Origin of the sequence: Streptomyces sp. NPDC001508 (genome assembly GCF_040298665.1) — a bacterium.
Lineage (GTDB): Bacteria > Actinomycetota > Actinomycetes > Streptomycetales > Streptomycetaceae > Streptomyces.
The window spans coordinates 428,897-486,567 of record NZ_JBEPAP010000001.1; the positions used below are offsets into that span (position 1 = coordinate 428,897).

General features: G+C 71.6%; 47 protein-coding genes and 3 pseudogenes (1 of these 50 cut by a window edge). 21 read left to right on the plus strand and 29 right to left on the minus strand.

What is annotated here, in order from left to right; genetic code table 11:
• Positions 1-77: 77 nt before the first annotated feature.
• Together ABT245_RS01860 and ABT245_RS01865 are read right to left on the minus strand one after the other, a co-directional pair.
• On the minus strand, positions 78-578 hold the full coding sequence (locus tag ABT245_RS01860; RefSeq protein WP_351727636.1) for a hypothetical protein: 501 nt from the start codon (positions 576-578) through the stop codon (positions 78-80).
• Positions 579-683: 105 nt separating this feature from the next.
• On the minus strand, positions 684-1,535 hold the full coding sequence (locus tag ABT245_RS01865; RefSeq protein ID WP_351727638.1) for a DUF2249 domain-containing protein: 852 nt from the start codon (positions 1,533-1,535) through the stop codon (positions 684-686).
• 533 nt (positions 1,536-2,068) lie between these two features.
• On the opposite strand from ABT245_RS01865, the gene ABT245_RS01870 reads away from it, so the two are divergent.
• From ABT245_RS01870 to ABT245_RS01900, 7 genes and pseudogenes are all read left to right on the plus strand, one after another.
• Positions 2,069-5,767: a nitrate reductase subunit alpha gene (locus ABT245_RS01870; protein ID WP_351727639.1), complete on the plus strand. Its 3,699-nt coding sequence runs from the start codon at positions 2,069-2,071 to the stop codon at positions 5,765-5,767.
• A gap of 1 nt (position 5,768) precedes the next feature.
• The gene (narH, locus tag ABT245_RS01875) at positions 5,769-7,301 is read left to right on the plus strand and encodes a nitrate reductase subunit beta (protein WP_351727641.1); all 1,533 of its coding nucleotides are present in this window, start codon (positions 5,769-5,771) and stop codon (positions 7,299-7,301) included.
• A complete protein-coding gene (gene narJ, locus ABT245_RS01880; protein WP_351727642.1) occupies positions 7,298-8,089 on the plus strand; it encodes a nitrate reductase molybdenum cofactor assembly chaperone in 792 nt (263 codons plus the stop codon). Before narH ends, narJ begins: the two co-directional genes overlap by 4 nt.
• Positions 8,086-8,862 (plus strand): respiratory nitrate reductase subunit gamma, encoded by a 777-nt coding sequence (gene narI, locus ABT245_RS01885; protein WP_351727644.1) that lies wholly within the window; start codon positions 8,086-8,088, stop codon positions 8,860-8,862. The genes narJ and narI overlap by 4 nt, the downstream gene beginning before the upstream one ends.
• Positions 8,859-9,494: a vitamin K epoxide reductase family protein gene (locus ABT245_RS01890; RefSeq protein ID WP_351727645.1), complete on the plus strand. Its 636-nt coding sequence runs from the start codon at positions 8,859-8,861 to the stop codon at positions 9,492-9,494. Before narI ends, ABT245_RS01890 begins: the two co-directional genes overlap by 4 nt.
• Positions 9,495-9,586: 92 nt before the next feature.
• Positions 9,587-9,865: pseudogene (locus ABT245_RS01895) on the plus strand (DUF6457 domain-containing protein); the annotation flags it as partial.
• 83 nt (positions 9,866-9,948) lie between these two features.
• Complete coding sequence (locus tag ABT245_RS01900; RefSeq protein ID WP_351727646.1) at positions 9,949-10,257, plus strand: cupin domain-containing protein; 309 nt, start codon at positions 9,949-9,951, stop codon at positions 10,255-10,257.
• A 95-nt stretch (positions 10,258-10,352) separates the two neighbouring features.
• On the opposite strand, the gene ABT245_RS01905 is transcribed toward ABT245_RS01900, so the two are convergent.
• The 13 genes and pseudogenes from ABT245_RS01905 to ABT245_RS01965 form a co-directional block, all read right to left on the minus strand.
• Entirely contained in the window at positions 10,353-11,558 is a 1,206-nt protein-coding gene (locus ABT245_RS01905) for a globin domain-containing protein (protein WP_351727647.1), read from the minus strand.
• 183 nt (positions 11,559-11,741) lie between these two features.
• Positions 11,742-12,755 carry a 2-hydroxyacid dehydrogenase gene (locus tag ABT245_RS01910; protein ID WP_351727649.1) on the minus strand — a complete coding sequence of 338 codons (1,014 nt, stop codon included), beginning with the start codon at positions 12,753-12,755 and terminating at the stop codon, positions 11,742-11,744.
• 149 nt (positions 12,756-12,904) lie between these two features.
• Complete coding sequence (locus tag ABT245_RS01915) at positions 12,905-13,846, minus strand: universal stress protein (RefSeq protein ID WP_351727651.1); 942 nt, start codon at positions 13,844-13,846, stop codon at positions 12,905-12,907.
• 84 nt (positions 13,847-13,930) lie between these two features.
• A complete protein-coding gene (locus ABT245_RS01920) occupies positions 13,931-14,836 on the minus strand; it encodes a universal stress protein (protein ID WP_351727652.1) in 906 nt (301 codons plus the stop codon).
• A gap of 84 nt (positions 14,837-14,920) precedes the next feature.
• A complete protein-coding gene (gene pflA, locus ABT245_RS01925; protein WP_351727654.1) occupies positions 14,921-15,670 on the minus strand; it encodes a pyruvate formate-lyase-activating protein in 750 nt (249 codons plus the stop codon).
• Positions 15,667-17,928, minus strand: coding sequence for a formate C-acetyltransferase (pflB, locus tag ABT245_RS01930; protein ID WP_351727656.1), 2,262 nt, complete (start codon positions 17,926-17,928; stop codon positions 15,667-15,669). Before pflB ends, pflA begins: the two co-directional genes overlap by 4 nt.
• A 169-nt stretch (positions 17,929-18,097) precedes the next feature.
• On the minus strand, positions 18,098-18,538 hold the full coding sequence (locus ABT245_RS01935; RefSeq protein WP_351727657.1) for a pyridoxamine 5'-phosphate oxidase family protein: 441 nt from the start codon (positions 18,536-18,538) through the stop codon (positions 18,098-18,100).
• Positions 18,539-19,050: 512 nt separating this feature from the next.
• Positions 19,051-19,305 (minus strand): annotated as a pseudogene (locus ABT245_RS01940) (thiamine pyrophosphate-binding protein); the annotation flags it as partial.
• 427 nt (positions 19,306-19,732) lie between these two features.
• A complete protein-coding gene (locus tag ABT245_RS01945) occupies positions 19,733-20,704 on the minus strand; it encodes a helix-turn-helix domain-containing protein (RefSeq protein WP_351727658.1) in 972 nt (323 codons plus the stop codon).
• Positions 20,698-21,738, minus strand: coding sequence for a helix-turn-helix domain-containing protein (locus ABT245_RS01950; RefSeq protein ID WP_351727659.1), 1,041 nt, complete (start codon positions 21,736-21,738; stop codon positions 20,698-20,700). The genes ABT245_RS01945 and ABT245_RS01950 overlap by 7 nt, the downstream gene beginning before the upstream one ends.
• A 73-nt stretch (positions 21,739-21,811) precedes the next feature.
• Positions 21,812-22,798 (minus strand): alpha/beta hydrolase, encoded by a 987-nt coding sequence (locus ABT245_RS01955; protein WP_351727661.1) that lies wholly within the window; start codon positions 22,796-22,798, stop codon positions 21,812-21,814.
• 69 nt (positions 22,799-22,867) lie between these two features.
• Entirely contained in the window at positions 22,868-25,300 is a 2,433-nt protein-coding gene (locus ABT245_RS01960; protein ID WP_351727768.1) for a helix-turn-helix transcriptional regulator, read from the minus strand.
• Between the two features lie 789 nt (positions 25,301-26,089).
• A pseudogene (locus ABT245_RS01965) lies at positions 26,090-26,434 on the minus strand (ATP-binding protein); the annotation flags it as partial.
• A 98-nt stretch (positions 26,435-26,532) separates the two neighbouring features.
• Between ABT245_RS01965 and ABT245_RS01970 the strand changes: the two are divergent.
• The gene (locus ABT245_RS01970) at positions 26,533-29,334 is read left to right on the plus strand and encodes an AAA family ATPase (RefSeq protein WP_351727662.1); all 2,802 of its coding nucleotides are present in this window, start codon (positions 26,533-26,535) and stop codon (positions 29,332-29,334) included.
• A 169-nt stretch (positions 29,335-29,503) separates the two neighbouring features.
• Here ABT245_RS01970 and ABT245_RS01975 read toward each other — a convergent pair whose 3' ends face one another.
• A complete protein-coding gene (locus ABT245_RS01975; RefSeq protein WP_351727663.1) occupies positions 29,504-30,442 on the minus strand; it encodes a UTP--glucose-1-phosphate uridylyltransferase in 939 nt (312 codons plus the stop codon).
• 345 nt (positions 30,443-30,787) lie between these two features.
• On the opposite strand from ABT245_RS01975, the gene ABT245_RS01980 reads away from it, so the two are divergent.
• From ABT245_RS01980 to ABT245_RS01995, 4 genes are all read left to right on the plus strand, one after another.
• Entirely contained in the window at positions 30,788-31,123 is a 336-nt protein-coding gene (locus tag ABT245_RS01980) for a trypco2 family protein (RefSeq protein WP_351727664.1), read from the plus strand.
• Positions 31,110-35,486 (plus strand): S1 family serine peptidase, encoded by a 4,377-nt coding sequence (locus ABT245_RS01985; RefSeq protein WP_351727665.1) that lies wholly within the window; start codon positions 31,110-31,112, stop codon positions 35,484-35,486. The genes ABT245_RS01980 and ABT245_RS01985 overlap by 14 nt, the downstream gene beginning before the upstream one ends.
• Positions 35,487-35,573: 87 nt before the next feature.
• Complete coding sequence (locus tag ABT245_RS01990; protein ID WP_351727667.1) at positions 35,574-35,699, plus strand: hypothetical protein; 126 nt, start codon at positions 35,574-35,576, stop codon at positions 35,697-35,699.
• A gap of 83 nt (positions 35,700-35,782) precedes the next feature.
• Positions 35,783-36,208, plus strand: a complete 426-nt coding sequence (locus tag ABT245_RS01995; protein ID WP_351727668.1) for a DUF2267 domain-containing protein — start codon at positions 35,783-35,785, stop codon at positions 36,206-36,208.
• 11 nt (positions 36,209-36,219) lie between these two features.
• Here ABT245_RS01995 and ABT245_RS02000 read toward each other — a convergent pair whose 3' ends face one another.
• Complete coding sequence (locus ABT245_RS02000; protein ID WP_351727669.1) at positions 36,220-36,882, minus strand: phosphoribosyltransferase; 663 nt, start codon at positions 36,880-36,882, stop codon at positions 36,220-36,222.
• A gap of 275 nt (positions 36,883-37,157) precedes the next feature.
• Here ABT245_RS02000 and ABT245_RS02005 point away from each other — a divergent pair, with 275 nt between their 5' ends.
• Positions 37,158-38,846 carry a SpoIIE family protein phosphatase gene (locus tag ABT245_RS02005; RefSeq protein WP_351727671.1) on the plus strand — a complete coding sequence of 563 codons (1,689 nt, stop codon included), beginning with the start codon at positions 37,158-37,160 and terminating at the stop codon, positions 38,844-38,846.
• 174 nt (positions 38,847-39,020) lie between these two features.
• Here ABT245_RS02005 and ABT245_RS02010 read toward each other — a convergent pair whose 3' ends face one another.
• Positions 39,021-39,767 (minus strand): GNAT family N-acetyltransferase, encoded by a 747-nt coding sequence (locus ABT245_RS02010; protein ID WP_351727672.1) that lies wholly within the window; start codon positions 39,765-39,767, stop codon positions 39,021-39,023.
• A gap of 940 nt (positions 39,768-40,707) precedes the next feature.
• Here ABT245_RS02010 and ABT245_RS02015 point away from each other — a divergent pair.
• Together ABT245_RS02015 and ABT245_RS02020 are read left to right on the plus strand one after the other, a co-directional pair.
• Positions 40,708-41,451, plus strand: a complete 744-nt coding sequence (locus ABT245_RS02015) for an SOS response-associated peptidase (RefSeq protein ID WP_351727674.1) — start codon at positions 40,708-40,710, stop codon at positions 41,449-41,451.
• A gap of 103 nt (positions 41,452-41,554) precedes the next feature.
• Complete coding sequence (locus tag ABT245_RS02020) at positions 41,555-41,758, plus strand: hypothetical protein (RefSeq protein WP_351727676.1); 204 nt, start codon at positions 41,555-41,557, stop codon at positions 41,756-41,758.
• A 46-nt stretch (positions 41,759-41,804) separates the two neighbouring features.
• On the opposite strand, the gene ABT245_RS02025 is transcribed toward ABT245_RS02020, so the two are convergent.
• Positions 41,805-42,191, minus strand: coding sequence for a DUF2267 domain-containing protein (locus ABT245_RS02025; RefSeq protein WP_351727678.1), 387 nt, complete (start codon positions 42,189-42,191; stop codon positions 41,805-41,807).
• Positions 42,157-43,737, minus strand: a complete 1,581-nt coding sequence (locus ABT245_RS45985; protein WP_502982050.1) for an erythromycin esterase family protein — start codon at positions 43,735-43,737, stop codon at positions 42,157-42,159. Before ABT245_RS45985 ends, ABT245_RS02025 begins: the two co-directional genes overlap by 35 nt.
• A gap of 201 nt (positions 43,738-43,938) precedes the next feature.
• Between ABT245_RS45985 and ABT245_RS02040 the strand changes: the two genes are divergently transcribed.
• Positions 43,939-45,012, plus strand: coding sequence for a sigma-70 family RNA polymerase sigma factor (locus tag ABT245_RS02040; protein ID WP_502982051.1), 1,074 nt, complete (start codon positions 43,939-43,941; stop codon positions 45,010-45,012).
• A 104-nt stretch (positions 45,013-45,116) separates the two neighbouring features.
• On the plus strand, positions 45,117-45,569 hold the full coding sequence (locus ABT245_RS02045) for a YbhB/YbcL family Raf kinase inhibitor-like protein (protein WP_351727680.1): 453 nt from the start codon (positions 45,117-45,119) through the stop codon (positions 45,567-45,569).
• 41 nt (positions 45,570-45,610) lie between these two features.
• Here ABT245_RS02045 and ABT245_RS02050 read toward each other — a convergent pair whose 3' ends face one another.
• The 3 genes from ABT245_RS02050 to ABT245_RS02060 all read right to left on the minus strand — a co-directional run bounded on the left by ABT245_RS02050 (position 45,611) and on the right by ABT245_RS02060 (position 47,391).
• Positions 45,611-46,618, minus strand: coding sequence for a DNA polymerase Y family protein (locus ABT245_RS02050; protein ID WP_351727682.1), 1,008 nt, complete (start codon positions 46,616-46,618; stop codon positions 45,611-45,613).
• A gap of 279 nt (positions 46,619-46,897) precedes the next feature.
• Positions 46,898-47,209 (minus strand): type II toxin-antitoxin system PemK/MazF family toxin, encoded by a 312-nt coding sequence (locus ABT245_RS02055; protein WP_351727684.1) that lies wholly within the window; start codon positions 47,207-47,209, stop codon positions 46,898-46,900.
• Positions 47,206-47,391, minus strand: coding sequence for a hypothetical protein (locus ABT245_RS02060; RefSeq protein ID WP_351727685.1), 186 nt, complete (start codon positions 47,389-47,391; stop codon positions 47,206-47,208). The genes ABT245_RS02055 and ABT245_RS02060 overlap by 4 nt, the downstream gene beginning before the upstream one ends.
• 184 nt (positions 47,392-47,575) lie before the next feature.
• Here ABT245_RS02060 and ABT245_RS02065 point away from each other — a divergent pair, with 184 nt between their 5' ends.
• Both ABT245_RS02065 and ABT245_RS02070 read left to right on the plus strand, forming a co-directional pair.
• Positions 47,576-48,322 (plus strand): PP2C family protein-serine/threonine phosphatase, encoded by a 747-nt coding sequence (locus tag ABT245_RS02065; RefSeq protein ID WP_351727686.1) that lies wholly within the window; start codon positions 47,576-47,578, stop codon positions 48,320-48,322.
• A gap of 115 nt (positions 48,323-48,437) precedes the next feature.
• Positions 48,438-48,779 carry a hypothetical protein gene (locus ABT245_RS02070; RefSeq protein ID WP_351727688.1) on the plus strand — a complete coding sequence of 114 codons (342 nt, stop codon included), beginning with the start codon at positions 48,438-48,440 and terminating at the stop codon, positions 48,777-48,779.
• 47 nt (positions 48,780-48,826) lie between these two features.
• Here the strand turns inward: ABT245_RS02070 and ABT245_RS02075 are convergent, their stop codons facing one another.
• Positions 48,827-48,964 (minus strand): hypothetical protein, encoded by a 138-nt coding sequence (locus tag ABT245_RS02075; RefSeq protein WP_351727690.1) that lies wholly within the window; start codon positions 48,962-48,964, stop codon positions 48,827-48,829.
• A 313-nt stretch (positions 48,965-49,277) separates the two neighbouring features.
• Here ABT245_RS02075 and ftsH point away from each other — a divergent pair, with 313 nt between their 5' ends.
• Positions 49,278-51,143: an ATP-dependent zinc metalloprotease FtsH gene (gene ftsH / locus ABT245_RS02080; RefSeq protein WP_502982052.1), complete on the plus strand. Its 1,866-nt coding sequence runs from the start codon at positions 49,278-49,280 to the stop codon at positions 51,141-51,143.
• A 261-nt stretch (positions 51,144-51,404) separates the two neighbouring features.
• Here the strand turns inward: ftsH and ABT245_RS02085 are convergent, their stop codons facing one another.
• Entirely contained in the window at positions 51,405-52,094 is a 690-nt protein-coding gene (locus tag ABT245_RS02085) for a hypothetical protein (RefSeq protein ID WP_351727691.1), read from the minus strand.
• Here ABT245_RS02085 and qcrB point away from each other — a divergent pair.
• On the plus strand, positions 52,077-53,303 hold the full coding sequence (gene qcrB / locus ABT245_RS02090) for a cytochrome bc1 complex cytochrome b subunit (RefSeq protein WP_351727693.1): 1,227 nt from the start codon (positions 52,077-52,079) through the stop codon (positions 53,301-53,303). The two genes, ABT245_RS02085 and qcrB, sit on opposite strands and share 18 nt — an antisense overlap.
• Before the next feature lie 685 nt (positions 53,304-53,988).
• Here qcrB and ABT245_RS02095 read toward each other — a convergent pair.
• The 4 genes from ABT245_RS02095 to ABT245_RS02110 all read right to left on the minus strand — a co-directional run.
• Positions 53,989-54,333, minus strand: a complete 345-nt coding sequence (locus tag ABT245_RS02095) for a cytochrome C oxidase subunit I (protein WP_351727695.1) — start codon at positions 54,331-54,333, stop codon at positions 53,989-53,991.
• A gap of 16 nt (positions 54,334-54,349) precedes the next feature.
• A complete protein-coding gene (ctaD, locus tag ABT245_RS02100) occupies positions 54,350-56,041 on the minus strand; it encodes an aa3-type cytochrome oxidase subunit I (protein ID WP_351727697.1) in 1,692 nt (563 codons plus the stop codon).
• 154 nt (positions 56,042-56,195) lie between these two features.
• Positions 56,196-56,369 (minus strand): hypothetical protein, encoded by a 174-nt coding sequence (locus tag ABT245_RS02105; protein WP_351727698.1) that lies wholly within the window; start codon positions 56,367-56,369, stop codon positions 56,196-56,198.
• A gap of 4 nt (positions 56,370-56,373) precedes the next feature.
• Positions 56,374-57,671 carry the end of an FAD-binding and (Fe-S)-binding domain-containing protein gene (locus tag ABT245_RS02110; RefSeq protein ID WP_351727700.1) on the minus strand. The gene runs 1,735 nt beyond the window's last position, so 1,298 of the gene's 3,033 nt are visible here — the last part of the coding sequence; its start codon lies beyond the right edge, outside the window; the stop codon is at positions 56,374-56,376.

Here is a 57,671-nt window from a genome sequence, read left to right on the forward strand (position 1 = left end):
GGTCAGTCGGCCGAGGTCACCGTCAAGGTCACCCAGGTCGCCGCCCGCGAACTGCCCGCGCTTGACAACGACACGGGTCAGGGCTGGTGCCGGTCGGCGCCCAAGGCGTTCGCCGTGGCGACCAGGGCCGCGCCCAGGCCGGTCAGCGCCCCGCCCAGGCCCATGACCAGCGTGGTGAGTTCCCAGGCCTGGTAGGCGGACAGCAGGGAGCCGCGCAGGGTTTCGCCCATGAAGGCGGTCTGGCGCAACTCGGTGAGCTTTTCGTCGTCGTTCCCGGTGGCGTGCAGCTCTTCGGTGATCTCCGCGTAGGTGCGGCCGCCGGTCGCCTGGACGACATGATCCTTGATCAGCTCGGCGTATGCGTGGGCCTGGGGTCCGGTCTGCACACGTTGCCCGGTGAAGGGGGCAAGGTGGGCCGGCAGCCCGCGACGGGGGAACGTGATGTTCTGTGCGGCCAGTTCGCTGCGGATCTCCTTCCGGCCCTTGCGGCCCTGCAGCAGCATGACGGGTCCTGCGGCCACCAGGGCCGCGCCGACCGTCCTGACCAGCGCGCCGGTCCAGCGGTGTGCTCTGTCCATGAGGTGCCTTCCTGTCCTCTCAAGTGATGGGCGCATACGGCCATGTCCGCGGACACCGCTGCGTCCGGGTCCGGCGACCGGGCAGGCGTGCGCCGCGGCGCCGGGTCAGCGACGGCTGAGGCTCAGCCGCCAGGCTTCGGGACCCCGCTGCAGATACTCGACCGCGAAGAGGCCGGGTGTGCGCTGTTCCATCTGTGCCAGCAGCGGCAGCGGGTCGTGCGGCGCGATGAGCACCATGGCCCCACCGGCCAGGACGGTGTCGAGCGCCCCGAAAGCCGTGGTGTGGCGCAGGGCGTGGGGCACCGAGCGCAGGTCCAGTTCGGGCACGGTCTCTTCCTGCGCACCGCCGCATCCACAGCCTCCGCCACATCCACAGCCTCCGCCGCAGCCGCCACTCTCCTCGACCTTTTCGCCGGTTATATCCGCATCGGCCCCTGAACTCGGGGATACGAAGGTGCCGCCGGTGGTCGTGTCCTGCGCAAGCCGGGCGTGCAGATCCGCGAGCAGCGCGGCAAGCCGGACCTCGGGTGCCACGGCGAGCAGCGGCAGCACGAGCCCGTTCTCCTTGGCGATGTGTTCTTCGTAGAGCACCTCCAGGGCCCGGGCGTCGGCGGCGGCGCCGGTCGGGCCGGGCGCGGCCCGCAAGGCGTCGACCAGCGCGATCAGGCGGCCGTGCTCCGCGGTCAGGCTCTGGATGAGCAGACGGCTGTCGGGAAGACGGCGCGCGACGGGGTAGAGCACGGACTCCTCGGCGGCAGCGTGCGGCAGGAGTTCGCGGTCGCAGAAGGCGACGAGAGCGGCGCGGATCTCCTCCACGGCACGCAGATCGCGGTCAACGGCGGTCCGCAGCGCCGTCACACGCCCGCTCAACTCGCCTGCCAGACGGGCAAGTTGCCCTTCCGCGACGTCGAGAGCCACGGCGTCCTCGGGGGCCGACGCAAGGGTGAGAGCACTCATGAAGGTCTCTTTAGCGGTTCACAGCCGGACCAGCCGGCCGGTACGGGTAGAGGGGGCTCGTCCGCCACGCCCCTGACGCGAGCGGCGCCCCAGGCGGCCAGGCACAGAGACGGGCGCCGAACCCGGGGACGTGGCGGACGACCGTCCGGCCGCGGCACTGGCTAAGGCACGGGGCCGGACGGTGACCGGATCGGGAGTGCGTCGCGCCTGCCGCGGCCGTGGACACGAGAAGACGTGACCGGACAAGCCCGGACCCGACGGCCCGTGAACGCTCCCGGCCGGTCACAGGCCAGCCTCGCCGGGTCGCGGCCGTCGGCACGTGGGCCGAACGGTCCAGCCGCACCGCCTACCGGCCCCTGATCACGCTCCGGAACAGGGCCGAACGGCCGTCCGCGAAGCGGGAACCCGAGCGCCGGCACGGCGGGCGGGACCTGAGTCCCGGTGAGGCAGGTGCGGTGCGGGCCGGAAGGGCTGCAGGTCAGGGCCGTTCGGCCCCAGGCTCGGCGCCAGGTCACCGCCTAGCGTTCCTGACCATGGAGAACGACAAGATCGTGCGGCCGGCGCAGCGGCGCGCGGACGAGGGGTGGCCGCTGGCCGCCCGCAGGCTGCTGACCCGTCGCGAGGTGTCGGCCGACGGACGCGCCGTCTTCGGTGAAGGCGACCCGAAGTGGGAGGGCTTCTACCGGGACCGCTGGGCGCACGACAAGGTGGTGCGGTCCACGCACGGCGTCAACTGCACCGGTTCCTGCTCGTGGATGGTGTACGTCAAGGACGGGATCATCACCTGGGAACACCAGGCCACCGACTACCCGTCGATCGGCACCGACTGCCCCGAGTACGAGCCTCGCGGCTGCCCGCGCGGGGCGTCGTTCTCCTGGTACACCTACTCCCCCAGCCGGGTCCGTTACCCGTATGTGCGGGGCGCGCTGCTGAAGCTGTGGCGCGAGGCCAGGCGCCGGCTCGGCGACCCGGTGGCGGCCTGGGCGGAGATCACCGGCGACCCGGCGAAGGCCCGCGCCTACAAGCGGGCCCGCGGCAAGGGCGGCCTGGTGCGCGCCGACTGGGACGAGGTCACCGAGTTGATCGCCGCCGCCCATGTGCACACCATCAAGGAGTACGGCCCCGACCGGGTGGCGGGTTTCTCCCCCATCCCGGCGATGTCCATGGCGTCCTTCGCGGCCGGCGCCCGCTTCATGTCGCTGATCGGCGGGACGCTCCTGTCCTTCTACGACTGGTACGCCGACCTGCCGGTCGCCTCGCCGCAGGTCTTCGGCGACCAGACGGACGTGCCCGAGGCGGCCGACTGGTGGAACGCGGGATATCTCGTGATGTGGGGCTCCAACATCCCGGTCACCCGCACCCCTGACGCCCACTTCCTGACGGAGACCCGTTACAACGGAACCAAGGTCGTCGCGGTCAGCCCCGACTACGCCGACAACGTCAAACACGCCGACGAGTGGCTGGCCCCGCACCCCGGCACGGACGGCGCGCTGGCGATGGCCATGGGGCATGTGATCCTGCGCGAGTTCCTGGTCGACCGCGATGTGCCGTACTTCAGGGACTATCTGCGCAGCTTCACCGACGCGCCGTTCCTGGTGGCCCTGCGCGAACACGAGCGGGGGCTGGTCCCGGACGGGTTCCTGACCGCCGCCGACCTCGGGCACGACACGGAACACGCCGGGTCCAAGACCGTGCTCCTGGACGCGGACACCGGTGAACCGGTCGTACCGAACGGCTCGCTCGGCTTTCGCTGGGGAACGGCCGAGCAGGGCCGCTGGAACCTCGAACTGAACGGCGTCACACCCGCGTTGAGCCTGCTGGAAGGTGCGCGGGACACGGTCGCCGTGGCGCTGCCCCGTTTCGACGAGGGCGGCACCGAGGGCGGTTCGGTCATGATGCGCGGTGTGCCCGTGCGCAGGGTCGGCGGGCGCCTGGTCACCACGGTGTTCGACCTGATGCTGGCGCAGTACGGAGTGCGGCGGCCGGGTCTGCCGGGCGACTGGCCGTCCTCGTACGACGACGCGTCGCAGCCCTACACCCCCGCCTGGCAGGAGACCATCACCTCGGTGCCGGCCCAGCAGGCCACCCGTATCGCGCGGGAGTTCGCCCGCAACGCCGAGCGCACCCGGGGCCGCTCCATGATCGCCATGGGTGCCGGGACGAACCACTGGTTCCACTCCGACACCATCTACCGGGCGTTCCTCGCGCTGACCACCATGACCGGCTGCCAGGGTGTCAACGGCGGCGGCTGGGCGCACTACGTCGGCCAGGAGAAGGTCCGTCCGCTGACCGGCTTCCAGCATCTGGCCTTCGCCTTCGACTGGCAGCGGCCCACCCGGCACATGGCGGGCACCTCGTACTGGTACCTGAATTCGGACCAGTGGCGCTACGAGGCGTTCGGGCCCGAGGAGTTGGCCTCCCCGCTCGGTGCCGGGCGGTTCGAGGGCAAGGGGTTCGCCGACTGCCTGGCGCAGGCGGTGCGGCTGGGCTGGACCCCCGGTCACCCCGGTTTCAACCGCAACCCCCTCGATCTGACGGACGAGGCGGCCGCCCGAGGCCGCGGGGTCGCCGAGCACATCGTCGAGGAACTCAAGGCGGACCGGCTGAAGTTCGCCGTCGAGGACCCCGACGACCCGGCCAACTTCCCGCGGGTCCTGACGGTGTGGCGGGCGAATCTGCTCGGCTCCTCCGGCAAGGGCAACGAGTACTTCCTGCGGCATCTGCTGGGCACGGACGCGGCCGTACGCTCCGCCGAGACCCCGCCCGAGCACCGGCCGAAGGACGTGGTGTGGCACGAGGAGGCCCCCGAGGGCAAGCTCGACCTGCTGGTCTGCATGGACTTCAGGATGACGTCCACCGGGCTGATGGCCGACGTGGTCCTTCCGGCGGCGACCTGGTACGAGAAGGACGACCTGTCCAGCACGGACATGCACCCCTTCGTGCACGCCTTCACCCCGGCCATCGCCCCGCCCTGGCAGGCCCGCACCGACTACGACACGTTCCTGGGCATCGCCGACAGGTTCAGCGAGCTGGCCGCCGGGCATCTGGGCACCCGCACGGATGTCCTCGCCGTACCGCTGACGCACGACACCCCCGACGAACTCGCCCAGCCGGGCGGGGTGGTACGGGACTGGAAGGCCGGGGAGTGCGAGCCGGTTCCCGGGCGGACCATGCCGAAGCTCGTGGTCGTCGAACGGGACTACGCCGCGACCGCGCAGAAGATGCGCGCCGTGGGCCCCCTGTTCGACACCCTGGGCACCACCACCAAGGGCATCACCGTCCACCCGGACCAGGAGCTGGAGGGGCTGCGGCACCGCTGCGGGACCGTGCGGGACGGCATCGCCGCCGGGCGGCCCTCGCTGGCCACCGCCTCCGACATGTGCGAGGCGATCCTCGCCCTGTCCGGCACCACCAACGGGCGCCTGGCCACCGAGGGTTTCCGCGAGATGGAGCGGCAGACCGGCAGCGAGGGCCTGGTGGAGCTGGCCCTCGAACGTGAGGCCGAGCGGATCACCTTCGCCGACACCCGTACCCAGCCGCGCTCCGTGATGACCTCCTACGAGTGGTCGGGCTCGGAGACCGGCGGCCGGCGCTACTCGCCGTTCGTCATCAACACCGAACACAAGAAGCCCTGGCACACGCTCACCGGCCGGCAGCACTTCTTCGTCCAGCACGACTGGATGGCGGAACTCGGCGAACAACTGCCCGCCTACCGGCCCCCGTTGAACGCGATACGGCACTACGGCGACGAGCAACTGCACGAGGACGGCCGGGCGGAGGTCACGGTCCGCTATCTGACCCCGCACTCCAAGTGGTCCATCCACTCCAACTACCAGGACAACAAGTACATGCTCGACCTGTCCCGCGGCGGCCCGGTGATCTGGATGTCCACCGCCGAGGCCGACCGGATCGGCGTCAAGGACAACGAGTGGATCGAGGCGTACAACCGCAACGGCGTCGTCGCCGCCCGCGCCGTGGTCACCCACCGTATGCCCGAGGGCACCGTGTACATGTACCACGCCCAGGACCGCAATGTGAACGTGCCGAAGACCGAGGTCAGCGGCAAGCGGGGCGGTATCCACAACTCGCTGACGCGGCTGCTGCTCAAGCCCACCCATCTGGCGGGCGGCTTCGCGCAGTTCACCTACGCCTTCAACTACTACGGCCCGACCGGCAACCAGCGCGACGAGGTCACCGTCATCCGCCGTCGCGATCAGCGAGTGGAGTACTGAGATGCGTGTGATGGCCCAAGTGGCGATGGTGATGAACCTCGACAAGTGCATCGGCTGCCACACCTGTTCGGTCACCTGCAAGCAGACGTGGACCAACCGCACCGGCGTCGAGTACGCCTGGTTCAACAACGTCGAGACGAAGCCCGGTGTCGGCTACCCGCGCCGCTACGAGGACCAGGAACACTGGAAGGGCGGCTGGCGGCTCGACAGGCGCGGCCGTCTCGTGCTGCGCTCCGGAGGCCGGGTCAAGCGTCTGCTGTCCCTCTTCTCCAACCCGGACCTGCCGAGCATCGAGGACTACTACGAGCCGGTCACCTACGACTACGACAACCTGGTCAACGCCCCCGCCGGCAACGACATCCCGGTCGCCCGCCCCCGCTCGGTCCTCACCGGGAAGCCCACCGCCATCACCTGGGGCGCCAACTGGGAGGACGGCCTCGGCGGCGCACCCGAGCACGCGGGCGAGGACCCCAACCTGACCGGCGCATGGGCCGAGAAGGTGAAGTTCGAGTTCGAGCAGACCTTCCTCTTCCATCTGCCCCGGCTGTGCGAGCACTGCCTCAACCCGGCCTGTGTCTCCGCCTGTCCGTCCGGTGCGATGTACAAGCGGGCCGAGGACGGCATCGTGCTGGTCGACCAGGACCGCTGCCGGGGGTGGCGGATGTGTGTGACCGCCTGCCCGTACAAGAAGGTGTACGTCAACCACGCCACCGGCAAGGCCGAGAAGTGCACCTTCTGCTTCCCGCGCATCGAGGCCGGGCAGCCCACCGTCTGCTCCGAGACCTGTGTCGGCCGGCTGCGCTACCTGGGACTGCTGCTGTACGACGCCGACCGCGTCGGCGAGGCCGCGGCCACCCCGGACGAGCAGAACCTCCTCGACGCCCAGCGCGGTGTCTTCCTCGACCCGCACGACCCCGAGGTGATCGCGGCCGCCCGTGCCTCCGGCATCCCCGAGGACTGGCTGGACGCGGCCCGCCGCTCCCCGGTGTACGCCCTGGTCGCGAAGTACCGGGTCGCCCTGCCGCTGCACCCGGAGTACCGCACCCTGCCCATGGTCTGGTACGTGCCCCCGCTCTCCCCCGTCCTCGACGCCGTCGACGCGGCGGGCGGCAACCAGGACGATCCCGACCATGTCTTCGCCGCCGTCACCCGGCTGCGCATCCCGCTGGAGTACCTGGCGGAGTTGTTCACCGCCAAGGACACCGACGTCGTCGCCGGTGTGCTGATGAAACTCACCGCGCTGCGCTCGTACATGCGTGAACGCGTCCTCGGCGAGGCAGGTGACGAGACCGTTCTGAAGGCGGTCGGGCTCACCGCCGACGAGGCGCAGGACCTGCACCGGCTGCTGGCCGTCGCCAAGTACGCCGACCGGTATGTGGTCCCCGCCGCCCACAAGGAGGACGCCGCCGCCCTGACCGCGATGGAGAACCGCTGCCCCGTCGAGACGTCCGGCGAACCGGCGGCGGCCGGCGGCCGGCGCGTGATGCTCGGCATTCCCACCCTGCGCCGCAACACCGCCGGAGGCCGTCCATGAGCCCGCTGCCCGCGACGATCCCCGCCATCGTCCGCACCCGCGTCCGCGCCGCCGTACGCCGCCCGGCCCGCGACACACCCGAGCAGGACGAGGCGCGCACCCTGCTGCTGCGGCTGTGCTCGCTGCTGCTGCAGTACCCGGACGACGAACTCGCCGCCGCCCGGCCCGTACTCACCGCGACCATCGCCGCGCTGCCGGACTCACCCGCCGCCGCGCACCTGGCCGCCTTCACCACCTGGTTCGCCGGCCAGGAACAGGACGCGCTGGAGCGGCACTACGTCGCGACCTTCGACCTGCGCCGCAAGAGCAGCCTCTACCTCACCTACTACCTGCACGGCGACACCCGCCGCCGCGGCATGGCCCTGCTCACCCTGAACCAGCGGTACCGCGCCGCGGGCTGGGACATCGACGGCGGTGAACTGCCCGACCATCTGCCGGTCGTCCTGGAATTCGCCGCCCTGGCGGGCCCGGGGCGCGGCGAGGCACCGCTGCGCCAGCACCGGCGAGGGCTGGAGTTGATCCACCGCGCCCTGGCCGACGCGGACTCGCCCTACCGGCACGTCCTGGCCGCGCTGTTCACCCTGCTGCCGCCGCCCACCGAGGCCGACCGGGCGGCGGTGGCCCGGCTCGTCGCCGAGGGCCCGCCGAACGAAGAGGTCGGCCTCGCCCCCTACGGGGACTACGGGCACGGCGAGTTCGCCCCGCCGGGCACCTTCGTGCCACCGACGCCCGCCCCGCCGACCCGCGTACCGCCCGCACCGACCAGCCGTACGGAAGGCCCCCGATGAACGCCGTACCCGACCCCTTGGCCGCCGCCTCGGCGAGCGGCACCGATCTGCTCCTGTGGGTCGCCGTCCCCTACATCTGCCTCGCCGTGTTCCTGGCCGGGCACGTCTGGCGCTACCGGCACGACCAGTTCGGCTGGACCTCCCGCACCAGCCAGCTCCTTGAACACCGGTGGCTGCGCTGGGGCAGCCCGCTGTTCCACCTGGGCGCCTTCATGGTGATCGCCGGGCATGTGGGCGGGCTGGTGGTGCCCGCCTCCTGGACCGAGGCGGCCGGTATCAGCGAGCACGCCTACCACACCACGGCCGTCTGGGCGGGCTCCGTGGCGGGCGTGGCCATGGTCACCGGGCTGGGCATGCTGTCCGCCCGCCGCCTGCTGACCCGCCGGATCCGTCTCGGCACGGACCGCAGCGACAAACTCCTCTTCCCGCTGCTGTCCGCCACGGTCCTGCTGGGCATCTCCGCCACCGCCGCGCACAACGTCTTCGGCTCCGGCTACGACTACCGGCAGACCGTCTCCGTCTGGTTCCGTGGCATCTTCACCCTCCAGCCGCAGCCCGAGGCGATGGCCGGTGCGCCGCTGCTGTTCCAACTGCACGCCCTGACCGCCTTCCTCCTCTTCGCGGTCTGGCCCTTCACCCGGCTCGTGCACGTGTGGAGCGTCCCGATCGGCTACCTGGTGAGGCCCTACCTGGTCTACCGGCGGCGCGCCACCCCGGCCGCGGCGCCCGCGCACCGGTCCCGGCCGGCCTCCACCTCCGGGCGCCCCGTATGAGTCAGGGACCCGCACTCGCGGCGGACACCATGTCCGCCCGGGCCGCGTCCGCCGTGGGAGCGAGCCGCCGCACGGGCCTGGTCATGCTGCTGACCGGGATCGTCGGCTGGCTCGTCTCCTTCGAACTGACCGTGGACGACTGGCGGCTGCTGCGCGACCCCACCTATCAGCCACCCTGCAACATCAGCCCCGTCGTGAGTTGCGGCAGCGTCATGTCCAGCCCGGAGAGCCGCCTGTTCGGCTTCCCCAACATGCTGCTCGGGCTGGGCGGCTTCGCCGCCGTGGCCGCCCTGGGCGTCGCCGTGCTGTCCGGGGCGCGCCTGCACCGCGGGCTGTGGCTCGCGCTGGACGCCGGGGCGCTGGCCGCGGTGGTGTTCGTGCACTGGCTGATGGGGCACTCGCTCTACGGGCTGGGCAGGCTCTGCCCCTACTGCGCCGTCGTCTGGGTCGCCACCATCGCTCTGTTCTGGTATCTGACCCTGCACTGCCTGGAACGGGGAGTCGTCCCCGTTCCCCGGGGCGTGCTGGACTTCCTCAGGGACACACACGGGATGCTGCTCACCGCCTGGTACGGGGTGATCGCGCTGCTCGTCCTCACCCGCTTCTGGCCGTACTGGAGCAGCCTGCTGTAGCGGGCCATGGGCCGTGACCGTGTCGAAAACGCACAGCGCGCGGCCCTCGGTCGAGGGCCGCGCGGAGACAAGGAACGATGATCGTGGACGATGTACTGAAGGAATGGACGGCCGCCGTCAAGGCCGATCTGGGAATCGACCTCGAAGTCGACCGGGACCTCCTGCTCGCCCTCGCGGGCAAGGCCGCTCACGGCGTCGCCCGGCCGGCCGCCCCGCTGACGACGTTCCTGGTCGGATATGCGGCGGGGCGTGCGGGCGGCGGTCCCGAAGCGGTGGCCGAAGCGGTGGCCGAAGCGGCGCGGCGCGCCACGGCACTCGCCGCCCGCTGGGCCGAGGAGACCGACCGCGGCCACGGCTGCGAAGGCGCATGAGGCCGCACAGCCTGCTCGTCGTCCCCACCGCACCCGCAGGGTGGAAACAGGCAGCAAACAGGGAGCAGCGAGGAGGAACCCGTATGGCCGCCACTGTGATCCAGGACCTGGCAGCCGCACTGCCCCTGCCCAAGGACGGCACCCTGAGCCGCGTGCTGTACCGGGACGACCGGTTGCGCGTTGTCGGCTTCGCGTTCGCCACCGGCCAGGAACTGAGCGAACACACCTCGGCCCTGCCTGTGGTCATCCAGGTCGTCCAGGGCCGCCTCGACCTAGGTGTTCTGTCCACGGAGGTTGGTGACGCAGGTCTCGGCGGGCAGAGGACGCAGGCGGCAGCCGGGCGGTTGGATCCACCTGCCCGCCCGGCTGCCGCACACCGTCCGCGCGATTGAACCCAGCATCATGCTGCTGACCATGCTGCCCGCAGGGAGTCCGGCCGCACCGGACACCCCCGCGGGCAGCTGACCGCCAGACGTTGCGCGGGTCCTCAGCCCTCGGTGTGCGCCAGCCACAGGTCGGGCCCGAAGACCTCGTAACGGATACCGCGCGCGGGGATGCCGGCCCGGAGCAGCTGGGCGCGGGCGGCACGCATGAAGGGAAGCGGGCCGCACAGGTACACATCGGCGTCGGCGGGCAGGCCCAGGCCGTCGAGGTCCATCAGGCCCGCATGGCAGCCGGGTTCCTCGGTCACATCCTGCTCGTACCAGAACTCCGCCCGGGCGTCCGGCAGTTGTTCCACCAGACGCCGGGTCTCGGCGCGCAGGGCATGGTCGACCGGGGCACGGTCGGCGTGCAGGACCCACACCGGCCGGGACGAACCGGTGGCGGCGAGGTGTTCGAGCATGCCGGCCATCGGGGTACACCCGATACCGGCGGAGACCAGCACGAGCGGGGTGTCGGCGTCGTCCAGGACCACGTCTCCGAACGGGGCCGACAAGTCGAGTTCGTCGCCGACGCGCACCGTGCGGTGCACCTGGTTGGAGACCTCGCCCTCGGGGGCGTCGGCGACGCTCGCCACCCGCTTGACGGTGATACGCCGCAACCGGCCGCCGGGAGCGTTGGACAGGCTGTACTGGCGGGTCTGGTGGATGCCGTCGGGCATGAGCACCCGGACGCTGACGTACTGTCCGGCACGCGCCGGGGGCAGCGGGCCGTCGTCGGCCGGGCGCAGCAGGAAGGAGACCACGTCCGGGGTCTCCTCCCGCCGCTCCACCACGGTCCACGGCCGCCACGGACTGCGCGGGTCCACCTGCGACTGCTGGTAGAGGCGGGCCTCCCGGGCGATGAGCGCGCCGGCCATCAGCCAGTACACCTCGTCCCAGGCGGCGGCCACCTCGGGGGTCACCGCCTCCCCCAGCACATCGCCGATCGCGCGGAACAGGTACTTGTGCACGATGGTGTACTGGTCCTCGGTGATGCCCAGCGCCGCGTGTTTGTGGGCGATCCGGGACAGCAGCGCGTCCGGGCGGGCGTCGGGGTCGGCCAGCAGGGCCCGGGCGAAGCCCGCGATGGATCCGGCCAGGGCCTGGCGCTGCTCGCCGCTGGCCTGGTTGCCGCGGTTGAACAGGCCGTCCAGCAGCTCCGGCTGCTCGGCGAACATGGTGCCGTAGAAGCGTGCCGTGATCTGGTCCAGGGCCCCGCCGACAGCGGGCAGGGTGGCGCGGACGACAGCGGCCGACTCGGGTGAAAGCATGGGACTCCCCTGAGATGGAGGCAGGTAGAGGGACGGCGCTCACCGTCACGGCCGGAACCCTCGGTGCGGCCCGACCGTCACCTCCATCATCCCGAGGGGCCCTCACCCGGGGTTAGGGCCGAACTTCCCTGCGGGCAGGGCCCATCGGTCCGGCCCCCGCGAGCAGCCGGCACCCCGCGGGTGTCACACCGTATCGGGGTGGACGAGCGTGTTGTCACTGGTGTCACCGGCGAAGTGATCCACGATGTTGGCCACGGTGGTCCGGGCGATCTGACCGACGGCGTCCCTGGTGAAGTAGGCCTGGTGCGAGGTGACCAGGACGTTGCTGAAGGTCATCAGCCTCGCGAGGCGTTCGTCGGTCATCACCTCAAGGGACTTGTCCAGGAAGAACACGCCGGCCTCCTCCTCGTACACATCGAGGCCGACTCCGCTCAGCCGTCCGGCGCGCAGTGTCTTGAGCAAGGCGTCCGTGTCCACCAGGCCCCCGCGGCTGGAGTTGACCAGGATCGCGTCGTCCTTCATCAGAGCCAGGGCCTCGGCGTCGACGAGGTGATGGGTCTGCGGCAGCAGCGGCACATGGAGGCTGACCAGGTCCGCTTCGACGAACAGCCGCTCGCGCGGCACGTACCGCATGCCGAGGGCGAGGCAGTCGGGATTCTCCGCGACGTCCCAGCCGAGCAGCCGCATGCCGAACCCGTGGGCGATCCGGGTGAACGCGGCCCCGATCTTCCCGGTGCCCACCACGCCGACCGTGCGGCCGCGCAGATCGCGGCCCATCAGCCCGTCGAGCCGGAAGTCGAACTCCCGGGTGCGTTGCGCGGCCCGGACGATCCGGCGATCGACCGCGAGCGCGAGGGTCCAGGCGAACTCGGCGACCGAGTACGGCGAGTAGGCGGACACCCGGGCCACCGTCAGACCGAGTTCCCGGGCGGCGGTCAGGTCGATGTTGTTGTAGCCGGTGGACCGCTGGGCGATCATCCGGGTGCCGCCCTTGGCCAGCGTGCGCAGAACGTCGGCGTCCAGGGTGTCGTTGACGCTGCTGAGCACGACCTCGTGGCCCACGGCGGTCGGCACGGTGTCCCGGTCCAAAAAGAGCCTCAGACAGCGCAGTTCGTGACGATCCGCGAACGCCGTGTCGAACTCCTCGCGCAGCAACGGCTCCTCGTCCACGAGGACGCCGTACGCAACGATCTCCACTTGCTCTCCTTCTGTCGCTTCGGGCGATCTCCTCCTCCAAGGTAGGCGTAGATCACGGCCGGGATGAGGACCGATGAGCCCGAGGACGGTACCCCGTCGGCCCGGGCCGCGGGCCACTTCGCCGGCGTGCTCGTCCGCGACGGATCCGCTCAGCGGTGCGGGACGACGGCCACGGGGCACCTCACATGATGGACCACGGCGTGGGTGACGGGGCCGGTGCGCACCCGCACCGGCCGGTCGGCCACATGACGGCCCACCACGAGCAGGCTCGCCCCGGAGGCGGCCCGCACCAGCGCGGTCGACGCCTTCTCCCGTACGACCGTCTCCAGGATCTCGACCTCGGGATACTTGTCCCGCCACACCTGGAGCACGGCGGACAGGAAGCCCCGCCATTCCTGCGCCCGGTACGGGTCGTTCACCAGGGCGATGTCACCGGGGCCCAGGCCGAGCGCGGACGGCGGCTGCCAGGCGTGCACGACACGCAGCCGGGTCTGTCGCAGCTTCGCCGCCTCGAAGGCGAACTCGATCACCTCGTCGCACGGATCGGCGACGTCCACACCGAGCACCACGTCCCGGCGGCCGGTACGAGCCGAGGGGCCGCCGTGCGCCGTCGGAACGTGTCCGTCCTCGGTGTCCTCCCCGGCCCGTACCAGGACGACGGGCCCGGTGGCCCGTGCCACCACGCCCAGGGCGACCGAGCCCACCAGGAATCCGGCGACACCGTTCAGGCCGCGCGAGCCGAGGACCAGCACCGCGGCCTGCTCGGCGGCCTTCAGCAGGGTCGTGGTCGCCGGGCCCTCGACCGGCTCGCCGGTGACGTGCACACCGGGGGCGGCGCGGCGCACCCGCTGCTCCGCCTCACGAAGGACGCGCCGGGCCAGGTGCCGCTCGGCGGCGATGGGCGCGCCTGCCTCCTGGCGTGCGGCCGACCGCTTGGGGAGGGATCCGCCGTCGCTCCGGCGGGGGTGCCGGTTCCCGACGTGCACCAGTCGCAGCGACCGGTCACGGCGGGCCGCCTCGCGGGCGGCCCACTCGGCGGCGGCAAGGCTCTCGGCCGATCCGTTGACTCCGGCGATGACGGGCCCGTGCATGGTGCCCACCTCCTGTGTGACGTCTGCTGGTTGGTGCCTGCGTCCTGCGGCTGTGGCCCTGCGGACGGCGACCGGTTCGGCGTGTCAGTCGTGCGCGACGACGGCGACGGGGGCGGTGACGTGGTGCAGGACCGCATGGGTGACCGTGCCGATGTGGGCGCCGACCACGGAGCGGCGGACGCGTCGGCCCACGACGACGAGCGAGGCCCCGCGGGAGGCGTCGATCAGCAGGGCGGAGGGGCTGCCGAAGCGGGAGTCCTCGACCACCTCGGTGTCGGGGAACTTCTTGCGCCACGGGCGCAGCACCTCGGTCAGGGCGGCCGCGTCGCCCTCGGCCAACGACTGCTCGACTCCGGGATCCAGGGCCATGCCGTAGGCGAAGTAGGGCGGCGGGTTCCAGCCGTGCACGACCCGCAACGGCGCCCTGCGGCGCGCGGCGGCCTCGAAGGCGAACCCGATCAGCGCCTCGTCGGGGCTGTTGACGTCCAGTCCGAGGACGACGGGGCGGAAGGGGGTCGTGGTGGACGGGGCGCCGGCCGGGTCCTTCTCGTGCTCGTCGGTGGCCTGCTCACCGGCGCGGACCAGGACGACGGGACGCTCGGCGTGGGCGATGACGGCGAGACCGACCGAGCCGACCAGGAAGCCGCCGATGCCGCTCAGCCCGCGCGAGCCGAGGACCAGCAGTTCGACGTCCTTCGCCGTCCGGGCCAGGATCTCGGCGGGCCGTCCGGTGACATGCTCGGTGGTCACCTCGAGGCCGGGGTGGCGCAGCCGCAGGCCCTCGGCGGACTCCCGGGGAATACGCTCAGTCCAGTGCTGCTGGGTCTCGGCACCGAGCAGCGCTGTCTGCGCCATGGGCGCGGGTACCGGCTCCCAGACCTGGACCAGCTTCACGGGCAGTCCGCGCAGTTCGGCCTCGCGTGCCGCCCAGGCGGCGGCGGCACGGCTTCCGGGTGAGCCGTCGAGGCCCACGGTGATGGTGCGGGGCATGATCTCCACCTCCCGCATCGGGTACGGTGCCCGATGCCGACGTCGTGTCAGGGGTCTTTCGCGGCGGGGAGCCCGCCGCTTGGTTCACAGCGCCCGCAGGCCGTGTTCCCGGAACTGTTCACGCACCCGTTCCGTCAGCCCGGGGGCCGGGACGGGGGTGTCACGCAGCGGGAAGTCGATACCGAGGGCGTCGTACTTGTGGGCGCCGAGCTTGTGGAACGGCAGCACGTCCACGCGGTCGACGTTGCCCAGCCCGGCCAGAAAGGCGCCGAGGCCGTCGACGGCGGACGGGTCGTCCGTCCAGCCGGGGACGAGTACGTAGCGGATGTGGACGGGGACACCCAGCCGGTCCAGGCGGGCCGCGAAGCTGAGTGTGGGGGCCAGCCGGCCACCGGTGAGTTTGCGGTAGGCGGCGATGTCGAAGGACTTGATGTCCAGCAGGACCAGGTCGACGTCGGCCAGCAGGTCGTCGCGGGCACGGACGCCCAGGAATCCGGAGGTGTCCAGGGCCGTGTGCAGTCCGGTCTCCTTGCAGCGTCGCAGCAGGGACCCGGTGAAGACCGGCTGGAGCAGCGGCTCACCGCCGGTGATCGTCACCCCTCCCTGGGCCGTGGTCACAAAGCCCCGGTACTTCTCGATCTCCGTCATCACCTCGTCGACCGAGGTCTTCCGCCCGTCCCGCAGGTGCCAGGTGTCGGGGTTGGCGCAGTAGAGGCAGCGCAACGGGCAGCCGCTGACGAACAGCACGAACCGGGTCCCGGGACCGTCCACGCCGGTGGACAGGTCCCAGGAGTGGATCCGGCCGGTCGTCGTCGGCGCCGTCGTGGCGTTCACAGCGATCCGTGGAAGGTCCGGCTGATCACGTCGAGTTGCTGTTCGCGCGTCAGGCGGACGAAGTTGACCGCGTATCCGGAGACCCGGATGGTCAGCTCCGGGTACTTCTCCGGGTGTTCCATGGCGTCCTCGAGTGTCGCCCGGTTCAGCACGTTGACGTTCATGTGGAAGCCACCGGAGCACATGTACCCGTCGAGGATGCCGACCAGGTTGCCCGCACGTTCCGCGGGGTTGTGGCCCAGCCCCTCGGGCGTGACGGTCGTGGTCAGGGAGATCCCGTCGGACGCCTGCTCGTACGGCAGCTTCGCCACCGACAGGGCGGATGCGACGACCCCGTGCCGGTCCCGGCCGTTCATCGGGTTCGCACCGGGCGCGAAGGGCTGTCCGGCGCGTCGGCCGTCGGGGGTGTTGCCGGTGCGCTTGCCGTAGACCACGTTGGAGGTGATGGTCAGCACGGACTGGGTGTGCTCGGCGTCCCGGTAGGTGGGGTGCTCGCGCACCTTGGCCATGAAGGACTCCACCAGGGCGGTGGCGAGACCGTCGGCGCGGTCGTCGTTGTTGCCATACGCCGGGTACTCGCCGTCGACCTCGTAGTCCACGGCCAGCCCGGTGTCGTCCCGGATCACCTTCACCCGGGCGTGCTTGACGGCGGACAGGCTGTCGACGGCGACCGAGAGACCGGCGATGCCGCAGGCCATGTAGCGGTGCACGGGATGGTTGTGCAGGGCCATCTCGATGCGCTCGTAGGCGTACTTGTCGTGCATGTAGTGGATGACATTGAGCGTGTTGACGTATGTGCGCGCCAGCCAGTCCAGCATCCGGTCGTACGCCGCCGACAGTTCCTCGTAGTTCAGATACTCCCCCATCAGGGCGGGCGTCTGGGGTGCGACCTGCTCACCGGTCATCTCGTCGCGGCCGCCGTTGATCGCGTACAGCAGTGCCTTGGCGAGGTTGACGCGGGCGCCGAAGAACTGCATCTGCCGGCCCACCGCCATCGCGGAGACACAGCAGGCGATCGCGGTGTCGTCGCCGGTGCGGGGGCGCATCAGGTCGTCGGACTCGTACTGGATGGAGCTGGTGTCGATGGAGACCTGGGCGCAGAACTGCTTGAACGCTTCGGGCAGGCGGGGCGACCACAGCACCGTGAGATTCGGCTCCGGTGCGGGCCCGAGGTTGTAGAGGGTGCGCAGGAAACGGAAGGAGGTGCGGGTGACGAGTGTGCGGCCGTCGGTGCCCATACCGCCGATCGACTCCGTCACCCAGGTGGGGTCGCCGGAGAACAGAGCGTCGTACTCGGGGGTGCGCAGGAAGCGCACGATCCGCAGCTTGATGACGAAGTCGTCGATCAGTTCCTGCGCCTGTGTCTCGTCGATGCGCCCCTCGTCCAGGTCGCGCTGGAGGTAGACGTCCAGGAAGGTCGAGGTGCGGCCGAGGGACATCGCGGCGCCGTTCTGCTCCTTCACCGCGGCCAGGAAGCCGAGGTAGAGCCACTGCACCGCTTCCCGCGCGGTGGACGCGGGGCGGGTGACGTCGCAGCCGTAGGAGGCGGCCATCCGTACCAGCTCACCCAACGCGCGGATCTGCTCGGCCAGTTCCTCGCGGTCGCGGATGACGTACTGGGTGGAGGGCCGGTCGTCCAGCAGGGCACGCTCGGCCCGCTTGGCCTCGATGAGCCGGTCGGTGCCGTAGAGCGCCACCCGCCGGTAGTCGCCGATGATCCGGCCGCGGCCGTAGGCGTCCGGCAGCCCGGTGATGATCCCGGCCTTGCGTGCGGCCCGCATTTCGGGTGTGTAGGCGTCGAAGACACCGTCGTTGTGTGTTTTGCGGTAGGTACCGAAGACCTTGGTCACAAACGGGTCGGGCTCGTAGCCGTACGCCTTCAGGCCGTTCTCGACCATCCTGAGTCCGCCGGCCGGCATGATCGCCCGCTTCAGCGGGGCGTCGGTCTGCAGCCCGACGATCAGCTCACGCTCCCGTTCGATGTAGCCCGGCCTGTGCGAGGTGATCGTGGAGGGCGTGGCGGTGTCCACGTCGAGGATGCCCTTGCGCCGTTCCTCGGGGAACAGCGCGCTGACCTTGTGCCAGACGGCGCTGGTGCGCTCGGTCGGGCCGGCCAGGAACTCCGGACCACCCTCGTACGGCGTGTAGTTGGCCTGGATGAAGTCGCGTACGTCGATCCGGTCGCGCCAGCGCCGGCCGGCGAACCCACGCCAGGCCCCGGCGGGCACCTCCACGTCCGGACGGGTTGCCACGGTCATCACTGCCTCCGCATCGTTCACGACACCGCTCACGGGGGATGGCGTGGGCGGCTCCGCTGACTATGTTCGTCGCCGTCCACCGTCCGCGGCAGGGCCCGCGGGATCCTGTCCGCGCGCCGTCCGGCCCTTCGCCGCAGGGCCGTTCGGTCCATGGCAGGGTGGGCGCCGTTCAGGCCGACATGTGCAAGCCGTGGTCCGCGCGCCCGCCGACGAGTTCACATCCGGTGACCAGGTCGGGCCCGACACGCACGAAGACCTCCGCGGGTGAGGAGGACCAGGAGCGAAGCCCGGTCCGTTCCAGGCGCTTGAGTTCGGCCCGGTCGGTCACCACGGCCGCGCGGCCGGTCACGACGACGCTCCATCCGGAGCGTGTGTCGGCGTCGACCGCGTCCGCCTCGAAGGCGACGACCGCGCCGGCGACGGCGCGCACCAGTTCCGAGGCCGCGGAGGTGCGCAGCAGCACCGCCCCGTCGCCGTCCACACGGAAGGTGACCGGCAACACCGCGGGCAGGGCCTGGCGCGTGAACACGATACGGCCGACCTGTGCCGTGGCCAGCAGGCGCAGGCACTCCTGTCGGCCGAGGTCACGGAACGCATCGTTGGGGTACATGAGTCGGCCCGCCCTTCGACCGGTGGAGGGGGATCGCGCTCCATGCTGAGCCCGGCGCCGGGCGCGGCAGAGGGACCACCCGTCCCTCACCCCCGGAGAGCGGCCCGGGAAAGCGGTACGTCCAAGGAGGGCCGCCCGGCCCCTCGGGGCCGTATCCGGAGCGGATCACCTGGCCGGCCCGCGGCCGGCCGGCGCGGCGGTCGTGTCCGACGGCCGACAGGGCGACCGGAGGCGGAACGTGGTGAGCGGTCCCGGATCCGCGGCGCCGGGCGGCGCGGCCCGCGCGCGTCCACCAGCCGGGTGGGTCGCTCGATGCCGTCCTTCATCAGGTCGACGAGATCGGGGTGCCGCCGGGGAACCGGGCGCCGTCGTCGGCTGCGACCGGGGCCGGCGCCTCCCGCACCTGGCTCGGCCGCTGAGAGCCGAACTCCTTGATCCCGCCGCCTCCGTCCGGGACGCGGCTTCCAGCGCTGCGCGCACGATCGACGGACACACGCTTGGCCGGGTCAGGGGCCGTTGATCAAGTGCAGGTTGCCGGGGCCGCAGGGGCCCGCGCAGGCCGCCAGCCGGCCGGTGAGCTGGGCCTCCGCGCCGGCCGCGAACGCCGCGACCTCCTCGTGGCGTACCTGGATCCACTCGACGTCGTCATGCCGTCTGACCGCGTCGACGACGGGGTTGAGGCTGTCCCCGACCACCCCGTACATACGGCGCACACCCGCGCGCGCCATCAGGTCGACATACTGCTCGGCGATGGTCTGCCTGGCCATGGAACTCCTCGGATCTCCGCATGACGGCGCGCGTCGGCGGATGAGGCACACCGGTGCCACCGCACGACTCGGTCACGGTAGCGGGCAGGGCGAGGCCCAGTTGTCCGTCCGTGCACACGATCCGGTCCTGGAGCGCACCGCGAGCGGCGCCGGCCGTGGGGTGCGCGATGTCGGCCGCCAGGTCGAACGCCGCCCCGTCGATCGCGTTCTCCAACTCGGCCTCCTCACGCTCGGTTCGCGCACGGTGATGATGCTCGGCCGCCCTGTGAAGAAGGTCCCGCACATGCGGGTGACGGTCGGCTCCACTCGGCTCTGCTGTGTTCATGCGGTGATCCTCCCTTGGGGAAACCTGAACCGAAAGATAGGCGCCGGGCCCGGCAGCGATCATGCTGTCAGCGTCCCGGGTCCTGCCCTTGCGCGTCAGATCTCAGGTCCGGCGCCGCGCACCGCGCCACTGCACCGGCGACATCCCATATGTTTCTCGGAACGTCCGGCTGAAATGGGACGGATTGGTGAAGCCCCAGCGTGCGGCCACCGCAGCGATGGACCTGTGGGCCGCGCCGGCCTGGGCGAGTTCCTCGCGTGCCGCCTCCAGCCGTCGCGTCCGTACCCAGGTGTTCACGGTGGTGCCCTGCCGCTGGAAGAGCCGGTGCAGATAGCGCAGGGAGATGCCGTGCTGGTCGGCGATGTCCTGAGGGCTGAGCCCGGGCTCCCGCAACCGGTCCTGGACGGATGCCGTGATCCGCTCCCACAGCGCCGGCGCGGGCCGCCTGCCGACCTGTTCCACGGCCAGGGTGCCCAGGATCTCCGCGGCGAGTCCGGCGAGTTGGGCGCGTCGGACCGGGTGGGCGCGGACGACCTCGTCGACGAGTGCGCACAGCGTCGGCAGCATCAGGGCCGCCGCACCCCCACCGGCGTCATTCACCACGGTGGCCGTCAGGGCGGACAACTGCCCTTCCTCCAGCCGGAGCACGGCCCGGGGCATCATGAAGATCCGAGCCCGCTGCCGGCCCGGCAGCACGAGCCGGTAGGGGCGCCGCGCGTCGTAGAACGCCAGGTGGCCGGGCCGGAGTTCGGCGCTGCGGCCGTCCTGCAACAGCAGTGCGGTGCCGTCCAGTTGCAGACGCGCCAGGATGTGGGTGCGGGGATCGGCCGCCACCGACCGGGCGCTGCGCAGGATCGTTCCCGGGCCGGAATCCTCCATGGCGATCTGGAGGGCGCCCAGGCGCTCCGCGGTCAGTTCCCCCGCCCATGGCCGGCCGCTCTGCACGGTGACCTCGACGTCGACGAAGACCTGTGACAGCGCGCGTTCCCAGGCGGCGACGCGATCACCGGAAGGCAGGCCCCGGGTGGAGAAGGACACACCCTGCCCCGGGACGGACAGTGATCCCGTCAGCACGGCTCTTCCCCCGCCGCGCGGCTCGCACGCTCCCGGTCGAGCCAGTCCGTGGGAGACAGCCCGAAGGCACTGCGGAAGGCCCGGCTGAACCGGGCGGCACTGGGGAAGCCCCAGCGTCGGGCCACCTGGCCGAGGCTGACGGATCCCGGCGCCCGTACGGCGAGTTCCCTGCGGCACTCGTGCAGGCGCAGCTCACGGATCCACCGAGCCACGGTGGTGCCCTCGGCCTCGAACATGCGGTGCAGATAGCGGACCGAGATGCCATGGGCGTCGGCGATGGCCCGCGGAGTCAGGCCGGGGTCCGACAGATGCCAGCGGATGAAGGTCTTGATCCGCAGCGGCAGCACCCGGTCGGCACCGGGCAGCACCGCGGGGTCCTCGCCCAGTCGGTCCGCCACCGTGGCCGCCATCAGGTCGATGACGCCCTCGGCCAGTCGTTCGGCCACCGGCGTCGCATAGGACTCGGAGGTGTCCGCCAGCCGTTCGAGCAAGGGGGCGAGCAGGGCGGGCAGACCGCCGCTCGGGCGCACGGCCAGCCCGGTGAGCTGCCGTAGATCGGCCTCCGACCGCCCGAGCAGGGCCCGCGGCACCGCGAAGATCTTCAACCGGAAGCGTTCGGGGAAGGCGGTCTGGAAGGGCCGGACGGTCTCGAAGAACCCGATGTCGCCGGCCCGCAGCTCCGTGGTGCGGCCGTCCTGTTCGACCTGGGCCCGGCCGGTGCTCTGGACCGTCACGAAGATGTCTCGCCCGTCGCCGTGGGCGATGCGGCGCGGCGAGCGGTGGACACGGCCCGGATCGCATTCGACCGTGGTGATCCCGAGGTCTCCGATGCGGTCGGTACGCAGGGTCGCGTCATAGGTGCGGCCCTCGGTGGCGATGTCCATCCCGACGAGGGTCGTGAGCACGGCGTCGTGCCAGAAGCCCAGGCTTTCGCGCGGGGGCACCGAACGGGTGCTCAGCACCCGGGTTCGCGGACCGGCGAACGGGTCCGGGCTCCGGTGTCTGTCCTCGAAGGAGCCGATCACGGTTGGCATGCTTCGAGCATGCTGGGGCGATACCGGCCGGCGCATCAGTCGGTCGACTGGTCACCGGTCCGCACCGCGCGGCTCAGCGCAAGCGGGCCCGCAGGAACGCGCACCCTGTCGTGACGGCCGCCCGAGTGGGCGGACTGTGGTACAGGGCGTGCAGGGCCACGAAGTCGTGGATCGTGCCGAGGAACCGTACGGCGGACGCCTCGACGCCGGCCGCGCGCAGGTGGCGCGCGTACTGCTCGCCCTCGTCCCGGGCCACATCGGCCTCGGCGGTGACGACCAGCGCCGGCGGCAGCCCCACCAGGTCCCCTCTTCGCGCCCGCAGCGGGGAGGCGGTGGGTTCGTCGCGCAGGGCCGGGTCCGTGACGTAGCGCGCCCAGTACCCGCGCAGTGCCGGTCGGGTGAGCAGGTATCCGGTGGCGAACTCCCGCTGCGAGGGGCTGTCGCAGCGGGAGTCGGTGAGCGGGTAGTAGAGGAGCTGTGCGCACAGCCGCGGCCCGCCGCGGGACTTCGCCAGCATGCTCACCGCGGCGGCCAGCGTGGCGCCGGCGCAGTCGCCCGCCACGGCCAGCCGGCGCGCGTCAAGACCGAGTTCGCCGGCCCGGGCGGCCGCCCAGACCAGCAGGGCGTAGCACTCCTCCAGCGCGACGGGGTAACGGGCCTCGGGGGTACGGCTGTACTCGGGGACGACGGCGCACACTCCCGCGCCGTGCACGAGTTCGCTGATGAGGCGGGCGTGGGTCTGTGCGTCGCCGAGTGCCCACCGGCCGCCGTGGAGGTACAGGAGCGCGGGCAGCGGGCCGGTCGCACCGGCCGGGCGGACGGTCCAGAACCCGAGCAGCCCAAAGGGGCCGATGGAGGCCACGCGGTAGACCGCGTCCACGGCGAAGTCCTCGAACCGGTCCACCTGGGTCTCCCGCAGCGCCTGCCGCGCCGTCACCGGCCCGAGGTCGTCGAGGGACGGGGGCGTGGCGGAAGCGGCGACGACGCGCTGCACCACGGGGTCGAGGAGGACGGCCGGGCGTGCGTCACCGCCCGGCCGGCCGCCGAAGGCTCCCGGCATCACACACTCCCCTCTGGCTGGGCCGCGCCGCCCGTCGGCGGCCTTGCACGGAACCGGCCGGTCCGCGCCTCATCTGTCCTGTAGGAGGTCACGCAGCTGCTGGCGGCGGCTGATGCCGAGCTTCGGGTAGACGTTGTACAGGTGGGAGCCCACGGTACGCGGCGAGAGGAAGAGCTGTTCACCGATCTCCCGATTCGAAAGGCCGCGCGCGGCCAGCTGGACGATCTGTTTCTGCTGTGCCGTCAGTTGCTCCAGCGTGCCCGGGGTGTCCGGGGTGGAGGCCGCTCCGCTGGCGCGCAGTTCGCCGGCCGCTGCCGCGGCGAGGGCGCCCGCGCCGAGGCGTTCGGCGGTTTCCAGCACGGTGGTCAGCTGCTGACGCGCCTCGCGTGTCCGCCGGGCCCGCCGCAGCCAGATGCCGTAGTTGAGGCGGGCATGGGCGCGTTCCCACGGCCACCGGTCCGCCTCGTGGTTGACCAGCGCGAGGTGGAAGTGCTGCTCGGCGTCCTCGCCCGGGTCGACCAGGGCGGTGGCATGGTGCAGGAGCAGCGTCATCCTGGTGCTCGGGCGTTCCCCTTGTTCCGCGAGGACCCGGCTGAGAACCGGCACCACCGCCTCGGACCGGCCGGTGCGCTGGGCCGCGTCCGCGAGGTCGGCGATGCTGCGGGGCGACAGGAACGGGTGCAACGGCGAACCGTCGGCGGTGAACAGCTCGCGCAGGTGTCGCCAGCCGCCGTCCCAGTCGCCCAGCGCGATGGCGGCGAGTCCCCGGGCGCGCAGCAGCCGCGCGTGGGTGGCCCGGTTCTCGTCCAGGCAGACGGCGCGCCACACCGAGGTGGTGAGCCAGGGCTGCGGCGGCACGGTTCCACGGAGCGCGTGCAGGGCGAGGGCCTGCGCCTCAAGATCCGCCTGAAGGCGCGGCAGGCGCAGCACCGCGGCCTCGGCCGTGGCCTCCCGGATCAGGGACTCCGCGTCGGTGATCCGGCCGGTGTCCATGAAGGTGTCCGCGAGGGCGAGGACCGACCAGCCGCGGATGCCGAAGGCACGGGAGGTCCGCAGCCGGGCGTCGGTCTCGCGGAACTGTCCCAGCCGCACGTCCGCCTCGTCCGCGAGGTGGGCCGCCGAGAGGAGCGCCGTCTCCCAGGCCGGTGGCTGCCGGCCGTCCAGGGGCACACCGTGCGGGCGGATGGGGCGCGCGGACGAGCCCGTGCCGGTCTGTGGCCGGAGCACAGCAGTGGCCAGCGCGTTCAGTGCCCGCTCGATGTCCGGCCCGTCCAGTCGGCCCAGACACCCGTTCTCCGGCGGCCGGCGCCGCGGGGCACGGTCGGTCCCCCGGGCACGGTCCAGCAGTGCGGCCAGGCCGGCCCTGTGCTCCGGCAGGCCGGACTGGGCGGCGATGCCCGCCGCCACCGCCGTCACCGCGAGCGCGACGGTACGGCCGGCCGCCGCAAAGTGCTCGGAGACATCGACCAGCAGGTCGAAGGCCTCCCGCTGGGAGGACTCCAGGGACAGGACGGAGGCCAGGGCACCGGCCGCCGCGCAGACCTGCTCCGGTTCCCCCAAGTCGTGGACGAGCCTGCCGTACAGGTCCCTGACCCAGCCGGGGTCGCCGACCGCGTGCGCTGCCACCAGGGCTTCGGCCAGACGGCGTGCGCGCTCCGGCCGCCGCGGGCTGAGCCGGGCCGCCTGCTCCAGGGCGCGCGCGGTGCCCACGACGTCCCCGTGCCGCCATGCGGAGTCCTCGAGCGCGGCGGCCACGGACTCCCTGCTCCGCAGGCTGGCGGTGGCCAGGTGGCAGGCCCGGTGCTCGGGCCGCGTGGCGGTCTCGGCGAGGTCCAGATGGGCCTGCTGCCGCTCGCTCGCGGGATGCCGGGAGAACGCGGCCGACCGCGCCAGCGGATGCCGGAAGACGACACGGTCCTCGACCAGCGAGACCAGTCCCGTCGCCTCCGCGGGGGCCCACACGGCGAGGTCGTCGGTGTCCAGGGCGGCCATGAGGGCGGCGACGCTCTCCTGCGGGCCCGCGGCCGCGGCGTACAGCAGGGCCCGTGCCGTCTTGGGGGGAAGCGCGTCGAGTCGTGCCGTGAAGGCGTGGCCCGTCGGCGGGCGCCGCGCCGGTGCGGCCCCGGCGCCTCCGGCTCGGGAGGCCGTGGGCACACGGCGGCTCAGTTCCACCAGGGCCAAGGGGTTGCCTTCGGCTTCCTCCAGGATCTCCAGCCTGCGCCGGCCGGTCGGCGCCGCCGGCTGCCGGTCCAGCAGCGCCGCGGCCGAGGGGGCGCTCAGCGGGCCAAGGTGCAGGCACTCCAGGGCGGGGGGCAGGCCGGGCGGGGGCGTCTCGCCCCGCGCGGTGAGCAGAACCCTGAGCGGGCGGCCGGCCAGGAGCCGGATTCCCGCGCAGAGCGCGTCGAGGAAGGCGCGGTCGCAGGCGTGGATGTCGTCCACGCACAGCAGTACCGGCCGGGACGCGGTGAGTCGGTCCAGCAAGGCCAGCAAGGCGACCCGCACCTGCCCGTCGTGCGGCGCACGGCCGAGGGACGCGCCGTAGGGGGACCTACGGCCGTGAGACCCGCGGTCATGGGACCGGCCGCCGCCGTGAGACCCGCCGTCATGGGACCCGCCGCCGTAAGACCCGCCGTGGGAGCCACAGCCGTGAGACACGCCGTCATAGGACCGGCCGCCGCCGTAAGACCCGCCGTCATGGAACGCGCCATCGTGAGAGCCGCCGCCGTGAGACCCGCCACCGTGACGCCCACCCTCGGGAGGCCCGGCGTCGTAAGACCCACTGCTGTGAGAACCGCCACCGTAAGACCCACCCTCAGGAGCCCCGGCGTCGTAAGACCCACTGCTGTGAGAACCGCCACCGTAAGACCCACCCTCAGGAGCCCCGGCGTCGTAAGACCCACTGTCATGGGACCCGCCGCCGTGAAACCCGCCGTCATAGAACGCACCACCGTGAGACCCGCCACCGTGACGCCCACCCTCGGGAGAGCCGACGTCATGAAACGCGCCGCCGTGAGATCCACCACCGTAAGACCCACCCTCGGGAGGCCCGGCGTCATGAAACGCGCCGCCGTGAGATCCACCACCGTAAGACCCACCCTCGGGAGGCCCGGCGTCATGAAACGCGCCGCCGTGAGACCCGCCACAGTGCGACCCACCGTCGTGGGACCCGCCGCCGTGAAACCCACCCTCGAGAGGCCCGCTGTCGTGGAGGGCGACGTCCTGGAAGGTGGGGTTCAGGGCTGCGGTCAGCACCTCGCCGTGCGGGGCGGGCAGCCCCGGCAGCTCGTCCAGGACCGGCGCCAGCAGTTGCCGCAGACAGGCACGGGCATGCCGATGGTCCGCGGCCCAGCCCTGCGCGGACAGCACGAGCGTGCCGTCGTCGCCGGCCAGCTCCCGGGCGTGGCGCAGCAACGTCGTACGCCCGATTCCCTCCTCGCCGAGCAGCAGCAGCGCCTGCGGCCCGCCGGGCCCCCGCCGCACGCACTGGAGGATGCGCTCGATCTCGCCGTCTCTGCCCAGGGGGCGGGGCGACGTCGTACGGCGGGATGATCGACGGGCGGCTTCCTCACCGGCCGCGGAACGGGATGGGGGGACCTTCATGCATGTACTCCGGACCTGCTCGGCTGCCCAGGGCATTGGATCTGTTCCCTGGCCGGGTTCATTATCGGGAAAGCGAGCCGGGCGACGCTTCTGTCACATGACCGGTCGTCCCCGACCGGCAGGATGACCGGGTGATGAACGACACCTGGAGGAACACGACCGTGGTGCACATCGGCCCCGACCATCCCGCCGCTCCGGGCATCCTGGGCAGGGCCGCCGAGCTGTCCCGCCTCAAGGGCCTGCTCGGGGCCGTGGACGGCACCGGACCGCAGGTGCTGGTGCTGGTCGGGGAGCCGGGGGCGGGCAAGAGCACTCTGGTCGACTGGACGGCCGAGCAGGCCCGGGCCCGGGGCCTTGGGGTGCTGCGCGTGCGCGGGAGTGAGGGCGAGAGCGGACTGGGGCTCTCGGGCGTCCACCAGCTCCTGCATCCGCTGCTTCCCGGTCATGCGCTGCCGGCGCCGCAGCGGGCGGCCCTCGACCATGCGTTCGGGCTGACGGCGGCACCGCACGAGGTGAACCTCGACCAGCTGTCGCTGTGCAGCGGCGTGCTCGCCCTCATCGGCGAGGCCGCCGCGCAGCGGCCGCTGCTCCTGCTCGTGGACGACGTCCAGTGGCTCGACCTCGGCTCGGTGGACGTGCTGGGTTTCCTCGCCCGGCGTCTGGAGGGCAAGCCGGTGGTGATGCTGCTCGCCGCCCGCGAGGAGGCGGTGCCGGCCCGCTTCGACCGGGACTTCCCGCAGGTGACGGTGGGCCCGCTGAGCAGGGCGGCGGCGGGACTGCTGCTGGACGCCCAGCCGCACCCGCCCCGCGGCAGGGCCCGCACCCAGATCTTCCAGCAGGCCGCCGGCAACCCGCTGGCCCTCATCGAGCTGCCCCGGGCCCTCGCCCGGGGCGTGACCGGCACGGGTCAGGGCGGCAGTGCCACCCTGCCGCTCACCGCACGCCTGGAGAACCTGTTCGCCGCCGACCTCCCCGGCCTGCCCGAGCCCACGCGTGCGGCGCTGCTCCTGGTCGCCGCCGCCGGCACCGGACACCTCGCCGACCTCCTGCGGGCCGCCCCGTCGTCGGACATCGTCGAGGCACTGGAGCCGGCGGAGCGCGTCGGACTGGTGCGGATCGAGGACGGCCAGGTGCTGCTCCGCCACCCGCTGGTGCGCTCGGCCGTCTACCAGGCGGCTTCCTTCGCCGAGCGCCGGCACGCGCATCTCGCCCTGGCCGGCGCTCTCGCCGACGAGCCGGACCGCCGGGCCTGGCACCTGGCCGCCGCCGCGACGGGCCAGGACGCGGAGGTCGCCGACGCCTTGGCGCGGAGCGCCGAGCGCGCACGTGCCCGGGGAGGGTACGCGGCGGCCGCCACGGCGCTGGAACGCGCCGCGGAGCTGACCCCGGCGGCCAAGCCGCGCGCCCGGCGCCTGCTGGCGGCCGCGCAGGCCGCCATGTTCGCCGGCCATCCCCAGTGGGTCGGTGAGATCAGCGGCCGGATCGGCGACCTGACCGAGGACCCGCGGCTGCGTGCCGAGGCATCGCTCCTGGGCGGGTGGGCCCTGGGCGTCACACTGCGCCACGAGGAGGCGCTGACCCTGCTGCTGGGCGTCGCCGAAGCCACCGCGGTCTCGGCGCCGGACCTGGCGCTCAGTACCCTGGCCACCGCAGCGACGTCCGTGTACAACTCCGGGTCGCCGTTCCACCGGGCCGAACTGCGGCGGATCGGCGCGCTGATCGGCGAAAGCGACGATCCCGCCGGGCTGGCCTGGTCCCGGGCCGTCATCGACCCGCATCGCCGACGGACATGGCTCCTCGGGCTGTTGAGGGACGGGCTGGCCGCCCTGTCGCAGGAGTCCCTGAGTGACCTCACCGCGCTCGGCGGCACGACCTGGATCCTGGACGAAACCGAGGACGCCGTACGGATTCTCGGGCAGACCATGGACGTGCTACGACGGGCTGGCAGCGCGGGCACGAACGCGACCGTCACACAGGCGCTCGCCCTCGCGCTGTTCGAGAGCGGTTCGTGGACGGCGGCCCGGGACGCGGCGGACGAGGCGTTCTGGATGGCGACCGAGGCGGGAGCCGACAACGTGACCGTCGGTTCCCGCGTCCTGCGGGCCACCCTGCGCGCGCTGCGGGGCGACCACGCGAGCGCGCGGACGCAGGCTCTGGAAGCCGTACGGGGCGTGGACCTGCGCAGGTCCCTGAACCTCCAGGTGCGGCACCGGCATGCGCTGGCCATGGCCGCGTTCGTCGCCGGGGACCACGCCGACGCCTACGAGCAGCTGCGCGCCACCTTCACCCGGGACTTTTGCCCGGCCCCCGTCCACTACCACGCCTCGCTCTACCATCTGGGCGACCTGGCCGCCGCGGCGGTCCGTGCCGGGCGGCGGGAGGACGCACGTACGGTGGTCGAGGCCGTCGAGGACAGTCTGGAGCCCGACAGGTCGCCCCGGCTCGCCGCCGTCCTGCACCGGGCCGCCGCCCTGCTGAGCGACACCGATGACGCCGAGCAGCGCTTCAGCGCCGCCCTGGCCGCTTCCACCACCGACTGCTGGCCCTTCGAAAAGGCGCTCATCCAGCTCGACTTCGGTGAGTGGCTGCGCCGGCGGCGGCGCAGCGCCGAGGCACGCCCGCACCTCAGCGCGGCACTGGAGTGCTTCCAGCGGCTGGACGCCCGGCCCTGGACCGATCGTGCCGCCGCCGAACTGCGGGCGGCCAGAGCCCCGGCGGGGGCGAACACGGCCACGCGTACCGCGGGTGAACTCACCGCGCAGGAACGGCAGATAGCCGAACTGGCGGCGCAGGGCCTGACCAACCGCGACATCGCGGCCCGGCTGTACCTCTCGCCCCGCACCGTCGGCTACCACCTGCACAAGATCTTCCCCAAGCTGGGTGTCAGCGCCAGGGCACAACTCCGCGACGCCCTGGCCCAGGATCCGCCGCAGTGACCGGATGGCGGGACCGGCGCGGTCGCCCCGTACCCGGCCCCCGGTGGCCGGAGCCCACCCTGCGCCCCGGCCGCGCGGTGCTTTCTGGCGGACCGGGCACGGCAGCGGCTCAGGTGGCGGTCTCGGGCACGGCAGCGGCTCAGGTGGCGGTCTCGGGCACGGCAGCGGCTCAGGTGGCGGTCTCGGGTGCGGTGGCGGCGGGGCTGTCGAGCCGGTGGACCAGGTCGCGCAGCACGGGCCCGTACTCGGGGTGTGCCAGGGCGTGCGCCATCTGGGCCACGAGGTAGTCGGCGGGGTTGCCGGTGTCGTACCAGGTGCCGCGGATGACCTGTCCGTACACCGCGCGGCTGGCGGCGTAGGCGTTGATCGCGTCGGTCAGATAGACCTCGCCCACCGGTCGGCCCCGGTCCCGGGCCTCGTACCAGCGCCGGGTCTGTTCACGCAGTTCGTCCACGATGCCGGGGGTGATGACGTAGCCGCCGATGGCCGCGTACTCCGACGGGGCGTCGGCCGGTTCGGGCTTCTCCACCAGCCCGGTGATCCGCAGTTGTCCGCCGCCCAGGTCCTCCTTCACGATCGGCACGCCGTAGCGCTGGGATTCACCGCGGTCCATCGGCAGCAGGGCCAGCACCGGGCAGCCGGTCTGCTCGTAGGCGCGGATCAGCTGCTGGGCGCGCGGGACCTCGGCGACGAACACGTCATCGGGCCACAGGACGAGGACGGGCTCGTCGCTGAAGGAGCGCGCGGCGTTCAGGACAGGGGTGCCGTTGCCGTACGGGCCGTGCTGGTCGAGGTAGGTGATGTGGCCGCTACGGGCCAGCTCGGCGACCTCCTCCACCGCGTCCGCGTACGCCGTCTTGCCGTCGGCGCGCAGTTGGTCCACGAGGCCCGGGTTCGGCCGAAAATGGTCCTGGATCAGGGACTTGCCGCCGCTGACGACGATGGTGATGTCGGTGATACCGGAGTCCACAAGCTCGCGCACCGTGTGCTCGATGACCGGTTTGTCGCCGACCGGAAGCATTTCCTTCGGGATCGCCTTGGTCAGGGGCAGCAGGCGCGAGCCGAGTCCAGCGGCGGGGATCACGGCCCTGCGGATCGTCGGAGGCATCGGATCTCTCTCGGTCGATCGGCGCGCCGTGCCGGCCGACGCGGCGCATCCCGACGCTACCAACGCCGAGCGGAGCCGCACGAACGCCGGGCACGCGATCAGGCTGCCCCGTAGCAGCGCGTTGCCCGTACGCTCGCGCCGGGTGAGGAGATGGCCCCCGGATACGACGGAGCCCTCCTGGATGCTGCCGGAGGTGTCGGCGCGCGGCACGGCCCTCACCCTGCTCGCCGTCGTACCGGTCCGGTCGGTCTGAGCGTCGCGTCGACAGGGGGGTCTGTCCGCGTCGTCGGGTTCGATCGGGCCGGAGACGGCCCGCAGCGGGGTCCGGCCCCTTACAATCCCGCCATGGCAGCGAACGGGGAGCGTGGAATCGAACTGGCGGATCTCGTACGTCAGTTACGGCAGGAACTCAAGGCCGCGGCGGCCGAGGGCGCGGAGGCGGGCGACGCCCTCCAGTTCGAGGTGGGGCCCGTCGAGGTCGAGGCGACCGTCGCGGTCTCACGTGAGGGAGGCGCGAACGGCAAGGTGCGGTTCTGGGTCGTCGAGGCGGGCGTGGACGGCAGGTCGGCCCGGTCCACGACCCAACGGCTCAAGCTCACGCTGCATCCCAGGGCGGTGGCACAGGACGGAACGACGCGCTCGCCCCTGATCTCCGGTGACGAGGTAGATGGCGAACGCTGAAGTCACCGGACGCAGGGCCACGGGGTGGGACGCACCCGGCCGTATCGCGGAGGTGATCGTCAGCCGCTCGCAAGGCAGGGGCGGACGGGCCTCCGGCTATCTCGTGGCCGAGGGCAGGGTGTTGACCGCGTGGCATCCGCTCGACGGGGCGTCCGGCGTGCGCGTGCGGTTCAACGCCGACCGGCAGGACGAGGCCGGCTACGAGGCGTCGGTGGAGTGGTCGAACGCCGAGATCGATGTCGCCGTGCTCGTCTTCGCTCCCCCGGCCTCGGGCCCTGTCGTGCCCTCCCCCGCTCACCTCGTCTCTCCTCCGCCTCCCGCAGCCGCGACGGTGCCCGCGTCGTTCGGCTGTGTCGGCGAGGGCGCCGCCCGCGTCGAATGCATGGCCTTCGGTTTTCCGCTCTTCAAGCTTCGCGAGGGCGTCTACCGGGATCTGGAGGCCGCGGAGGCCACCTGTGTGCCGCTCTCCAACCGGCGGGAACGCACCCTCGACCTGAAGATCGTGCGGCCTCCCTCACCGGCCGACGACCCTCGCCGAGCGACGAGAAGGCCGAGTACGGGCGGCACGGGCGGCTCAGAGGGCGCGGGCGGCTCAGACGGCACGGGCGGCAAGGGCGGCACGGACCGCGAACCGTACGAGCCGTGGGAAGGCATGTCGGGTGCGGCGGTCTTCAGCCGCGGGCGGATCATCGGCGTCGTCATCAGGCACTATGCCTCCGACGGCGCCGCTCTCACCGCGGCCCGGATCGACAGCCTGCAGGACCGCCTCACGCCCGACGAACTGCACCGGCTGGAGCAGGTGCTGGGCTGCGGCAGCCTGCGCCCCGATGATCTCGCCGATGTCGGACTGCCGCCGCTGCCCAGCGGCATCCGCACCCACCGGCAGACCCTCACAAGAAACTCCAACCGCGACAAGTACCTGACGGACGACCAGGTCCGCTTCGTCAGCCCCGGCGAGGGCCACCAGGCGGATCCGGACAATCTCCTGACGCGGCTGAGGGCGGTGTCCGCACCGGGTTCGACGTCCCTGGGGGTGGTGCTCGTCGGCGCCGCGGGGACCGGCAAGACACGTACCTGTTTCGAGGTGGCGGCCCGGGCCGACCGGCGGGGCTGGACCGTGCTGCATCTGGCACCGAAGAAGCCGATCACAGCGGAGGAACTGACCGGGGTCGTCCGCGCCATGCACGCGCGGAACAGGGACGTCCTGCTCGTCCTCGACTACCTCGACGGGTACGAGCATCTGGACCTCTTCGACTTCGTGGACGAAGTGCGGGAGGAGAGCACCTCCTCGGCCCGGCTGGCGTGCATCGCCTCGCTGCGCCCCGGAGCGGTACCGCGCGCCGAGGCCTTGGGGCGTCTGCGGTTTCTCGACCAGGTGGAGGTCTCCCAGGAGGGAGAGCACCAGAAAGCCGTCGCCACCCGGATCATCAACAGTGTCGCCAGGAAGGCCGTGGACACCTACGGCGCGGAGCGGATCGCCGCTGTCTGCGGGCACCGCCCGGTACTCACCCTGCTGATCGCACGGGCCATCGAATCGCGCGTGGGCGACAGCGGGCAGGAGGCGCTGGACCTGTCGGGGCTGCGCAACGTCCAGGATCTGTCGTACTGGCTGCGGGAGCGCACCGGGGAGGAACTCAGGGACTCGCGCACCGACCTCCTCGCCTCCGCGGTCGCCGCCGCCTGCTGCCCCCAGGAGAAGAAGGCGGTGGAGTCAGCCGTCGGCGCCTTCCTCGATCTGCACCAGGACCGCGGCTTCGACGCCGGCAGGATCGGTGTCGTCGGGCATCTGCGCAAGCTGGGCTGGCTCTTCGCCTCCGAGGGCGAAGTACTCGATGTCATCCATGACTTCGTGGCCGACGAACTCCTCCAGCAGGCCCTGCTCCCCAGAGCGGGGCGGCTCGAAGCGGACGCCGCCACGCGGATGTTCTCCGCGTTCCTGACGAGCACGCACACCTTCCGGCTCGCCGCCGACACCGTACGGCGGTGGTCGGCCGACCTCGATCCGGCTGTGCGCGACGATGTGCGCCGGGTCTGCGAACAGTGGCTCGCGGACCGGTCCGGCCCCGCCGAACGGCTGGCGGGCGAGGCCGATCTCGAGGAGACCGGCCGGACCCTGCTGACCCTGCTGTCGGGGCCGCCGTGGCAGTCCGGGGTCATCGCGTCATGGGACACACTGGTGCGGCCCTGGCTGGGGCGGGCTAAGGCCGAGGGCCCGCGCCCGGCGCGCACGTTGTTCGCCAACGCGATCCGCAACACCTCCGACGCCGTTCCCGCGCGTCTCGCCTCGGCCGCCTTGGAGTGGCAGGCGGACAACCGCCACCAGTTGTACGAGACCCGTCCCGTCCTCGAAGCCCTGCTCCGGGCACCCGGCGTATCGGCCGAGCACCTGGACAAGGCCGCGGAGGAAGCGGTCGCATGGCTACGACACCCTGTGATGAAGGGAAGTCTGTCCCTCGCCAGTGCGTTGCTGGCCCGAGCCGATCTGCCCGCGGAGCGCATCGCACAGGCGGTCGACACGGGCCTCGGAGTGGCCGGGCGGCGCCTGCCGGCGGCCGCCACCGCCCATGTGCTGCGCGCGCTCCTGTGCCGTGAGGACCTTGGAGACGACCAGACCGGCAGGGCGCTGAAGCTCGCTTTCGACTGGCTCAGGCTCCATCCCGACGACGATACCGCCACCTTCGTCCTCGGCGAGCTGCTCAAACGGGACGACCTGGACGAGAGCCGGACCCGGGGGGTCATCGACCGCTCCCTCAACTGGCTTGCCAGCCACGGGACTTCCGCGATGGCTTCGTTCGTCCTGAGAAGCCTGCTGGAACACCCGGCCCTGCGGGGGAAGCCCGCCGACACGGTTGCCGGCCTCGCCTGCGCATGGCTCGCGGAGCACGGCACCTCGCACGAGGCGACGTTCGTACTGGACCCCCTGCTCGTCCGTGTCCCCGCCCCGGACGGAACGTACGACGCCGTCGGCCCGGCCCTCGCCTGGCTCGCGGAGCACAGTCGACGCCAGGACGCCTACTTCGTGCTGCGCAGGCTGCTGGAGAACACGGAACTTTCCCCCGGGGCGGCAACCGGTGCCGCGGACCACGCGGTGAGATGGCTGGCCACCGGGCAGCACGGCACACAGGATGTCGCCAAGTGGGTCCTCGCGCCCCTGCTCAAGCGCCGCGGACTGCCGGACGCCGACAGGCACTGTGCGGCGGGGGTCCGCTGGCTCGACTCCCCCACCAATCTGAGCGGGGAGGACGCCAGCTTCGTCCTCCAGCCGTTGCTGGCTCATCCGAGACTCGGCCCGCACAGCGAGACGGCTGCCCGGCATGCCCTCACCTGGCTCAGGGACCACGGCGAATCGCCGAACATCTCCTATGTGCTCCAGCATCTGCTGCCCCTCGACGCCCGCATCGGCCTGAACGAGCGCGGCGCTCCGGCCGACGACGGGGCGGGAGTCGACACCGTCGGCGCGGCGCTCGGCTGGCTCACGGCAGGCACACGTGGCACTTCTCCTGAGGCACGCTTCGTACTGGAACCCCTGCTCAAGCATCCGGCGGTCGGGGAACGTGCCGCGCCGCTCGCCCTCGCCTGGCTCGGCGAGCACGACAACGCCCTTGGCAACACGGCGTCGTTCGTGCTGGAAGCCCTGCTGCTCTGCCCGGGGCTGGCCGAGGCGCCCCAGGCCCGGGGCCTGCGCTTCGCCCTCGACTGGCTGGAGATCCACCACACCGCCGAGAACGCACAGCGGATACTGAAACGCCTGCCCGGCTGCCGGGTGTCCGACCAGGACCTCCGCCGGCGCACCGTGCAGCGGGTGCTGGACTGCGTGGGCCATGGCCATATGGTGCTGGCGAAGGAGAAGCTTCCGGCCCTGTGCCGGCTGGGACTGGTGCCGCTCCCGGACGCGACACGAGCCGTCCTCGTGGACCTCGCGCTTCAAGAGGCGTGCGGTGGAGAGACGATCAGTTCACGGGGGAAGAAGGTGCTGCGCGCACTGCTGGCTCGGACGGATCTCGATCCTGACCGCGCGGGCGCCGTCACAGCGCGGGCACGGCAGTGGCTCGACGAGCAAGAAGGGCTCTCACCGTTCACCGGGGCCATCCTGGGGCCGCTTCTTGACCCGCGCCTGCCCGCGTCCGAACAGACCGAGCGGGCGGCCGTCGTGGACAGGGCGCTCAGCTGGCTGGAGACCTACGCCGGCTGCCGGTACGCCGGGCATGTTCTGGCCGCGCTGCTCGAAGGACCCGGCCTGACACGGTCGCAGACCGAGGACTGCCTGGCCAAGGCCGCCGACTGGCTGAGCAGGCCGGAGAACACCGATGTGGCCATGGACGACGAACACACCGCCCGCCTGGCAAGGCTTCTCGAACACTGACAGCACGTCACACCAACTCCCCCCGAAAGCCACCGAGTTCAGACACCCGCACGCGCGCATCGTCGGTTGAGCACGACGTGTGCCCCGGTGGATCGACTGCAGCCGGTGTGCTCGGCCGTCGGCGCCCGGATGGGCAGGCCGGCGCTGCGCGGCTGGCTGGTCCTCGGCGCCCTGCTGCTGCTCGTCAAGGCGATGCGGCTCGGAGGTTCCTGAGCACGTCCACGGCCCGTTTCAGCGCCGCCCAGCAGGACACCCGGCAGCCCCACCGGCCGGCTTGAGGAAAGGACATGGCCCTCATGCAACATGACGAAATGGTCGGAAAGGTGCAGGCTCTGACGCGGTTGCCCGGCCGTGGCCCTGCCGAGCGGGCCACCCGGGCGGTGCTGGCGACACTGGCCGAGCGGCTGCCGCCCGGGCTCGCCGATCACCTGGCCGCCCAGCTTCCGCCGGAGTTGGCGGCTTCGATCCGGGAGGTGACGGACTCGGCGAGCGCCGGGGCGTCGAAGCCCGCTGCGGAGCGCTTCGACCTGACCACGTTCGCCGGGCGGATCGCGGGCCGAGCGGGAACGGACGAGGACGCCGCGCTGCGCGAGGCCACCGCCGTGCTGGAGGTGCTGGACGCCGCCCTCGCTCCGGAGCTGATGGAGCATGTGTCCGGGGCGCTGCCCGCGGACATCCGCGAGCTGCTGCCCTCGGGGCGTGCCAGCGGGGGCGGGACCTGACACGGGTGCGGTCACGTGTGGGAGGTCGAGATCCTGAGTTCGTCCAGGAGCCGGATCACCTCGTCGTCGCTCACTTGCCGGAAGTCGTCGTACCAGAGGCCGACCGCCCGGAAGTCCGAGGGCTGCCGCAGGCAGACGACGTCATCGGCTTCCGAGCGCATCTCGGTGGCGGTCTCGGGAGCGCACACCGGGACGGCGAGGATCAGCCGGGTGGGCTCCCTACGGCGAAGGTGCCGTAGGGCGGCGCGCGCGGTGGCGCCGGTGGCCAGTCCGTCGTCCACGAGGACGACGGTGCGGCCCCGGACGTCGGGCCCGGACCGGCCGCCCCGGTAGAGCAGGGCGCGGCGCTTCAGTTCCTCGCGTTCACGGGCGACGTCCTTGACGAGGCGGTCCTCGCTGAGGCCGAGCATCTCCAGTGCCCGCCGGTCGAACAGCGGCGGGTCGTCGCCCACCAGCGCGCCGATGCCCGTCTCCGGCCGGCCGGGAAGGCCGATCTTCCGCGCGACGAGCACGTCCAGCGGTGCCCCGAGGGCCCGGGCGACCTCGGCGGCCACCGGCACACCGCCTCGGGGCAGCGCGAGGACGAGGGGGTTGGGAAGCTCGCCCTCGGATGCCCACTCCATGAGCCGAAGGCCGAGTTCCTGGCCGGCTTCCCGGCGGTTGCGGAATCGCATGACGTGATGTCTGCCTCTCTCCCAGGAAGGGACTCGGAACAGGCTCTCGGAGTTTCCCGCCGCACGGCGCTGAAACGGCGGTTCCGCAGCCGCGGCGGGCCGGGGCCACCCGGGCTGCCTTCGCAGGCCGGGCAGGCGATCCGCACGGCGGTGGCCTCGCGGCCGGGCCGGCGGTGCCTTGTCGTGACAGATGCGGGTGCGGTGACACATCACCGCTGGTCCTGGGGGAACTCCAAGGAGGCAGAGGTTTTCCCTGCTGCGGCGGGAGGCGGGTCATGGCGGGCCTCGGTGGTGCTCAAGGGGCGGTGGCCAGGGCCCTCGACGCGCTCGGCGCGGGTGCCTACCTGGCGGATGAGCGGGGTTCCATCGTCGCCGTCAACGCGCGCGGCGAGGAACTGCTGGGCCGCCCCGCCTCCGGTCTCATCGGCGGGGACGCTCATGACCTGCTGCATCGCAACAGCCGTGGGGAGCCCATGCAGAGGGCCCAGTGCCGGATCCGGAAGAGCATGCTCGTCGGGCGCACGGAACAGGGTGCCGACGAATGGTTCGAGCGGGGCGACGGCACGCTGCTGCCGGTGGCGTGGCTGGCCACTCCGTGCGACATCGGCATGCGCCCGTCGGCGACGCTCGTCCTCTTTCACCCCGCGGGACGCGCCGGGCGGCCCGCCCGGCGGAAACCGAGCGGGCAGCTGTCCGAACTGGAACGGCTCGCGCTGCTCGCCGAGACGACCACCCTGCTCACCTCCACCCTGGACATCGACGAGGCGTTGCGCCGCCTGATCGGCCTGGTCGTACCCCGGCTCGCCGACTGGGCCGTCATCGATCTGATCGACGAGCAGGACGATGTGTGGCGCTTCGCGGTCGCCCATGCGGAAGGCGGCACCGTGGTGTTCCGGGAGGATCTGCAGGGGCCCATGCCGCCGGTGCCGCAGGAGTCCTCGATGCCCCTGTCCCGTGCTCTGCGCGGCGTCGCGTCCTCCCTCGCCGGCCCCCAGAACTATCAGGGGCCGCCGGACTCCGGCGTTGCCGTCGAGCAGCGGCGGCTGTTCAAGGCGACCGGGATGCACGCGGCGGTCATGGTGCCCCTCCGCAGCCTGCACGACGTCCTGGGCGCCCTCACCCTCGGCCGCGCCGACCAGCCCGAACAGTTCACCGCGACCGACACCGCCCTGCTGGAGGACATCGCCCGCCGTGCCAGCCTCGCCCTGGAGAACGCCCGCCTCTACCAGAGGCAGCGCAAGATCGCCGAGACCATGCAACGCCATCTGCTGCCGAAGCTGCCGCGCGCGACCGATCACGGCATGGCCGCCCGCTACCTGCCCGCGCCGGACGCCTCCCAGGTCGGCGGCGACTGGTACGACGCGTTCACCTTGACGGACGGCGCCACCGCCCTCGTCATCGGCGACGTCGTCGGTCACGACCTGGACGCGGCGGCCGGCATGGCGCAGTTGCGCAGCATGCTCCGCGCGTATGCCCTGTCCCAGATGAAGCCGCCCAGCAAGATCGTGGAATGGCTCGACCAGGCCGCCTCGGACATCGCGGAGGTCTCCATGGCGACGCTGGTCTTCGCGCGCATGGCCCAGAGCGACGCCGGCCGGTGCGAGCTGTCCTGGACCAACGCGGGCCACCCGCCTCCGCTGCTGATCACCCGCGAGGGAGTGGCCCGCTATCTGACCGAAGGACACGGGGTCCTGCTCGGCGTCGCGCCCGATCAGGTACGCCCCGACGCGACGGCGGAGCTGCCGCCCGGGTCGACGCTGCTCCTTTACACCGACGGCCTGATCGAGTCCCCGGGCCACGGCCTGGACGAGGGTCTGAGCCGCCTGCTCCGGCATGCGGTGTCCTTGGTCCACCGTCCGTTGGAGTCCTTCATGGACCAGTTGCTGGCGCGGGCGCGGCCACCGGACAACGACGACGACGTGGCCCTGCTGGCCGTGCGGCGGGCACCCGGCCCGTCTTCCTGAGGCTGCCCGGGGGCAGCGTGGATCCCGCCGGCAGGCGCCCGGCAAGCCGGGCCACGCGGGACAGCCGCAGCGCACGGGCCTGCGCCACTCCTCGCGGCGCAGACCGGGGTGCGGCGGCGCAGGAAGTCGGCCGGACTGCCATCGGTCCACGCCTCCGCCATGCGGCCGTCGGGCCTACGGCACCACGACGGTCAGCGCCGTGGCGGTCAGGTGGAAGCCGAGTCTCTCGTAGACGCGGCGCGCCGGGTTCCCGTCGCTCACGACGAGGGAGACGTCGGTCAGTCCGTCGGCAGCGGCGGCGCTGAGTACGCGACGCAGCAGATCGGCGCCGAGTCCCGCGTAACGGGCCCCTGGCCGCCGGAACACATCCGCTGTCCAGGGCAGGCCGTCGCGGTCGGTGATGATCGCCCCGGCGACGACATGGTCCGCCTCGTCCACCACCAAGGCACTGCATGCGAGGACCGGACCGATGGCAGAGCCCGCCAGCAGTGGGGCAAGACGCTCGTTCAGTGCCTGTTCGTCGCTGCCCGGGTGGTGGTCGGGGTGGCCGGCCGGGAAAGCGGCCCGCCATGCCGGGAAGAGCGCCTCGGGGGCGCGGTCGCAAGGAACCATGCGCAGTCCGTCGCCGAGGGGACGTGATGACCAGTCGGCCGGTGGCGGAGAGGCGATCAGATCCCTCCGCATTTCGTGGGCGTGCCGCATCACCCGGGCGCCACGTCGCAGCAGTTGCTCACCGAGTTCCACGGACGCCGACACCGCCCATCCGGACATGCCGGAGACGATGGTGTCCACGGGGTCGGGCCCGACCACTTCGACCAGGTCCGCCCATGGACGCCCGTCACGAACACCGCGCTCGTAGGTCAGGACGGGCACACCGTGCGCGTTCGTCAGGGTCTGGCGCTGCTCATCATTCTCAGTCACTCATCGTCCTCGATAGATCATGTGTGATCGGCGCTGACATCTTGCGGTTCCGTGTGCGGCGAGGCAACAGGATTTAGCGCCGACCTCAACCGTCCCGCCGGGTGCGCTCACCGGGGGTGACCTTTTCGACGAACATCTCGTCCGGGCCGACCGGGCGCCCGTCCCCGGAAAGGATCTCCAGCAGGCTCAGGGACGCCCGTCGCGGCGGTCGAGGAGGCGTGAGTCCGCCTCCCCCGGGCCGAAGCAGCGGGTCCCACCCCACTGGCGCACCGCCACTACGACGGGGTACGGCGCGCGCCCCCTTTCGGTGACGCCGTCTACCTCTGCTCGGCCGTGCTGACCGCGGCGCTCGCCGTGCTCCTACGCCGCGCCCTGCCCTGCCGGCCGGCCACCGGCCGAGACCATGTCGTACCGGGGGCTGCTGGGATCGACCGTCGCTGTTCACCCGCCGCCCTCTGCTGCGGGTCCGCGGCGGGCCGGCCCTGCTGGTCTTCGCGGCCTTCAGCACACTGTGGAGCAGCGTCGTCCAGCCGCTCAGCGGCCCGCCCTGGTCGCTGTCGCACATGCTGGGGCGAAGGGCAGGTCAAGTTCTTCGTGGACGACGACGAGGAACTGCCGGCGCTGCGCGGCACTGTCGCCGTTCGCGACCCAGGCGCGCCTGCTGGGGCATCGGACGCGCGGGTGGGCGGGTGGGCGGGTGGCGGAAACGTCCGGGGAACGAGTGTGCCCCTCACCAGGCGCTGCGATCTGCGAGGGGCACACTCAGCATGGAGTGCCGGTCCACGTCGGGGAGATGCGGCGGGACCGACGCCTGGAAACGGCACCCAAGCTCAGGCTGATGTCAGCTCGTCGGGCCGTCGAATCGAGCGCGGCAGCCGGGTGACCGGTACGGAGATGTTTCCCCGACACAGCCCGGGGGCCACCGTGGCACAGTGGCGATATGTGTGGCCGCTATGTCTCCACCCGCAGTCCACAGGACCTGGTCAGCCTCTTCGGCGTCACCGACTGGCGCCCCGACGAAACACTGGCACCGAACTGGAACGTCGCCCCCACCGACGACGTCTACGCCGTCCTGGAACGCGCCCCTCGCAACGGCGGTGCCGGCGCGGTGACACGCAGGCAGCTGCGGCCACTGCGCTGGGGCCTGGTGCCGTCGTGGGCCGAAGACCCCAGGATCGGCTCCCGGATGATCAACGCCCGCGTCGAGACGGTGCACGACAAGCCCGCCTACCGCCGCGCCTTCTCCCGGCACCGGTGCCTGCTCCCGGCGGACGGCTTCTACGAGTGGACCAAGACCAAGGACGCCGTCACCGGCCGGACCCGCAAGCAGCCGTACTTCATCCACCCCGCCGACGGCCAGGTGATGGCACTGGCCGGCCTGTACGCGTACTGGCGTGATCCGAAGATCAAGGACGACGACGCCCCGGGCGCCTGGCTGATGACCTGCGCCATCATCACCACCGAGGCCACCGACGCGGCCGGGCGGATCCATCCGCGTATGCCGCTCGCCCTCGGCCCGGACCACTACACCGCCTGGCTCGACCCCCACCACGACGACCCGGAAGAGCTACGGGCCCTGCTCAGCCGGCCCGCGGACGGCGACCTCGCCGCACGCCCCGTCTCCTCGGCCGTGAACAACACCCGCAACAACGACGCCCACCTGCTGGACGAGACCACCACGTAGCCGGCTCCACCGGCCACCGACCTCACCTCGCGCGTCCGCACGGCTTCGCCGCGCTCGCGGATCTCCCTGGTGTGATCCGGGCGAGGGGTGGTACCCGCCGACCGTGCGAAAGAAGACTGAATATCACACCGACGAAGAGAGCGTCCCCACCGCTGCCGACGAGGCGTTGAAGAAGTTCGCGGAGCGGGGCGAGGACGACGACCCGGACGAGGACGCGGGCATGCGCTCGCGGGAGGGGCACGGTGACCCGATCACGCCGAGCCCTCAGGCCAACGAGCGGGCCGCACCGCCCGCTCAAGAGCGCTGACGCCACTCCCCCTCGGTGAGCGGTCTCGTGGGGTGTTCGTGCACGGTCAGCTCAGCCCCGGTCTGCCGAACAGTTCCGCGTAACTGGTCGGCAGTTGCGACAGCAGGTGGTTGACCTGTCCGCCGGAGACCGCGTCGGCGACGGTGGACAGCACGGCGCTGGCGTCCCACTCCGCGGTCCGTGGCCGGGCCCCCGTGTGCTGGGCCACGCGCCGCAGGAACTCCTCGAGACCGAGGGACGCGGGCGCCCGCCGTTCCCGGTGCAGCACGTCATCCAGGGGAGCGGGAAGCTGAGCCGCCAGGTCGTCGGCCTCCTCGGGGGTGATCCGTGTCGCGAGCACCTGCAGCACCGCCGTGCTGACGTGCTCGGCCTCCTGCCGGCTGCCGTACTCCCCACGATCACGGACCTGGGCCAGAAATTCCTCCAGCTTCACGGTGCCCTCCTGCTGCTGGTCCGGCCGGGCTTCTGTCCCCGCGCACCCGCCGCCACTCCGGCGATGTACAGATGTGTGAGGGGAGGCACCGGCATACGCGGTTTCCGCACCGGGTGCCCGCCCGACGGAAACGGGAAACGGCCTCCCGCAAGGCATCACGGCGTGCGGACCGACCGCACGGAGGGATCAGGGAAACGCCCTCCCGCAAGGCAACACGGCATGTATGGCGACCAGGCGGAGGGGTCACACGCCCGCGGGCCGGGTCCGCCCCTCCCGGGTCTCCTCGGCCAAGGGTTGCAGCGGGGTGAGCGCGTGGGTGCGGTCGAGATAGCAGAAGGCGTCGTAGCGCTGGGCCAGGACCGTGGGGACGTAGTTGCCGACACGGTCGTACCGCGGCCGGTACACCACCCCGATCGCCCGGTGGCCGTGCTCCTCGTGGAACCACTCGCCCCGGCCGGCAGACGGCGGACGCTGGAGCTGCACATGCGGAAGCCCGGTGCAGCAGATCCTCCAGGCTGCCCGCGCGGGCGGGCGGCACGCCCATGATCTGTGGGACGTCGCCCCACGCGTCGGCGGCGATCACGGTGCCGGAGTGCGAGCCGAACCCGACCAGGACCACACCCCGGCCCATGTGGCGTTCACGCACCAGCTGACCGACGTTGACCTCGCCGACGTCGGCCATGTCGGTGGCCCGGGCGTCACCGATGTGTGTGTTGTGCTCCCAGACCACCGCCTTCGCCTGCGGACCGTGGTGCGCCATGAGCCGGTCCAGGGTGCCGGCCATGTGACGGTCCCGGATGTTCCACGCCTCGGGCCCGCTGTCGAGCATGACCCGGTAGTAGGCCTCGGCCCCGGCCAGCACCTCGGCGTTCTGCCGGGCGGCGAACTCCGCGAGCGAGCCGTCCAGGGCGTCCGCCCGCGCGGCCCGCCGCCGCAGCTCGGTCAGCAGGGACACCACCTGCGGCTCGCAGCCCTTTGGCAGGTAACGGGTGGCCGGCGCGTACGCCTGCGGATCCTGCGCATACGGCTCGAAGCAGCGGAATGCCTCCAGGGCGTGCGCCACCCGGGCGGGATCGTGCTCGCGCAGATGGGTCAGGACCGCGTGCAGCGACTCCCACAGGCCGTAGACGTCCAGCCCGAAGAAGCCGACGCGCCGTTGCGGCGGCAGCTGCTCGTTGTGCCGGCGCAGCCAGCGGGTGAAGGCGGCGACATCGGTGTTGCCCCACATCCAGGTCGGCCAGCGGCTGAATCCCGCGAGTACCCGGCCGGGATCCGCGGGGGCGTTCGGCGCGCCGGCCACCGCGCAGTGCACGGCCTGGCAGTCCGGCCAGTCGCCCTCCACCGCGACAAAGGAGAAACCCTTCTCCTCGATGAGCCTGCGGGTCAGCACCGCACGCAGCCGGTAGTAGTCGGCGGTGCCGTGGGACGCCTCGCCCAGCAGTACGTAGTGGGCGTCGCCGATGCGCTCCATCAGCGGATCGAGCGAGGCCGGGTCGGTCAGCGGCAGGGCCTGGCTGCGCATGCGGTCCTGGTCGGTGTCGGCCACGGCGTGCTCCCCTTTCCGCGGACACCGCACCGGGTGCCCGCGGCGCCGCGCCCGAAACGGCGGGTGCGGGGCCGCGCCCCGCCTTCCGCGCGCACAGCGTGCACGTGTGCTGACGCTCCGGCCGGGTACCCGCCCTGTCTGGGAGGCTCCTTCGGGAGCGAGGCCCTGGAAGAACCCCCTGAAAGGGTCCCCCTGGAAGCGGTGCCCCTCTGGGAGCACGGAGTCGAAGCGACAGGAGTCGGAGGCCGCAGCGATGCCTGCCCCGGCACGACCCACCACGGCGGACCCCGAGAGCGCCGCCGCGCCGCCGCCCGGTCGGCACGCCCGCGCAGCCGGGCACCGGAGACCGGCGACGAGCCCGATCTGCTCGGCCAGTACCTGGCCCAGATCGCCGCCACGCCGCTGCTCGACGCCGAGGACGAGGTGCGGCTGGCCCAGCGCATCGAGTCCGGTGTGCACGCCACCGAGGAACTGGAGCGGGCCGGGAGCGGCGAGCACGGCGGCCTCGCACCGCACCGGCGCCGTCGGCTGGAGGCCGCCGTACGGGAGGGGCAGCACGCCAAGGACCATATGGTCCGGGCCAACCTGCGGCTGGTGGTGTCGATCGCCAAACGGCACGCTCACCGGGGTGTGCCCCTGCTCGATGTGATCCAGGAGGGCAACCTCGGGCTGATCCGGGCCGTGGAGAAGTTCGACCACACCAAGGGCTTCAAGTTCTCCACGTATGCCACATGGTGGATCCGCCAGGCGATCGAACGGGGCGTGGCCCAGCACGCTCGTACCGTACGGCTGCCGATGCACATCGTGGAGGAGTTGCAGAAGCTCGCCAAGGTCGAACGGCAGCTCCAGCTGCGCCTCGACCACCAGCCGTCGGCCGACGAGGTCGCCCGGGAGAGCGGTGTGGAGGAGGGCCGTGTCGACTGGCTGCGCCGGGTCGGGCGGCAGACGCTCAGCCTGGACACACCCGTGGACGACACCGGGGAGACCGTGGTCGGCGACCTCATCCCCGCGACGGACGTACTCCAGGCTCCCCAGGTCGCCGAGTACCGGGCGCTCGCCGAGGACCTCAGGGACGCCCTGGGCCTGCTGGCACCCCGTGAAGCCATGATCCTCAGCCTGCGCTACGGGCTGCACGACGGGCATCCGCGCACCCTGCAACAGGTGGCCGACCGGGTGGGACTGGCCCGGGAACGCGTGCGCCAGCTGGAGAAGCAGTCACTGACCCGGCTGCGGGAGCCCGAGGCGGGCGAGCGTCTGCTGGACTGGGCGAGCTGACAGAAGTGTCGTCGTCGGATGCCCCGGAGTTCTCCGGTCGTGCCGGTACGGCCTGGGCATAGGACCGGCGTATGAGCCCGCCCGCGCGGGGTACTCCGTGTCGCATGGCCGGTATCGAACTTCGCAGCGCAGCCTTCAGCGACCACACCATGATCCCGCGCCGCCATGCCCACGACGCGGACAATGTCTCCCCGCCCCTGACCTGGTCCGGAGTACCGGACGACACGGCGGAGCTGGCCCTGTTGTGCGAAGATCCGGACGCACCGTCCGGAACCTTTGTGCACTGGCTCGTCACCGGTATCGACCCGCGCGTCGGGGGCCTGGACGCCGGTGAGACGCCGCAGGGCGGTCAGGCGCATCGCAACGGCTTCGGGGAGCGGGGCTGGGGCGGCCCGCAGCCCCCGGTCGGCGACGACGCCCATCGGTATTTCTTCCGGCTCTACGCCCTGCCCGCCCCGGTCTCGCTCCCCGACCGCGCCACCGCCGACGACGCCCACTCCGTACTCGACAGGCAGCAACTGGCCAGCGGCACCATCGTCGCGCTCTACCAGCGCTGACATGCCGTGACGCACCGGGACCTCAGGACACGCGTCCAACCTCAGGACACGCGTCCGAAGAGAGTGGCCGGCCCGATGGAGCCCGGGCCGAACTTCGCGCGGATCCGGTCCATGACGGCCTCGGCGACCAGGCGTGCCTCCCGGGCATCGTCCAGGCTGATCTGCTCGGCGACCTGGTCGGCGTCGATGAGGTCCTGCGCGGTGAGGCCGAGTCCGGTCAGGCGTCCGCGTTGCAGGCCGGCGGCGTCCATCAGCTGGTAGGCGGTCTGCCGCAGGTCCTGTTCGTGGGCGGAGGCCTCGGGCAGTCGGCGGGTCTTGCGCCAACGGGTGCCGTCGGCGAAGCGCAGGGTGAGCGTCAGGGCGCGGGCGGCCCGACCACGGCCGCGCAGCAACAGCCCGAGCCGGACGACCAGTTCGAGCAGGGCGGCGCGGACGGCGGCGCCGTCGAGGGTGTGGCGGTCGAAGGTGTGCTGGACGCTCGCGGTGGTGGGCAGAGCGCGCGGGACGACGGGGCGGGGGTCGATGCCGTGGGCCCGGTCCACGGCGAGCCGTCCGGCCCGGCCGCCGAGCAGTCGCTGCGCGGTGGCGGGCGGGATGGCGGCCAGCGAACCGACGCTGTGGATGCCGTGGTCGCGAAGCGCGGACGCCTCGCGCCCGCTGATGCCATGCAGGGCCTCCACCGGCAGCGGGGCCAGCCAGGCGGTGACCTCGCCGGAAGGGACGACTAGCACGCCGCCGGGTCCGGTGAGCTGTCCGGAGGCGGTGGCGGCGACCGTGATGGACGGGCCGACGCCGACACGGACGTCGATGCCCAGCCGGGAGATCGTGCGCACACGCAGCACCTCTGAGAGCCGTCGCGCCTCGGCTCCGTGGTAGCGCAGCGCCCCCTTGAGTTCCACGAGGGCCGCGGCCGGTGGCAGCGCCTGCACGACGGGGGAGAGATCCGCGAGCAGTTCCAGGACCTGCCGGTACGTGTCCTCCGGCAACCGGTCCGAACAGCGCACATGCACCACCGTCGGCTCCTGACCCACCGACGCCTCATCCGCCATCGCGTTCACCTCCCACCCCCATGATATCGAACGTAAATTCGACACGGGAGAGACGATCACCGCGAGCATCGACGGTGTCACGGTCGCCCAAGCCACCGAAGGCACCCACGACCACGACCACGGCCAGGTCGGTCTCGCGCTCGACTCGTACACGACCTCCCCGTTCGACGCGCTGAACGGTCGCACCGGACGGCCATGCCCCCGCCCCGTCATGAGCGGCCACCGCCCACGCCCGGCAGGCCACACCGGCCGTGCCACCCCCTCGAACCGAGCCCGCGGTCACAGATCCAGGACGGCGCGGAGAGCGTTGTCGACCTGCTCCTGCTGCTCGGGGCCGATGGTGCCGTGATACGTGCCCGTCTCGAAGCGGGAAACGGACAGCTGGAGGAGGTTCACGGCGACGGCGGAGGCGTCGACCGGCGTGCTCAGATGCACGCTCATCGCCGTGTCGGGGTGCTGCGCGGGCGCGTGCAGCACCAGGACGACGGCCGCGCCGTAGGCCTCGGCCAGTCCGTCGAGGCTGACGACGAGGACGGTGCGGTCTCCCTTGCCGGTGTCGACGTCCCAGATGTCGCCCTTGCGGATGGTCACAGGGCGTCGCCCTCGCCCGCCAGGTCCAAGGGCTCGACGGAGGCAAGCCTGCGCGCGGCGTCGAGCGTCATCTGCCGGCGCACGGCGCGCAGGATGTAGTCGTTGAGCGACGGGGCTCCGGCCGCGGCGTCGCGCAGCGGCTTGTCCATCGCGTCGGGAATCCGCAGGGTGATGGCAGTCATGACACCAAATCTAGCTTCACCCATGACATCGCGGCAATCCAGGACCCCGGTCGCAGGCAAGAACCACACGAGAGAACACTCACCGCTGCCGAGATGCACCGCCGCTCGGGCCCCTTGAGAATGGTCTTGACCAGGCAGTCAGTCGCACACCCATCGGTCCGGTACGGGAAGGGGGTGGCGTCCGATGACGTACGTCGCTGTGAGTGCGCTGAGCCATCCGGGACTGATCCGCGACCGCAACGAGGACAGTCTGGCCGTCGGGCCGTGGACCCTGTGCGCCAGTGTGACCGAGAACCCGCAGACCCTGGTCTTCCCGCTCGGTACACCGCTCGTCGTCGCCGTCGCCGACGGGCTCGGCGGCCAGCCCGGCGGCGAGGTGGCCAGCTCCCTGGTCGTCCGCCGGCTCGCCTCGACCGGGCCCGTCCTGAACGACGAGGACGGCGTACGCGAGATGCTGCACACCTGTAACCGCGAGGTGTACGGGTTGGCGGGCGGCGACGGCGGCGGACCGGCCATGATGGGCACCACCGTCGCCGGCGCCGTCCTGCTGCCCGACGCGCTCCTGGCCTTCAACGTGGGTGACAGCCGGGTGTACGCCGCACCCCAGGACGGACTGCTCCAGGTCAGCGTGGACGACAACCCACCGCTCGCGCCGGGGCAGCGCACCACCCCCATCCTGACCCAGGCCCTCGGCGGCGCCGCGACGTACCAGGCCGTCACCCCCCATGTGACGACCGTTCCGCTGGCCCCAGGCGACCGCTACCTGATCTGCACCGACGGCCTGACCGACCCCGTACCGAGCGACGTCCTCGACGATCTGCTGCGGGAGTACGACGACGGCCGGGCCGCCTTCGAACTGTGGAAGGCCGCCATCGCCGCCGGCGGCCCCGACAACATCACACTCGCCCTGGCCCGTATCGCGGAGCGCTGACCTCCCCTCGCGAAGTCCCGCGGCCCATTCACACCGGGCCAAAGCTGTCGACGGTGACACATACGCGCCACAATGGAGATGCGAAACCGTACTCGGATCCATCGAGGAGGTGGCTATGCCCAGCGCAGCCACCACAAGGAAGACGACGGCGACCCGCGCCCGCCCGGGCGCCGAGCCGACGGCAGAACAGACCACCGCCACGGACGGGAAACTGCACATGCACCGTCTGGATGTGCACGCGCCGGTCCGCATCCCCTATCTCACACCGGGGGATGTCGTGGCCAACACCCAGGCCATGACCTCAAAGGTGCCGACCAGGGATCTTCTCTTCTACGGCGGCCTGGGCGCGCTCACGGTGGCGGGTGCCCTCGAATGGCCCGTGGCTCTGGCCATCGGAGGCGCCACCGCGGTCCTGCGCGGCAGGAGAAGGGGAGAAACCAAGGAGCGTCAAGGGTAGTCGAGGAACAACAAGCGTCGGCGCCCGTAGCGTCCGGCGCCGACGCGTCACGCCCCCTGGGGCACGGCCGCCGTACCGCGCGAGCGCGTGTACGCCGCCCAGAAGTCCAGTGCCAGGCGCACGACGATGGCCTCGACCAGGGCCATGACGGCTTTGCCGAGCACAGTCATGAGGAAACCGTTCATGGGTGTTGCTCTCCTACTCGTGGGGGTGTGTGTCGAGTCTGTCCGTGCTCATGCGACACGGACAGGTCCTGAATGAGGCATTTCGCCAACGGAAAGATGAACGTCCGGTAACGCCGCCCGGCGGCGACGACCGGACCGTCGAGGAACAGGTCAGTGGCAACCAGAGGGTGTGGCAGTGGTGATCACACGAGTGCGGTTCCCCCACCGGCACCTGACGCCGCCCGCCAAGCCCGGGCCGCCGCGTGAACCGCCCCAGCCTCCGTCGCGGCAACCGCGACCGGCCGGCGGACGGTGGGTCTTCTGGTGGATCCTGATGACACTGGCCCTCGTCCTGCTGCTCTCCCACGCCCGGTCCGGGCCGCACACGACGGCACTGTCCTACAGCGACTTCGTCGGCAAGGTCGGCGCCAGCCAGGTGCAGACGGTCGACGTGAACGACAAGGGCGCCGTCACCGGCACACTGAAGGACGGCACGAAGTTCACCACCCAGATCCCCACCGCGCTGGGCACCGGATCCCAGCTCCAGCAGCAGCTGACGTCTCATCACGTCAAGATCACCGCCAGCCAGAGCCGCGGCGACGGCTCGTCGTGGTGGTCCGTACTCTTCTCGTTCCTGCCGTTCGTGCTGCTGATCGGCTTCTTCGTGTGGATGGGCCGCCGGGCCGCGGGGTCGGTGACCGGCGGACTGAGTGCCATCGGACGGTCACGCGCGAAGATCATCGAGGCGGAACGGCCCACCACCGGCTTCGGCGACATCGCCGGGTACGACGGCGTCAAGCAGGAGATCAGCGAGATCGTCGACTTCCTGCGCAATCCCGCCCGGTACAGCGCCGCGGGGGCGAAGGGACCCCGTGGCGTGATCATGGTGGGGCCGCCCGGTACCGGTAAGACGCTCTTCGCGCGTGCGGTCGCCGGCGAGGCGAACGTGCCGTTCCTGTCGGTGACCGGTTCCGCGTTCGTGGAGATGTTCGTCGGGGTCGGCGCCTCCCGGGTGCGCGACCTGTTCGGCGACGCCCGCAAACGTGCCCCGTCGATCATCTTCATCGACGAGATCGACGCGCTCGGATCGCGGCGCGCCGACGGGGCGCGGATGGGCGGCAACGACGAGCGTGAGCAGACCCTCAACCAGTTGCTGTCCGAGATGGACGGCTTCGACGAGTCCACCGGCATCGTCGTCCTCGCGGCCACCAACCGGCCCGACGCCCTCGACCCGGCCCTGCTCCGCCCCGGGCGCTTCGACCGCCAGGTCACCGTGCCGCTGCCCAACCAGTCCGAGCGGGCCGCGATCCTGGCCGTGCACGCCCGTGGCAAGACCCTGGCTCCGGATGTCGACCTGGACGCCATCGCGCGCGCCACGCCCGGTTTCTCCGGCGCGGACCTCGCCAATCTGGTCAACGAGGGCGCCATCAACGCCGTACGGGACAATCGCACCCGGGTCGGGCCGCACGACCTGGACGCCGCCCGGGACCGGGTGCTGCTGGGGCGCCGGGAGTCCTCCAACGCCCTGCTTCCCGAGGAGCGCCGCTCGGTGGCCGTCCATGAGTCGGGCCATGCCCTGGTCGCGGCCTTGTGCGAGCACGCCGACCCGGTGGCCAAGGTCACCATCCTGCCGGCGGGAGTCACCCTCGGCGTGACCGAGCAACTTCCGGAAGCCGAACGCCACTTGTACAGCGAGGGTTATCTGACCGACCTGCTCGCGGTGCGTCTGGGCGGGCGCGCGGCCGAACTCGTGGCCTTCGGCGAGGGGTCGACGGGAGCCGCCAACGACCTGGCCGGGGCCACCCAGATCGCCACCCGCATGGTGCGCGAGTTCGGCCTCTCCTTGGAACTCGGCCCGATCGGCTACGGCTCCTCCCATCAGCGCTATCTCGGTGACACCACCGACGAGCCGGGCCGGCCGCCGTACTCGGAGCAGACCCAGCGCGTCGTCGACGAGGAGGTCGCCCGTCTGCTGCGCCAGGCCGAACAACGCGCGATCACCCTGCTGCGCGGACACCGGCCCGCCCTTGAACGACTGGCCGACCAACTGATCGCCCATGAGACCGTCGACGGCGCCGTCGTCCTCGACGTCCTGCGCCGGGAACGCAGCCAGGCGGACGGAAGCGGAGACGCCCACGCCGTCGACTCCTCCTCGCCCTCCGGGCATCCCGATCCGGGAGTTCACACTCCGCCTCGATGATCCCCGGCGATCGACGGCGCACCGAAGCGGTCCTCGCACCCGCAGCGGGCATGAAGCCGGCGACCGGCGCCGGTCGGCTTCGTCGGCGTCGCGAGCCTCGTGGGCGGCGCGCCGACCGGCGGCCTGTACGGCTGCTCGACCCAGCGCCGGTCACCGCCGTCGTGGCCGTTCAGGTCCTCGCCCCGGCCCTGCCGGCAGCCACCACGGCGTACCGCGCCGGAACCCTGCCCGAGGGAACGACCGCGCCCGGCCCTCACCCCTTCATGTCTCCCCGCTGCCCCGCCGGCGAAGGCCGCAAGATCCCTCGGCGGGGGTGGAGAGCCGATGGGAGCGGACGACGGCGAGCAGGCTCACGGCCACCAGCGCCGCGCTCCACGGGGCCAGGTCGCGCAGCGGGTCCGGCATACCGCCCGCCGCCCGCACGGCGCGCGGGGCCACCTGCCCCTTCGGGTCGTAGACGACGGAGAGGGTGTCTCCGGGCCTGGTCGTCTGCCCGCAGCCGCGCCAGACGCGGACCTTGAACGGTATGCCGTGCGGATCAGCCACCGTGCACAGATACCGGCGGTGCCCGCCGTCGGCCGCCCGGCCGTCCTCGACGGAGGTCACCACCGCGGTCTGCACCCGCCCCCGCTTCGCCAGCACCATCCCCGCGGCGGCCTGCGGAGCCTGGAGGGCGAGGCATACGCCGAGCAGCGCCGCGATACCGACCAGGGCCCGGCCTGCTCGCACGACGCCCAGGTAGAGGGCGAGGGCCACGGCGCACACCAGGCCCGCCTCGCCCGCGGCGAGCGAGGGGTTGCCCGTCCAGGCGCCGAAGAGCGTGGTGCCGACGATGGCCCCGGCGCCCAGGGCTCCGACGAGGAGCCCCTCCGCCACCAGCCACCGGGGCGGCAGCCCGACGAACTCGGCGGGCCCCCATACGGCGGTGCGCAGATGCACCATGACGTCCATCTGCTGCGGATCTTCTTCACGGGCGCGTTCCGGCGGCCGAGGGAAGCCAACTGGACGATCGGTGTGACGCTGTTCGGGCTGGCCCTGCTGGAGGGCTTCTGCGGCTACTCGCTCCCCGACGACCTGCTGTCCGGCACCGGTCTGCGCACCGCCCAGGGCATCATGCTGTCGATCCCGGTGCTCGGCACGTATCTGCAGTTCTTCGCGTTCGGCGGTCAGTTCCCCGGCCACGAGATCATCCCGCGCATGTATGTGTTCCACATCCTGCTGCTGCCGGGCCTGCTGCTCGCCCTGGTGGGCGTCCACCTGGGCTTCGTCGTCTACCACAAGCACACCCAGTGGGCGAAGCCCGGCCGCAGCAACCGCAATGTGGTCGGCAAGCCCTTGGTCCCCCAGTACACGGCGAAGTCCATCGGCCTGTTCTTCGTCCTGACGGGCGTACTGGCCCTGATGAGTGCGCTGATGCAGATCAACCCGGTGTGGTCGTTCGGCCCCTATCGCGCCGACCATGTCTCGCTGGACGCGCAGCCGGACTGGTATGTGGGCTTCCTGGAGGGCGCGCTGCGGCTGATGCCCGCCGCGGAGACGGACATCGCCGGGCACACCTTCGTGTGGGACGTGTTCCTGCCGGGCGTGGTCCTGCCGACGGCCCTGTTCGCCGTCCTGTACGCCTGTCCCTTCTTCGAACGGTGGATCACGGGGCCCGCCCCGGAGCAGCACCTGTGCGACCGGCCGCGCGACCAGCCCACGCGCACCGCCTTGGGTGTGGCGGCCGTCTCGGTCTACGCCGTCCTGCTCATGGCGGGCGGGCAGGACGTCCTGTCGTACGTGTTCCATGTGCCGTTCGAGCTGCTGACGTACGTCCTGCGCACGCTGCTGTTCCTGCTGCCGTTCGTGGCCTACCACCTCACCAAGCGGGCCTGTCTCGGACTGCAGGCGGCCGACCGGCGCCGGCTGCTGGACGGCCGGGTGGCACCGGAGGTGCGGCGCACGCCCGGCGGCTACGAGCAGACGCGGACGCCGCTGCCCGAGGAGGACGCGTACCGCATCCTCGTGCGCAGCGAGCCGCGGCCCCGCGCGCACGGGACGGAGGTCTGGCGGTGGTTTCGCAGACATCGCATCCGCAATGCGCTCAGCCGGTGGTTCTTCGGCAGGCGGGTGGAGCTGCCGACCAGGAAGGCGGCGGAGGCGGTCAGGACACCGACGTAGTACCTTTCGAGGACCGGCCGGTCGGATCTCCTTGAGGCGGAGCCGTGCCGTCCGGCGCGTCGTCGGACGACCGCGTGGGCCACCAGGGCGAGCACCACCAGGAAGACCAGTGCGGCGACGGCCGACTCCACGGCGAAGACGGTGCCGAAGACATGGCGTTGCATCACCCTGTCGCCCATACGGTCGCTCCTGTCACGCCTCGCGGAGCCACAGCCACCCGGACATTACGGGCAACGCGGGATGGTCCGCGCCGAGACACACCAGCGGCGGCGGTGTTCGTGCCGGGCTCCGCCGTGACGGGCGGCGCGGCATCGCGGGCGGGGCCGGCGCCGGGAAACACAGACACCTGTGGGCCTGCCGCAGCGGGAAACGGCGAACGCCGGACGGGCCACGGTGCCGGCGCGCTCCGCTCCGATCAGCCGCTCCGCGGGCCCGCGCACGCCGGCCGCGCGACGGGAGGCGAGCGGCCGGCCGGCGCACGACGGGTCGCCGCCATCGGTTCCGACCCGTGGTGGGCGCCGGCATGGCCGCCCTCGTGATCCAGCGGGGCCCGGCCGTCACCGCTCGCCCATGGTCCACCGGCCGGGGCGCCGCGGGGAGGGCGGCCGGCGGGCACCGCCACGCCAAGCTCGGCGGCCCGGGCCGTCGCCGCGCCTCCCATGTCGTGTCCGCGGCCTGCGGGCTCCTAAAGGAGCATCCACAGGGTGACCAGCAGGGTGAAGGCCGCGCAGGCGGCCAGTGCCGAGCCCACGCAGCGCCTGCGCAGCGTCCGGTAGCGGTGCTCGTACTCGGCCCGCAGGGACCTGCACCGGGCCGCGACCCGTTCCAGGTCGCCCTTGGCGCGGCGCAGGTTGTCGGTGACGTAGTGCCGCTCGATCTCCGTACGCTGCGCGGTGGTCAGCCAGTCCATCGGCCGGACGAACTCCTGCGCGCGCTGCCTGGCCTCCGCGATCCTGGCCTGCCACAGGAGATAGCCCTCGACTTCGTTGGCGAACCTGCCGTCGCTTCCTTGTCTCGCCAGTTCGCTCACCGCCCACCCTGCCCGTTCACCGGTACACGCCGTGGGCTTCGGCCTCGGCCGTCGCGATGTCGGGATGGTGCAGATCGAAGGAGGGGGATTCGCTGCGGATCCGGGGCAGTGTCACGAAGTTGTGCCGCGGCGGCGGGCAGGAGGTCGCCCACTCCAGCGAGCGGCCGTAGCCCCACGGGTCGTCCACGGCGGCCGGCTCGCCGTATCTGGCCGTCTTCCACACGTTGTAGAGGAACGGCAGCATCGACAGCCCGAGGAGGAAGGATCCGATCGTCGAGACCGTGTTCAGCACGGTGAAGCCGTCGGCCGCCAGATAGTCGGCGTACCGCCGGGGCATGCCCTCGGCGCCCAGCCAGTGCTGGACGAGGAAGGTGGTGTGGAAGCCGACGAACAGCGTCCAGAAGGTCATCTTGCCGAGGCGTTCGTCGAGCATCTTGCCGGTCCACTTCGGCCACCAGAAGTGGAAGCCGGCGAACATCGCGAAAACGACCGTACCGAACACCACATAGTGGAAATGGGCCACCACGAAGTACGAGTCGGACACATGGAAGTCCATCGGCGGCGAGGCCAGGATGACGCCGGTCAGACCGCCGAAGAGAAATGTGACGAGGAATCCCGCCGCCCAGAGCATCGGTGTCTCGAAGGACACCGAGCCCTTCCACATGGTGCCGATCCAGTTGAAGAACTTCACCCCGGTCGGTACCGCGATCAGGAAGGACATGAAGGAGAAGAACGGCAGCAGCACCCCGCCGGTGACGAACATGTGATGGGCCCATACGGTGATGGAAAGCCCCGCGATGGCGTTCGTCGCCGCGACCAGACCCATGTAGCCGAACATCGGCTTGCGGGAGAACACCGGAATCACCTCGCTGATGATGCCGAAGAACGGCAGGGCGATGATGTACACCTCCGGGTGGCCGAAGAACCAGAACAGGTGCTGCCAGAGCAGGGCACCGCCGTTGGCGGAGTCGAAGACACGGGAGCCGAAGTGGCGGTCCGCCTCCGCGGCCAGCAGGGCGGCCGCGAGGACCGGGAAGGCGAAGAGGACCAGGACACCGGTCAGCAGCACGTTCCAGGTGAAGATCGGCATGCGGAACATGGTCATGCCCGGAGCACGCATGCAGATGATCGTGGTGATGAAGTTGACCGAGCCGAGGATGGTGCCGAAGCCGGAGAAGGCCAGACCCATGAACCACAGGTCGGAGCCGATACCGGGCGAGAACCTTTCGTTGTGCAGCGGGGCATAGGCGAACCAGCCGAAGTCGGCCGCGCCCTGCGGGGTGAGGAAGCCCGCGACCGCGATCAGCGAGCCGAACAGGTACAGCCAGTAGGCGAGCATGTTCAGCCGCGGGAACGCCACGTCCGGGGCGCCGATCTGCAACGGCATGATCCAGTTCGCGAAGCCGGCGAACAGCGGGGTGGCGAACATCAGCAGCATGACCGTGCCATGCATCGTGAACGCCTGGTTGAACTGCTCCTTGGAGACGATCTGCAGGCCCGGTCGTGCCAGTTCGGCACGCATGACCAGGGCCATCACGCCGCCGAGCAGGAAGAATCCGAACGATGTCCCCAGGTACAGCGTGCCGATCGTCTTGTGGTCGGTGGTCGTCATCCACTTCACCACGACGTTCCCGGGCTGTCTGCGCCTCACCGGCAGCTCGCCGTCGTAGGTGTCGATCGGCCCCGGAGGCTCGTTGAGAATGCTCACAGGTTGTGTCTCCCGGTGCGGGATTGCGCTACGCCGTGGCGTCTGTCGCCCGCCATTTTTGCGAGACACACAAAAGGCCGACGCCCGGACCGGATGACACGCCGAGAAGGGATGACATGGGCACCTGAACGGCCCATAAGGCTGTATGGGGCCATCAGATGAAAATGAAGAAAAGTATCAGAATGACCGCCGCCACTACCAGCCACCAGATCCACACGTGGTGGCCGCTGTGCGGGCGATCCTCAGGACCGCCGCCACGGGGCCGGTCCTCCGCCAGCTCCGGGTTGTCGGGACGGTCCCTGGAATAGAAGTCGTCGCCGCCTGCCATGGGCTCATCCCTCCCTTCCGTCACCAACGATCGGGTACCCAGCAAAACGAAGCCGAAAATGCGGGAGACCGCCCCGCGCGGCCCGCACACCGGCCGCGGTCACAGCGGCGGCGAGCGCCACGGCGGCCGACACTCTGAGCAGCCTGGTGCGCGGGGGCGGCTTCGGCTGGGATCCGGCACCCCGTTCCGGGAGCCGGGCCACCGCGTCCCTGCCCCTGTCCCGGGCCAGCTTCATCACCTCGGCCACATGCAGGGCCTGCCGTCCGGTGCCGGCGTGCTTGATCTGCGTCTTGCAGGAGAAGCCGTCGGCGACCAACAGACAGTCGTCGGCGGCGGCGCGGACCGCGGGCAGCAGGGCCTGTTCGCCGCAGTCCATGGAGATCCCGTACTTGCCCGACTCGAAACCCCATGATCCGGCGAGGCCGCAGCAGCCGCCCTGGAGGTTGCGCACCTCAAGGCCCATCTTCTCCAGCAGTTCCTGCTCGGGGGTCATGCCGCCGGTGGCACGGTGATGGCAGTGCCCCCAGAGCAGGGCCGTGCCGTCGAGCCGGGGCGGCTGGATGCCGAATGTCCGGAAGAACTCCGGGAAGTGGTAGGCGTTCTTGGTGAGTCGCCCGGCGTCGTCGTCATGCGGCAGCAGCTTGGGCAGCTCGTCCTTGAACACGGCCAGGCAGCTCGGCTCCATGCCGACGATGGGGGTGTCTGACCGCAGGTGGGGGCGCAGGACGTCCAGGACGTGGTGCAGATAGCGTTCGGCGGTGTCCAGGAAGCCGTAGTCGTACAGCGGCCGGCCGCAGCAGATGTGCCCCTCGGGCATGACGACCTGCCAGCCCGCCGCCTCGATCGCCTCGACACACGCGATGCCGACGTTCGGGTGGAGGTGGTTGTTGAAGGTGTCCGGGAACAGCACCACCGGACGGCCGCCCGGGTTGGCGGTGCCGCCACGGCGGGCGAACCAGTCCTGGAGTGTCATGGGCGCGAAGCGCGGCAACGGGCGACGCCGGTCGATGCCCGCCAGGGCCTTGACGACTCGGGCAAGTCCGGGTGTCTGGGTTGCGAGGTTGGCGAGTTCCGGTACCCGGGCGGCGATCCTGGCGGCCTGGTCGATGAAGCCGAAGGCGTAGGCGTAGCGGGGGCGCCGGCGGTGCGGCGACCGGTAGTGGTGGTACAGGAACTCCGCCTTGTAGGTGGGCATGTCGACGTTGACCGGGCAGTCGTTGGTACAGCCCTTGCACGCCAGGCACAGGTCGAGGGCGTCCTTGACCTCGTCGGACTGCCAGCCGTCGGTGATGCCGTCGCCTT

What these genes read in the sequence shown, in the direction of transcription:
- ABT245_RS02050 (WP_351727682.1), bottom strand. Translation starts at nt 46,618, where the DNA reads ATGGCGGATGAGGCGTCGGTGGGTCAGGAGCCGACGGTGGTGCATGTG.
- ABT245_RS01935 (WP_351727657.1), bottom strand. Translation starts at nt 18,538, where the DNA reads ATGTACCCCAACGATGCGTTCCGTGACCTCGGCCGACAGGAGTGCCTG.
- ABT245_RS02075 (WP_351727690.1), bottom strand. Translation starts at nt 48,964, where the DNA reads ATGAACGGTTTCCTCATGACTGTGCTCGGCAAAGCCGTCATGGCCCTG.
- qcrB (WP_351727693.1), top strand. Translation starts at nt 52,077, where the DNA reads ATGCACCATGACGTCCATCTGCTGCGGATCTTCTTCACGGGCGCGTTC.
- pflB (WP_351727656.1), bottom strand. Translation starts at nt 17,928, where the DNA reads ATGACCGTGGCAACCCGTCCGGACGTGGAGGTGCCCGCCGGGGCCTGG.
- ABT245_RS02065 (WP_351727686.1), top strand. Translation starts at nt 47,576, where the DNA reads ATGACGTACGTCGCTGTGAGTGCGCTGAGCCATCCGGGACTGATCCGC.
- ABT245_RS02000 (WP_351727669.1), bottom strand. Translation starts at nt 36,882, where the DNA reads ATGCGATTCCGCAACCGCCGGGAAGCCGGCCAGGAACTCGGCCTTCGG.
- ABT245_RS01985 (WP_351727665.1), top strand. Translation starts at nt 31,110, where the DNA reads ATGGCGAACGCTGAAGTCACCGGACGCAGGGCCACGGGGTGGGACGCA.
- ABT245_RS01865 (WP_351727638.1), bottom strand. Translation starts at nt 1,535, where the DNA reads ATGAGTGCTCTCACCCTTGCGTCGGCCCCCGAGGACGCCGTGGCTCTC.
- narH (WP_351727641.1), top strand. Translation starts at nt 5,769, where the DNA reads ATGCGTGTGATGGCCCAAGTGGCGATGGTGATGAACCTCGACAAGTGC.
- narJ (WP_351727642.1), top strand. Translation starts at nt 7,298, where the DNA reads ATGAGCCCGCTGCCCGCGACGATCCCCGCCATCGTCCGCACCCGCGTC.
- ABT245_RS01980 (WP_351727664.1), top strand. Translation starts at nt 30,788, where the DNA reads ATGGCAGCGAACGGGGAGCGTGGAATCGAACTGGCGGATCTCGTACGT.
- ABT245_RS02045 (WP_351727680.1), top strand. Translation starts at nt 45,117, where the DNA reads ATGGCCGGTATCGAACTTCGCAGCGCAGCCTTCAGCGACCACACCATG.
- ABT245_RS02060 (WP_351727685.1), bottom strand. Translation starts at nt 47,391, where the DNA reads ATGACTGCCATCACCCTGCGGATTCCCGACGCGATGGACAAGCCGCTG.
- ABT245_RS02085 (WP_351727691.1), bottom strand. Translation starts at nt 52,094, where the DNA reads ATGGACGTCATGGTGCATCTGCGCACCGCCGTATGGGGGCCCGCCGAG.
- ABT245_RS02105 (WP_351727698.1), bottom strand. Translation starts at nt 56,369, where the DNA reads ATGGCAGGCGGCGACGACTTCTATTCCAGGGACCGTCCCGACAACCCG.
- ABT245_RS01890 (WP_351727645.1), top strand. Translation starts at nt 8,859, where the DNA reads ATGAGTCAGGGACCCGCACTCGCGGCGGACACCATGTCCGCCCGGGCC.
- ABT245_RS02070 (WP_351727688.1), top strand. Translation starts at nt 48,438, where the DNA reads ATGCCCAGCGCAGCCACCACAAGGAAGACGACGGCGACCCGCGCCCGC.
- ABT245_RS01860 (WP_351727636.1), bottom strand. Translation starts at nt 578, where the DNA reads ATGGACAGAGCACACCGCTGGACCGGCGCGCTGGTCAGGACGGTCGGC.
- ABT245_RS01955 (WP_351727661.1), bottom strand. Translation starts at nt 22,798, where the DNA reads ATGCCGGGAGCCTTCGGCGGCCGGCCGGGCGGTGACGCACGCCCGGCC.
- ABT245_RS01995 (WP_351727668.1), top strand. Translation starts at nt 35,783, where the DNA reads ATGCAACATGACGAAATGGTCGGAAAGGTGCAGGCTCTGACGCGGTTG.
- ABT245_RS01975 (WP_351727663.1), bottom strand. Translation starts at nt 30,442, where the DNA reads ATGCCTCCGACGATCCGCAGGGCCGTGATCCCCGCCGCTGGACTCGGC.
- ABT245_RS02005 (WP_351727671.1), top strand. Translation starts at nt 37,158, where the DNA reads ATGGCGGGCCTCGGTGGTGCTCAAGGGGCGGTGGCCAGGGCCCTCGAC.
- ABT245_RS01950 (WP_351727659.1), bottom strand. Translation starts at nt 21,738, where the DNA reads ATGCCAACCGTGATCGGCTCCTTCGAGGACAGACACCGGAGCCCGGAC.
- ABT245_RS01870 (WP_351727639.1), top strand. Translation starts at nt 2,069, where the DNA reads ATGGAGAACGACAAGATCGTGCGGCCGGCGCAGCGGCGCGCGGACGAG.
- ABT245_RS01920 (WP_351727652.1), bottom strand. Translation starts at nt 14,836, where the DNA reads ATGCCCCGCACCATCACCGTGGGCCTCGACGGCTCACCCGGAAGCCGT.
- ABT245_RS01970 (WP_351727662.1), top strand. Translation starts at nt 26,533, where the DNA reads ATGAACGACACCTGGAGGAACACGACCGTGGTGCACATCGGCCCCGAC.
- narI (WP_351727644.1), top strand. Translation starts at nt 8,086, where the DNA reads ATGAACGCCGTACCCGACCCCTTGGCCGCCGCCTCGGCGAGCGGCACC.
- ABT245_RS01905 (WP_351727647.1), bottom strand. Translation starts at nt 11,558, where the DNA reads ATGCTTTCACCCGAGTCGGCCGCTGTCGTCCGCGCCACCCTGCCCGCT.
- ABT245_RS01915 (WP_351727651.1), bottom strand. Translation starts at nt 13,846, where the DNA reads ATGCACGGGCCCGTCATCGCCGGAGTCAACGGATCGGCCGAGAGCCTT.
- ABT245_RS02015 (WP_351727674.1), top strand. Translation starts at nt 40,708, where the DNA reads ATGTGTGGCCGCTATGTCTCCACCCGCAGTCCACAGGACCTGGTCAGC.
- ABT245_RS01900 (WP_351727646.1), top strand. Translation starts at nt 9,949, where the DNA reads ATGGCCGCCACTGTGATCCAGGACCTGGCAGCCGCACTGCCCCTGCCC.
- ftsH (WP_502982052.1), top strand. Translation starts at nt 49,278, where the DNA reads ATGACACTGGCCCTCGTCCTGCTGCTCTCCCACGCCCGGTCCGGGCCG.